Raw genomic sequence first — 47,537 nt, 5'->3', positions numbered from 1 at the left:
GGCCGCGAGGTGCACCTGCGCTCCATGCAGCCGCTCGCCCTGCACCTGGCCAACTCGATCTTCCTCGGCGACTACCTCACCAGCGAGGGCCAGGCCGGCAAGGCCGACCTGGAGATGATCGCCGACGCCGGCTTCGAGGTCGAGGGCGCCGGCGAGGTCACGCTGCCCGAACACCGGGTGGCGGCCGGAGGGGGCTGCGGTTCCCACGAGGACTCCGGGTGCGGGTCCCACGAGGACTCCGGGTGCGGATCCCATGAGAGCGCCGGGTGCGGGTCGGCCGGTGTGTGCGCCCCCGCCGCGGCGCCGACGGCCGCCGAGCCGCGCACCGACCTGGTCGCCGTACGCCGCCGGGGCGCCGGAACGGACCTCGCGCCCAATGCCTGAGCTGAGCGTGCCGGAGCTGCTGGACCTGGACCGGCGGCACGTCTGGCACCCGTACGGGCCGATGCCCGGCCGGCAGGAACCGCTCGTCGTGGAGTCGGCGAGCGGGGTGCGGCTCCAGCTCGCGGGCGGCTCCGCGGAGCTGGTCGACGGGATGTCGTCCTGGTGGTCGGCGATCCACGGCTACAACCACCCGGTGCTGAACGAGGCGGCGCGCGAGCAGCTGGCGCGGATGAGCCACGTGATGTTCGGCGGGCTCACCCACGAGCCCGCCGTCCGGCTGGCGAAGCTCCTTGTCGACTTGTCGCCCGAGGGCCTGGAGCATGTGTTCCTCGCCGACTCCGGTTCGGTGTCGGTCGAGGTCGCGGTGAAGATGTGCCTGCAGTACTGGCGTTCGCTCGGCCGTCCCGAGAAGCACCGGATGATGACGTGGCGGGGCGGCTACCACGGGGACACCTGGCAGCCGATGGCGGTGTGCGACCCGCAGGGCGGGATGCACGAGCTGTGGACCGGGATCCTGCCGCGCCAGGTGTTCGCGGACCCGCCGCCCGCCGGGTACGAGGAGGCGTACGCCGATCATCTGCGCACCCTGATCGCCGAGCACGCGCACGAGCTGGCCGCGGTGATCGTCGAGCCGGTGGTGCAGGGCGCGGGTGGCATGCGGTTCCACTCCCCCGCGTATCTGCGGGTGCTGCGGGAGGCGTGCGACGCGCACGACGTGCTGCTGGTGTTCGACGAGATCGCCACCGGGTTCGGCCGTACGGGCGCGCTGTTCGCGGCGGAGCACGCGGCGGTGACACCGGATGTGATGTGCCTGGGCAAGGCGCTGACCGGCGGCTATCTCACCATGGCGGCGACGCTGTGCACCCCGCGGGTGGCCGACGGGATCTCGCAGGGCGAGGTGCCGGTGCTCGCGCACGGCCCGACCTTCATGGGCAACCCGCTGGCGGCGGCGGTGGCCTGCGCCTCGATCGAGCTGCTGCTCGGCCAGGACTGGCTCGCCGAGGTCAAGCGGATCGAGGCGGGCCTGCGGGACGGGCTCGCCCCGGCCGCGGAGCTGCCCGGGGTGCGGGACGTGCGGGTCCTCGGCGCCATCGGGGTCGTCCAGCTCGACCATCCGGTCGACATGGCGGCGGCCACGGCGGCGGCCGTACGCGAGGGCGTGTGGCTGCGGCCGTTCCGCGATCTGATCTATACGATGCCGCCCTACGTCACGGGCGACGCGGACCTGGCACGCATCGCGCGCGCGGTGTGCGCCGCGGCACGGAAGGGATGACATGCCGGTCCTGGTGATCACGGGTACGGGCACGGAGGTCGGCAAGACCGTCACGACGGCCGCCGTCGCCGCGGCGGCGCTCGCGGCCGGGCGGTCGGTGGCCGTGCTGAAGGCCGCCCAGACGGGCGTACGGCCGGACGAGCGCGGGGACGCCGAGGAGGTGGCGCGGCTCGCCGGTGCCGTCACGGCGGCCGAACTCGCCCGCTATCCGGAGCCGTTGGCGCCCGGGACGGCGGCCCGGCGGGCCGGGATGGCGCCGGTGCACCCGCACGACGTCGCCGAGGCGGCGGCCAAGCTGGCCACCGAGCACGATCTGGTGCTGGTCGAGGGCGCGGGCGGGCTGCTCGTCCGCTTCGACCCGGCGGGCGGCACGCTCGCCGACGTGGCCGCGCTGCTCGGGGCGCCGGTGCTGCTGGTGGCCTCGGCGGGTCTGGGCACGCTGAACACCACCGAGCTGACGGCCCGTGAACTGCGGCGGCGTGAGGTGGAGCTGACCGGCGTGGTGATCGGCAGCTGGCCCACCGAGCCCGACCTCGCCTCCCGGTGCAATGTCGCGGACCTGACCGAGGTCTCCGACGCCCCGCTGCTCGGCGCGCTCCCCGAGGGCGCCGGCGCGCTCGCCCCCGCGGCCTTCCGCACCGCGGCCCCGGGCTGGCTGGCGCCGCGGCTGGACGGGACCTGGGACGCGGAGGCGTTCCGGGTGCGGGAGGCGGCGAGGCGGTAGCGCCGGCCGTGTGCCGACGAGGGTGCAGGGGGGCCGTTCCGGGGGACAATCCCCGAAGGAGCAGTCCGCCCTCAGGGAGGTCCCCATGCCCCTACCGTTCGCCGGTGCCGGCAAGGCGGCGCGGGATCCCGTGCACCACCCGGTGTTCGCCCGCTACTACGCCCGGATCAGCGTCGCCGCCGAGACCCGGATGGGTATGGCCGGGGTGCGCGACCGGCTGCTCGCCGGGCTGTCCGGGCGGGTGCTGGAGGTCGGGGCGGGCAACGGCCTGAACTTCGCGCACTACCCGGAGACGGTCGCGGAGGTCGTCGCGATCGAGCCGGAGCGGGTGCTGCGGCAGCTGGCGGTGGAGGCCGCCGTGCGCGCCGGGATGCCGGTGGACGTGGTGCCGGGTGCGGCGGAGGCGCTGCCGGTCAAGAGCGAGGGCTTCGACGCGGTGGTGCTGTCGCTGGTGCTGTGCAGTGTGCGGGACGTCCCGCGGGCGCTCGGCGAGGTGCGGCGGGTGCTCAGGCCGGGCGGTCAGGTGCGGTTCTTCGAGCACGGCCGGGGCGGCGGCCGGGCGATGCGGCTGACCCAGCAAGCCCTGGATCGCACGGTGTGGCCGCCGCTGAACGGCGGCTGCCATGTGGGCCGCGACCCGGTCGCCGCTCTGCGGGACGCCGGGTTCGAACTGGGGCCGTACCGGCGGCTGCTGATGCCGGAGCGGGGTCCCGTGCTGCCCACCTCGTACTGCGTCCTCGGCACGGCCTGGCGGCCTACCGCATAGGCCCGGTCCTCACAGGCACCACTGGCGCAGCTCGCGGGCGATCTCGTGCACCGACGCCTCGCCGCTCTTGACCAGCCGGGCCAGGTCGCGGACCTGCTCGGGCGAGGTGACGACCTTGAAGCCGCTCGCCACCAGATAGGCGTAGGCGACCGCGGAGGCGAACAGGGCGTTGGAGCGCTCGAGCGCGGGGATGTGGATCAGCTGCTGGAGCAGGGCGGCGGCGCGGGCGTGCGGGGTGTCGTAGACGGGGACGTCGAATATCTCGGCCTGGTGCCGGGCGACCGCGGCGACGAGCGCGCCCCAGTCGGTGACCTGGGGGTCCCCGGGGGTCTTGCGCTCGGCGAGCATCAGCAGCCAGGCGAGGTCGATGTGCACATCGCTCAAGGGATCAGCGACCGCCCTCGCCGCGACCGCCCTCGCCGAACTCCTCGGCGAACACCTTCTCGTACTGCTTCATGAAGTCGGCGGCGGCCTCCACGAAGGTGTGGCCGACCTCGCCGGTGTCCTGCCGGACCAGTTCCTCGATGTAGCGGTTGACGCTCATCCCGCGGGCCAGGGCGCGTTCGCGGGCGGCTCGGGCCGTGTCCTCGTCCACCCGCACGTTCAGCTGGGTCTTCGCCATACCCCGACGCTAGCGCCGGAGCGCTAGCACCGGCAAGGGCGCACGGGGGGATTACCGGGTGTGGACCGGGTCACATTACTCTCGACCAGGACAAGTCCGTCCCTTTCGATTCGGAGACAGGAGGCCGCCTTGTCCACACCTGCTGGGGAGCACGCCCCCGGCCTCGCGTCCGGCGACGGGGTCGCGGCCCGCGCCCGCGGGCTGACCAAGGCGTACGGCTCGGGCGAGACGGCGGTGATCGCCCTGGACTCGGTGGACGTGGACGTCGTACGCGGCCGCTTCACGGCCGTCATGGGCCCCTCGGGCTCCGGGAAGTCCACGCTGATGCACTGTCTGGCCGGGCTCGACACGGTCTCGGCCGGACGGGTGTGGCTCGGCGACACCGAGATCACCGGGCTGAGGGAGCGCGAGCTGACCCGGCTGCGCCGGGACCGGATCGGGTTCATGTTCCAGTCGTTCAACCTGGTCCCGACGCTCGACGCGCTGGAGAACATCACCCTGCCCATGGACATCGCGGGCCGCAGACCCGACCCCGAGTGGCTGGACCAGGTCATCGACACGCTCGGGCTGCGGGACCGGCTGAAGCACCGGCCCGCCCAGCTGTCGGGCGGCCAGCAGCAGCGCGTCGCCTGCGCGCGGGCGCTCGCCGCCCGCCCGGAGCTGATCTTCGCGGACGAGCCGACCGGCAACCTGGACTCGCGGGCCGGGCTGGAGCTGCTGGGGTTCTTGCGGGAGGCCGTGGACGACCTCGGGCAGACCGTCGTCATGGTCACCCACGACCCGGGCGCGGCCGCCCACTCGGATCTGGTGCTGTTCCTCGCGGACGGCCGCATCGTCGACGAGATGGCGCGGCCGACGGCGGAGGCCGTGCTGGAGCGGATGAAGCGCTTCGATGTGATCCGCGGCCCGTTCGACCACGTCTCCGGCTCCGGCCGGGCACCCGGCGGGGGCTGAGCCGTGCTCAAGGCGACGCTCAGAAGCTTTGTCGCGCACAAGGGGCGGCTGCTGCTCTCGGCGCTCGCCGTGATCCTGTCCGTGGCGTTCGTCGTGGGCAGCCTGATCTTCTCCGACACCGTCAGCCGCACCTTCGACCGGCTGTTCGCCTCCACGGCCGCCGATGTCACCGTCAGCCCGAAGGAGACCCTCCGCGAGACGGTGCCCTCGGGTGCGACGGCCACCCTGCCCGCCGCGCTCGCCGACCGGGTCGCGCGGGTGGACGGGGCGGCCGCGGCGCGCGCGGAGGTGGAGGTCCAGAACATCACCGTCGTCGACGCCGCCAACGAGTCGGTGAGTCCCACGACCGGCGCCCCCACGATCGGCAACGCCTGGATCCCGACCGACCGCAGCCCCGTGGAGCTCACCTCCGGGCACGCCCCGCGCGGGCCCGGGGAGGCGCTGCTGGACTCGGAGACCGCCGGCCGCGCGGACGTCTCGATCGGCGACACCCTGACCGTGATCGCACAGCCGGGCTCCTTCCGGGTCGAGGTCGTCGGCATCGTCACGTTCACCACCACCAACCCGGGCGCTGCCCTGCTGTTCGTCGACACCCCGACCGCCCAGACCAGGCTGCTGGGCCGGGAGGGGGCGGCCACGAGCATCACCGTGGACGCGGCGGAGGGGGTGAGCGACGCGACGCTCAAGGGGCGGGTGGCCGCGGCGCTGGGCGCCGACCGCTACGACTACCGGACCGCCGACGAACAGGCCGCGTCCGACATCGAGCAACTGGGCGGATTCCTGGACATCATCAAGTGGGTGATGGTCGGCTTCGCCGGGGTCGCCGTGCTCGTGGGCGTGTTCCTGATCGTGAACACCTTCTCCATGCTCATCGCCCAGCGCACCCGCGAGCTGGGGCTGCTGCGCGCGCTCGGCGCCGACCGGCGGCAGGTGCGCCGCTCGGTGCTGGCCGAGGCGCTGTTGCTCGGGCTGATCGGCGCCACCACGGGACTGGCCGCCGGCATCGGGCTGGCCGCCGGGCTGATCGAGCTGATGGGCCTGCTCGGCATGAACATCAAGGCCACCGAGATGGTGATCGGCTGGGTGACCCCGGTGACGGCCTACGTCGTCGGCCTCGGCGTCACCTTCGTCGCGGCCTATCTGCCGGCCCGGCGGGCGGCGGCCGTGTCGCCGATGGCGGCGCTCTCGGACGCGGAGGTCGCGGGGGTGGGCCGGCCGCTGCGGGTGCGCGCGATGGTCGGCGCGGTCGTCGGCGCGGCCGGGGCGGCGGCGCTCGCCGGGTGTGTGGTGTCGTCCGAGACCGGGTCGGCGGCCTCGCTGCTGGGCCTCGGTGTCGTCCTGACCCTGGTCGCGACCGTGATCGCCGGTCCGCTGCTGGTCCGGCCGGTGATCCGGGTGCTCGGCGCGGCCTTCCCGGCGTTGTTCGGGTCGGTGGGGCGGTTGAGCCAGCGCAACGCCCTGCGCAATCCGCGCCGTACGGGTGCCACCGCGGCGGCCCTGATGGTGGGCCTCGCGCTGGTCGCCGGGATATCGGTGGCCAGCGCCTCGATGACCGAGTCGTTCGACCGGCAGATCGACAAGACGCTGGGCGCCGACTTCGTCGTGCAGAACACCAACTTCAGGCCGTTCCCCCGGGAGATCACCGACGCGGTGCGCGACACCGAGGGCGTGGGGCTCGTGGTGCGCTCCACGCTCACCCCGTTCGCGGTGCGGCTGCCGGACGGCGACCGGGTGGCGGCGACCGCCGCGGCCTTCGATCCACGGCTCGACGACGTCGCCAACATCACCTACGCGGGGGGCGACACGGCGGCCGCGCTCGCCGACGGCCGGCTCGGCATGGACGTGGACTTCGCGCGCGACCACGGCGTGCGTGTCGGCAGCGTGCTGCCGGTCGAGTTCCAGGGCGGCCGGACGGCCCGGCTGACCGTGGGAGCGCTGACCGACCAGGACGCCGCCGAGGGGTTCGGCACCACGGGCGGGATCTACTTCGGGATGGGCACGCTCGAGCGGTACGCGCCGGGCGGCCAGGAATCCGCCGTCTATGTGAACGCCGCCCCCGGCACGGACGTCGACGATCTGCGCGCCGCCCTGGAGCGGACCCTCGAGCCGTATCCGCAGGTGCAGGTGCGGGACCAGGCCGACTACAAGCAGCTGGTCCGCGACCAGGTCGCCGTGCTGCTCTACCTCGTCTACGCCCTGCTGGGGCTCGCCATCGTCATAGCGGTGCTGGGCGTGGTCAACACTCTGGCCCTGTCGGTGGTGGAGCGGACCCGGGAGATCGGGCTGCTGCGCGCGATCGGGCTCGGGCGGCGGCAGCTGCGCCGGATGATCCGGCTGGAGTCGGTGGTGATCGCGGTGTTCGGCGCGGTCCTGGGGCTCGGGCTCGGGCTGGTGTGGGGCGTGTGCACCCAGCAGGTGCTGGCGTTGCAGGACATGACGGCGCTGGCGATCCCGTGGGGCACGATCGTCGCCGTCGTGGTGGGCTCGGCGGTGGTGGGCGTCGTGGCGGCGCTGCTGCCGGCGCTGCGTGCCTCACGGATGAACGTACTGGCGGCCATCGCGCACGAGTGATGGAATCGTGGCCTGTGCACTCAAGTCTTCGGCGGCTGAGGAGAGTTCATGCCACGCCCGTTCCGGTTCGGCGTCAACCTGATGTCCGCGGCACCCGCCGCCGAGTGGCGGGCGAAGTGCCGCCGGGCCGAGGAACTGGGCTACGACGTGCTGCTCGTCCCCGACCATCTGGGCATGCCGGCGCCGTTCCCCGCCCTGGTGGCGGCGGCCGAGGCGACCGAGCGCCCGCGCGTGGGCACGTTCGTGCTCAACGCGGGTTTCTGGAACCCGGCGCTGCTCGCCCGTGAGGTGGCCACGACGGACGCGCTCACCGGCGGCCGGCTGGAACTCGGCCTCGGCACCGGCTACGTCCGCGCGGAGCACGAGACCGCCGGGCTGCCATGGGGCTCCCCCGGCGAGCGGGTGGACCATCTGCGACGCACGGTGGAGGAGCTGGACCGGCTGCTCGGCTCCGACGAGTTCCAGCCGGGCCCCGTTCAGCGGCCCCGGGTGCCACTGCTCATCGGCGCGGGCGGCGACCGGATGCTGCGGCTGACCGCCGAGCACGCGGACATCGCGGCGTTCACCGGCGCGCGGGCGGTGCCCGGGAGCGCGTCGGGGCAGTTGCTCCCGGTGACGGCCGAGGAGCTGGACGAGCGGGTGGCGCTGTTCCGGCGGCTGGCCGCGGGCCGCGAGGAGCCGGCCGAGCTGAACGTGCTGATCCAGCTGGTCACGGTCACCGAGGACCGGGAGGCGGCGCTGCGGCCCTTCCTGCCCCATGTGCCGCATCTGACCACGGAGCAGGCGCTGGAGCTGCCGATCGTGCTGGTGGGCACCGTGGAGCAGATCGTCGAGCAGGTGCTGGAGCGGCGGAAGCGGTACGGGTTCTCGTATCTGACGGTCCTGGAGCCGGCGATGGAGGCGTTCGCTCCGGTGATGGCGGCGCTGCGCGGGCGTTGACTCTCGCGTGCGGTCTGTAGCTCAGGCGGCTGCGCCGGGCGGGGCGGGCGGCTGCCGCGCGGAGGCCGGAGACTGCCACGCGCAGGCCAGGAGACTGCCACGCGCAGACCGAGCGGCTGCCGCGCGGAGGCCAGGAGACTGCCACGCGCAGGCCGAGCGGCTGCTGTTCGCCGACCACGCGCCTGCGGACCGCATTGCCTGCGCCTGCCGTCCGCATGCTGGAATTTCGCCTCCCGCGCGGTGCGCCGTGATGGGATTCCGGCATGAGTGACCTGCGGATACGGGCCGCGACGCCCGACGACCTCGACACCGTGCTGGCCTTCTGGAAGACCGCCGCGGAGGGGACGAGCATCAGCGACGACCGGGACGGGGTGGAGCGGCTCGTCGCGCGCGATCCCGAGGCGCTGATCCTGGCGGAGCGGGCCGGCGAGCTGGTGGGCACGGTGATCGCCGGGTTCGACGGGTGGCGGTGCCATCTGTACCGGCTGGCGGTGCATCCGGAGCGGCGCCGTCAGGGCATCGGTACGGCGCTGCTGGCCGCGGCGGAGGAGCGGTTCGTACGGCTCGGGGGGCGCCGCGGCGACGCGATGGTGCTGACCCGGAACGAGACCGCGCACCAGGCCTGGCGCGCGGCGGGGTACGCGCCGGAGGAGCAGTGGCGGCGCTGGGTGAAGCCGCTGACCGAATCCTGACCGATCCTCGACCTTTTTTGCTGACCCTTTACTATTGGAGGATCACTCGGTCCTCCAATGAAAGGTGTGAACGTCCGCCCATGGGCGAGCCTCCCAGTACCCGACATCGCGCGAACCTCCCGGCCCTGGCCGACGATGGGATGGAGGTGACCCGATGATCGAAGTGCTGCTCTTGCTCGTGGCCATCTTGCTGTCGCTCATCTGCGGCGCCTTCGTCGCGGCGGAGTTCTCCCTGACCACGGTCGAACGCGGCGACCTGGAGCACGCCGCGGAGCGCGGCGAGCGCGGCGCGGCGGGCGCGCTGAAGGCCGTACGCAATCTGACCTTCCAGCTCTCCGGCGCGCAACTCGGCATCACCGTCACCAACCTGGTGGTCGGCATGCTCGCCGAGCCGTCGATCGCCCGGCTGATCGCAGGCCCGCTGCGGGGCATCGGCGTCTCCCGGACCGCGGCCTCCTCGATCGCCCTGGTGCTCGGCACGGCGCTGTCGACGGTGTTCCTGATGGTCGTGGGCGAGCTGGTGCCCAAGAACTGGGCGATCTCCTCGCCGCTGGCCGTGGCCAAGCGGGTGGGCAACGCCCAGCGCTGGTTCAGCGCGCTGTTCCGGCCGTTCATCACCCACCTCAACAACACCGCCAACCGGGTGGTGCGCCGCCTCGGCATAGAGCCCGCCGAGGAGCTGGCCTCCGCGCGCGGGCCGCAGGAGCTGGCCGCCCTCGCCCGGCACTCCGCCCGGGAGGGCGCCCTGGAGCCGGACACCGCCGAGCTGTTCGTGCGCACCCTGAACCTCGCCGACCTGACCGCGGAGAACGTCATGACGCCCCGCGTCCAGGTCATCGCTCTGGACGCGCAGGCGACCTGCGAGGATGTGGCGAACGCGACCCGGGCGACCGGCCTGTCCCGGTTCCCGGTCTACCGCGGCAGCCTCGACTCCGTGGTGGGCACCGCGCACATCAAGGACATCCTGGCCGTCCCCGCCGAGCGCCGGGCCCGGGTGCCCGTGTCCGAGCTGATGCGGGAGCCGCTGCTGGTGCCGGAGACGCTGACCGTGGACCGGCTCCTCGACCGGCTGTCCGGCCGCCGCACGATGGCCGTGGTCATCGACGAGTACGGCGGCACGGCGGGCGTCGCCACCCTGGAGGACATCGTCGAGGAGGTCGTCGGCGAGGTCCGCGACGAGCACGACCCGCACGAGACGCCCGACCTGGCTCCGGCCGGCACCGACGAGGGCGGCCACGCCCTGTACTCGGCGGACGGCGCCGCCCGCATCGACCAGCTGGCCCGGGTGGGCCTGCGGGCGCCGGAGGGGCCGTACGAGACGCTGGCGGGCCTGGTCGCCAACGAGCTGGGCCGCATTCCCGCCGTCGGGGACGTGGTGCGGGTCGTCGGCTGGCGGATGGAAGTGGTGGACGCCTCCGGGCGCAGGGCGGCGCGGGTGCTGCTGTGCGCGCCGCTGGACGACGAGAAGGAGGCGCGCGCATGACCGCCGTACAGCTGTTGATCGGTCTGGCGACCCTCGTCGTCAACGCCTTCTTCGTCGGCGCCGAGTTCGCGCTGATCTCCGTGCGGCGCGCGCAGATCGAGCCGTACGCCGACCGGGGCGACCGGCGCGCCAAGAGCGTGCTCTGGGGGCTGCAGCACGTGTCCGCGCTGATGGCGGCGGCGCAGCTCGGGATCACGCTGTGCACGCTGGTCCTGGGTGTGGTCGCCGAGCCGGCGATCGCGCATCTGCTGGAGCCCGTCTTCCACGCGATGGGCGTGCCGAGCGGTGCCGGGCACGCGGTGTCGTTCGTCATCGCGCTGACGCTGGCCACGTATCTGCACATGCTGCTGGGCGAGATGGTGCCGAAGAACATCGCGCTCGCGGAGCCGGTGCGCAGCGCGCTGCTGCTCGGTCCGCCGCTGGTGACGCTGTCACGGGCGCTGCGGCCGGCGATCTTCACGATCAACGCCTTCGCGAACGCGCTGCTGAAGCTGCTGGGCATCCACACCCGGGACGAGGTGACGTCGACCTTCTCGGACGCCGAGCTGGCCCGGCTGGTCAAGGACTCCGGTGCGGCCGGGCTCATCGACGACCGGGCGCAGGAGCGGCTGCACGACGCGCTGGAGCTGGGCCGCCGGCCCGTGCGCGACGTCGTCCTGCCGCTGGAACGCGTGGTCTACGCGCGCGTGGGCGTCACCCCGGAGAAGCTGGAGCACCTCTCGGCCGAGTCCGGCTTCTCCCGCTTCCCGGTCGTCGACGAGGGACGCCGGATCGTCGGCTACCTCCACGTCAAGGACGCCCTGGACGCCTCCCCGCGCGATCTGCCGTTCCGCCTGCGCGACATGCGCTCCATCGCCCGCGTCCGCGAGACGACCCCGCTGGACGACGTCCTGACCGCGATGCGCGGCAGCCGCACCCACCTGGCAGCCGTCCTCGGCGCCGACGGACGGCTGGCGGGGCTGGTGACGATGGAGGACGTGCTGCGGGAGCTGTTCGGGCAGCGGGCCTGAGCGTCCGGCTGCCGGGGGGACCGACCGGCGGGTATGTGCCCCGGGATACCATCGGGACGCCATGCAGAAGAACTCCCCTCCCACGCACACCAGCCTGGTCGCGGTCGGCGACTCCTTCACCGAGGGCATGTCGGATCTGCTGCCCGACGGCTCCTACCGGGGCTGGGCCGATCTGCTCGCCGCGCGGATGGCCGCGCGCTCGCCCGGCTTCCGGTACGCCAACCTCGCGGTGCGCGGCAAGCTGATCGGGCAGATCGTCGACGAGCAGGTCGGGGTCGCCGCCGCGATGGGGGCCGATGTGATCACGCTCGTCGGCGGTCTCAACGACACCCTGCGGCCCAAGTGCGACATGGGCCGGGTGCGGGGCCTGCTGGAGGAGGCCGTGGAGCGGCTGGCGCCTGCTTGCAAGCAGCTGGTGCTGATGCGCAGCCCCGGACGCCAGGGCCCCGTCCTGGAGCGGTTCCGGCCGCGCATGGAGGAGCTGTTCGCCTGCGTCGACGAGCTGGCCGCCCGGCACGGCGCGGTCGTCGTCGACCTGTACGGCGCGCCCGCCCTGGCCGACCCCCGCCTGTGGGACGTCGACCGGCTGCATCTGACGGGCGAGGGGCACCGCCGGGTCGCCGAGGCCGTCTGGCAGACCCTGGGCTACGAGCCCGAGGACCCGGACTGGCACGTCCCGCCGCCGGCCACCGCGCCGCCCGGCTGGGTCGCCCGCCGGGTCGCCGACGTCCGCTTCACCCGCCGGCACCTGCTGCCGTGGATCGGGCGGCGGCTGACCGGGCGGTCCTCCGGGGACGGCCGCCCGCCGAAGCGGCCCGAGCTGCTGCCCTACGAGGCGGTCGCCGACGCCGGGGCGTGACGGCGCACCGACTTCACAGGCGCGTGACGGCCGTCTCGTAGCTTCCGCCGAACGAGCCCGTGGCGCTGGCCTGCACGAACCGCCAGTAGAATCTGGACACGTGACTTCAGCGCCCGCCAAGCCCCGCATCCCCAACGTCCTCGCCGGACGCTACGCCTCCGCCGAGCTCGCCACGCTCTGGTCGCCCGAGCAGAAGGTCAAGCTGGAGCGTCAGCTCTGGCTCGCCGTGCTGCGGGCCCAGAAGGACCTCGGGATCGAGGTGCCGGACGAGGCGATCGCCGACTACGAGCGTGTCCTCGACACCGTCGACCTGGCCTCCATCGCCGAGCGCGAGAAGGTCACCCGGCACGACGTGAAGGCGCGGATCGAGGAGTTCAACGACCTCGCCGGGCACGAGCACGTGCACAAGGGCATGACCTCCCGCGACCTCACCGAGAACGTCGAGCAGCTCCAGATCCGGCTCTCCCTGGAGCTGATGCGCGACCGCACGGTCGCCGTGCTGGCCCGCCTCGGCAAGCTGGCCGCCGAGTACGGCGAGCTGGTCATGGCCGGCCGCTCCCACAACGTCGCCGCCCAGGCCACCACCCTCGGCAAGCGCTTCGCGACCGCCGCCGACGAGCTGCTGGTCGCCCACGCCCGGGTCGAGGAGCTGCTGGGCCGCTACCCGCTGCGCGGCATCAAGGGCCCGGTCGGCACCGCCCAGGACATGCTGGACCTGCTCGGCGGGGACGCGGCCAAGCTGGCCGACCTGGAGGGGCGGATCGCCGCCCACCTGGGCTTCGCGCAGGCCTTCACCTCCGTCGGCCAGGTCTACCCGCGCTCCCTCGACTACGAGGTCGTCACCACGCTGGTGCAGCTGGCCGCCGCGCCCTCCTCGCTGGCCAAGACCATCCGGCTGATGGCCGGGCACGAGCTGGTCACCGAGGGCTTCAAGCCGGGCCAGGTCGGCTCCTCGGCGATGCCGCACAAGATGAACACCCGCTCCTGCGAGCGTGTCAACGGCCTCATGGTCATCCTGCGCGGCTACGCCTCGATGACCGGCGAGCTGGCCGGCGACCAGTGGAACGAGGGCGACGTGTCCTGCTCGGTGGTGCGCCGGGTGGCGCTCCCCGACGCGTTCTTCGCGCTGGACGGCCTGCTGGAGACGTTCCTGACCGTGCTCGACGAGTTCGGCGCCTTCCCGGCGGTCGTCGCCCGTGAGCTGGACCGCTACCTGCCGTTCCTCGCCACCACCAAGGTGCTGATGGGCGCCGTGCGCGCGGGTGTCGGCCGCGAGGTCGCCCACGAGGCCATCAAGGAGAACGCCGTCGCCTCCGCGCTCGCCATGCGCGAGCAGGGCGCCGAGCGCAACGAGCTCCTCGACAAGCTGGCCGCCGACGAGCGCATCCCGCTCGACCGCGCCGGGCTGGACGCGCTGATGGCCGACAAGCTGTCCTTCACGGGCGCCGCCGCCGACCAGGTCGGGGTCGTCGTCGGCCGGATCGAGGAGATCGTGAAGCAGCACCCGGAGGCCGCGGGTTACACCCCCGGAGCGATCCTCTGACCCGCTTCACCCCGGCGGACCTGGAGGCCGCCCGCGACCGTCTGGTACCGGACGTCGTCGCGGACGGCCTCCGCGTGCTGTTCTGCGGCATCAACCCCGGGCTGATGACCGCCGCGACCGGCCACCACTTCGCCCGCCCCGGCAACCGCTTCTGGCCGGTGCTGCACCTGTCCGGGTTCACACCCCGGCTGCTGAAGCCGGCCGAGCAGGGCGAGCTGCTGTCGTACGGGCTCGGCATCACCAACGTGGTGGCGCGGGCGACCGCCCGGGCCGACGAGCTGAGCGCCGAGGAGTACCGGGAGGGCGGGCGGCAGCTGGCGCTCAAGGTGGCGCGCCTGCGCCCGCGCTGGCTCGCGGTGGTCGGCGTCACCGCCTACCGGGCCGCGTTCGACGACCGCAAGGCTCAGGTCGGGCCCCAGGAGCGGGTCATCGGGGACACGCGCGTGTGGGTGCTGCCCAACCCCAGCGGGCTGAACGCCCACTGGACGGCGCGGACGATGGCGGAGGAGTTCGCCCGGCTGCGGACCGCCGCCGAGGATTGATCAGCCGCGCGTCACGGCGGGTCCGTCTCCGTGACCACCGCGAGCAGCCGTATCGCGTCCACCGGGTCCCGGTCGGCCACGGCGACCGCGACCCAGCGGCCGGTGCCGTCCGCCTGCCACACGTACGCCTCGTCGGTCAGGTGGCTCAGGCTCGCCCACGGCTCGGGTATCTCCTCGCCGCGCAGCCCGCGCACCCGCAGCGTCAGCATGCCCCACGCGGGCACTGGTCCCCATCTCTCCCGCAGCCGTTGGGCGATGGCCTCCTTGTGGGCGTCGACGTCCTCGGCGGTGTGCTCCCCCGGCGCCTCCTTCCCCTCCCCCGCGTGCAGTTCCGCCATGAAGTAGCCCGGGCCCGCCCGGCCCACGTCCGACCAGCCGTGCTCCACGGGGAAGGGGCGCAGGCACAGCCGGTCGATCGTGTCCAGGCACCGTGCGATGTCCATGCCGCCAGTAAACCCGCCACCACTGACAATTGGCGTGGCGTCAGGCGTCCCGGCGCCGGACGCTCCACACCCCCGCCGCCACCGAGGCGGCCGTCCACAGCGCGGTCACGGCGAGTCCGGTCCACGGGCCGAGGGAGCCGTCCGGGCTTGCGTGCAGGACGACTTGACCGGCCCGGTCCGGCAGGTACTCGGGCAGCCCGCCGGTGGAGCTTCCGATGACGAACGACACCACCAGCAGCAGCGGGACGAGGATGCTGAGCGCGCCGATGGCGCTGCGCAGCAGGGCCGTGAGTCCGGCCGCGAACAGGGCCATCAGCGCGAGGTAGACGCCGCAGCCGAGGACGCCGCGCAGCTGCTGACCCACCGTGAGCCCGTCCGCGGCCGACCCCATGCCCGCGCGCGAGACGACCAGCGCGGCGGCGCCGGTGACCAGTCCGACGAGGAACGCCGGTACCGCGACGGCGGTCAGCTTGGCCGTGAACCAGCGACCCCGTTGGGGCACCGCGGCGAAGGCGAGGCGGAGCCCGCCGCCGGAGAACTCGGAGGAGACGGCGAGGGCGCCGAAGGCGATGGCCGCGATCTGGCCGGGCCCGATCCCGAGGAAGGCCGTGAACAGCGGGTCGAACTCGGGGTCCGAGGTGCTGCCGGTGGCGGCGATCGCGGAGAACGCCGTGGTCACGGCGAACAGCGCGACGAGCGCGCCGTACAGCGAGCGCAGGGTGCGGATCTTCAGCCACTCCGCGTGCAGGACGGGGATGAACGGCATGGTCAGGCCTCCTGGGGCTGGGCGGTGAACTCGGTCTCGGCGGCGGTCAGGTCGAGGTAGGCCTGCTCCAAGGTGCCTTCCTTGGCCGTCAGTTCGAGGACGGCCAGCCGGGCTTCGGAGACGATGCGGCCGATCTCCTCCACGCGCGCGTGCTGCACGATCCACCCGCCGTCCTCGCTCGGGGCGGCCTCGTGGCCGTGCCGGGCGAGCAGATCGCGCAGCGCGGCGTCGTCGGTGGTGCGCACCCGGACGCGGGGCTGCACACGCGCGTCGATGAAGTCCCGCATCGGCATGTCGGCGAGCAGCCGTCCCCGGCCGAGGACCACCAGGTGGTCGGCGAAGGACGCGGTCTCGTTCATCAGATGGCTGGAGACCAGGACCGTGCGGCCCTCGTCGGCGAGCCGGCGCAGCAGCGTGCGGATCCAGATGATGCCCTCCGGGTCCAGGCCGTTGGACGGCTCGTCGAGCATGATCACGGGCGGGTCGCCGAGCAGGGCCGCCGCGATGCCGAGGCGCTGGCGCATACCGAGGGAGTACGTCCTGACCCGGCGGCGGGCGGCGGTGGCCAGGCCCGTCTCCTCCAGCACCTCGTCCACCCGGGAGACCGGGACGCGGTTGCTCGCGGCGAGGGTGCGCAGATGGTCGCGGCCGGTGCGCGAACCGTGCGCGGCCTGGGCGTCGAGCAGGGCACCGACCTGGCGCAGCGGTTCGCGCAGGGTGGCGTAGGGGCGGCCGCCGACGGTCGCGGTGCCGGACGTCGGCCGGTCGAGGCCGAGCACGAGCCGCATGGTGGTGGACTTCCCGGCGCCGTTGGGGCCGAGGAAGCCGGTGACGCGGCCGGGCCCGACGGTGAAGGTGAGGTGGTCGACGGCGCGCCGGGTGCCGTACTCCTTGGTGAGGTCTCGGACGTCGATGCTGGTCATGGCGTCAGACTGGCGCCCGGGCCAGGGGTGTCGCCTCCCCTGCGCGGGGAGTTCGTCTCCCCCGCGCGGGGGAGGCCCGTTGTCAGTGGTGGCTGGCACGATGAGGCAATGGTCCGCATGCTCCGCCCGCTGCTGCGCGGGACGACGTACACGCGCCTGCTGCATCTGTGGGTTCCGGTGCTGCTGGTCAGCGTGTGGTTGTTCATCGACATGACGCGGCCGTGGGTGCCCGCGCTGCTGCTCGTCCCGATCGGGCTGATCCCGGCCGTGCGGCGGGGCGAGGGGCTGCAGGCGCGGTTCATGCTGACACCGGACGAGCCGGACTCGGGTATCTCCACCGCGCCGTCGGCCACTTGGGGCGACCGGCTGCGCACGGTGCTGTGGCTGGAGGTCCGGATGGTCCTGGGCACGGCGGCCGTGTTCGCGAGTGTGTGGATGCCGCTCTTCAGCGTCGACCTGGTCGCGGCGTCGCTCGGCCGGGAGCCGTACGACAACCCGCTCCTGCGGATCGACGAACCCCACTGGGGCTATGCCCTGCTGGCCCCGGTGCCGCTGGTCCTGATGGCCGCCGGGGTGGTGGGGCTCGGGGAACTGATCACGGCGATCGCGCGGCGGCTGCTCGGGCCGTCGGCGGCCGAGCGGCTGGCCGCCCTGGAGGAGCGCACCGAGCGGTTGCTGGAGCGCAACCGGATCGCGCGGGAGCTGCACGACTCCATCGGGCACGCGCTGACCGTGGCGGTGGTGCAGGCGGGCGCCGCGCGCGCGGCGGGCGATCCGGCGTTCACGGACCGGGCGCTCGGCGCGATCGAGGAGACCGGGCGGGCCGCGCTGGAGGACCTCGACCGGGTGCTCGGCATTCTGCGCGAGGCGGAGCGTCCGGTGAGCGGCCGTCCGACGCTCGTCGAGGCTGACCGGCTGCTGGAGTCCGCGCGGGCGTCCGGGACGAAGGTCGACGCGGAGTTCTCCGGGCCGCTGGCGGAGGTGCCCGGCCCGGTCTCCCGGGAGGGTTACCGCATCCTCCAGGAGGCGCTCACCAATGTCCTGCGGCACGCGGACGGCGTCCCGGCGCGGGTGCGGATCGCGGTCGCGGACGGCCGGCTCGACCTGGAGGTCCGCAATCCGCTGCCGGCGGCGATACCGGGGCCCGGTCGCGGCAGCGGACTGCGTGGGATACGGGAACGGGCGGCGCTGCTCGGCGGCCGGGCGCACACGGGGCCGGACGACGGTGACTGGCAGGTGCACGTCGAGCTGCCGCTGAGCTGATCTAGGGCCTGTCTTCCGGATCAGGCCGGCTGCAAGATGCGGTGCGTCTTGGCCGACCCGAGCGGGATCTGGTGCGTGCAGCTGCAAGGCGGAGGAGGGAGTCGACGCGGAGCGTCGGCGACCGACGACAACGCGGCAGATGCGCGTGCCAGATCCCGCGACGCCGGCATGATCCGGAAGACAGGCCCTAGGCTGGGCGGGTGCCGCCGATCACCGTGCTTCTCGTCGACGACGAACCCCTCGTCCGCGCGGGTCTGCGCGCCGTTCTGGAGGCGCAGTCCGATCTGGAGGTGGTCGGGGAGGCCGCCGACGGGGCCGCGGTGATCCCGCTGGTGCGGCAACTGCGGCCCGACGTGGTCGCCATGGACGTACGGATGCCGCTGCTGGACGGGATCGAGGCCACCCGCGCGGTGCTGCGGACCGTGCCGGACCCGCCGAAGATCCTGGTGGTGACGACGTTCGAGAACGACGAGTACGTCTACGAGGCGCTGCGGGCCGGGGCCGACGGGTTCCTGCTGAAGCGGGCCCGGCCGGCGGAGATCGTGCACGCGGTGCGGCTGGTCGCGGAGGGTGAGTCGCTGCTGTTCCCGGCGTCGGTGCGGCAGCTGGCCGCCGAGTACGGCGACGGCGGCGGGAACCCGGCCGCGCGGGCGGCGCTGGAGCGGGCGCAGCTGACCGAGCGGGAGGCGGAGGTGCTGCGGCTGATGACGCGGGGCCTGTCGAACGCGGAGATCGCCGGGCAGCTGGTGGTCGGCACGGAGACGGTGAAGTCGCATGTCAGCGCGGTGCTGGCGAAGCTGGGGGCACGGGATCGCACGCAGGCGGTGATCGCGGCGTACGAGTCGGGGTTCGTCTCCCCCGGCTGACGGGGGCAGGGGGCGTGCGCCGGGCCGGGGGGCGCTCGCCGGGGTGTCCGGTGCCGAGTACGATCCGGCCAACACGCGCACGAGCTGGAAGGACGGGACGTTGGCGGGGCTGACCGGCGGGGATCCCTCGCTGCTGCGAAGGATCAACAGCGCGGTGGTGCTCCACGCGCTGCGTGCCACGGACTGCGCGACGCTGACCGAGATCACCCGGGTCACCGGACTGTCCCGGCCGACCGTCGAGGGCGTCGTCGAGGGGCTCATCGAGGCCGGGCTGGTCGTCGAGAAGGCCGCCGAGGAGGGCGCCGCCCGGCGTCAGGGGCGGCCGGCCCGGCGGTTCCGGTTCCGGGCCGAGGCCGGGCATCTGCTGGGCCTGGAGATCGGGCCGCACCGGGTCGCCGCGCTCCTCTCCGACCTGGACGGCAAGGTGCTCGGCGCGCAGGCCAAGGACGTCTCCGAGACGGCGCCGGCGGACGAGCGCCTGGAGCGGCTGCGCACGGCGGTCGCCGAGCTGCTGCGCCGGGTCGGGGTGGCCCGCGGGTCGCTGCGCGCGGTGGGCGTGGCCACACCGGGCATCGTCGAGGCGGACGGCACGGTCCGGCTGGGCACGGCGCTGCCCGGCTGGACGGGGCTGCGGCTCGGCGAGCGGCTGGGCCGGTCCTTCAAGTGCCCGGTGCTGGTGGAGAACGACGCCAACGCGGCGGCCGTCGCCGAGCACTGGAAGGGCTCGGCGACCGAGTCCGACGACATGGTGTTCGTGCTGGCCGGGCTGAGCCCGGGCGCGGGTGCGCTGATCGGCGGGCGGCTGCACCGGGGGTACGGCGGGGCTGCCGGGGAGATCGGCGCGCTGCATCTGCTGGGCCGGGAGGCGACGCCGGAGACGCTGCTGTCCACGACGGACGAGCCGCTGCACCCGCTGGACGAACAGCAGGTCGCCGAGGTGTTCGCGCGGGCCCGGGAGGGCGACCGGCGCGCCCGTGCGGCGGTCGACCGGTTCATCCAGCGGCTGGTCCACGACGTGGCCGCGCTGGTCCTGGCACTCGACCCCGAGCTGGTGGTGATCGGCGGCTGGGCCGCGGGCCTGGACGGGGTCCTCGACCCGCTGCGCCGGGAGCTGGCCCGCTACTGTCTGCGCCCGCCGAAGGTCGCCCTCTCCCGGCTCGGCGAGGCCGCCGTGGCCATGGGCGCCCTGCGGCTCGCCCTCGACCACGTGGAGGAACAGCTGTTCGCGGTCGAGGGCACGGTGACGGCTCGGCGCTGACGGCCGGCGTCACCGGTGGGCAGGTCTCAGGAAGCCCGGCGCTCCGGGTCCTCGTGGATCTCGACGCCCCCGGAGTCGCCGAAGGTCAGCCGGCAGGTGTCCGCGCGGTAGGTGGCGACGGAGAGCGCGGCGGTGCGGCCCCCGGCGACGAAGCGGGTGGTGACGACGAGGACGGGGGCGCCCGGCAGGCGGTCCAGCTCCTTGGCGTCGTCCGCGCGGGCCGAGCCCAGCTCCACCGCGCTGTCCCGCCCCTCCAGCTCCAGCCGCTGCAGTTCGCGCAGCACCGCACGCGCGCGTGCCGGTCCGGACGGGGCGTCGATGGCGGTCAGGTCGGGCACCGAGGACGCGGGGATGTAGAGCAGTTCCGCGGCGACCGGCTGGCCGTGGGTGGTCCGGGTGCGGCGGACGGTGTGCACGGGCTCGTCGCGGCCGGTCTCCAGGGCGTCGGCGACGGCGGCGGGCGGGGCCGCGGTGGTGCAGTCGGCGGCCTGCCAGGCGTCGTCGCCGGGCGCGCCGGGCCAGGAGTGCTGCTCGGTGCCGACGGCGACCCCCACGCGCGGCGGCGCCACGGTCGTACCGACGCCGCGGCGGCGCTGCAGCCGGCCTTCCAGTTCGAGCTGTTCCAGGGCCTGGCGCAGGGTCGCGCGGGCGACGCCGAAGCGGGCGGCGAGCTCCCGCTCGTTGGGCAGGATCTCCCCGACGGAGAACTCGGAGTCCAGTGCCTCGGTGAGCACGGTCTTGAGATGCCAGTACTTCGGTTCCGGCACCGATTCCAGCTGCGTGGTCCCCACCCTGTCCTCCGCAATCGCCGTGAGCCCGCGGCGTTTTAGCGCCCTTGTTTATTAAAGGTTGTTGCACTTGTCTGCGACCATAGGGCGCCCCCCACCCTTGGTCAAGACCAATCCTCGATCCCCGCGCGGCGCACGGGAGCGCCGCAGCGGAGCGTTCATGAGGCGTTCGTACGGCTCCGGGTTCGTGACACGACGGCGAAGCCCCCGTCGCGGGACGGGGGCTTCGCCGGTGGTGCGGGGCCGGTCAGTCGCCGACCGGGAAGGACCGCAGCTTGTCGGGGTTGCGGATGATGTAGACGGACTGGACGCGCCCGTCGAGGACGTCGAGCTGGAGCACGGAGTCGGGCCGGTCGCCGTCCATCACCAGGACCGCCGGGCCGCCGTTGACCTCCAGGAACCGGAAGGACACCGGTCCGCGCTGTCCGGCGGCGCCGACGAGGAAGCGGCCCACCTTGTCGGCGCTCTCGATGACCCGCAGCGGCGCCCGGGACTTGCCGCCGCTGTCGCCGACCAGCCGGACGTCGGGAGCGAGCAGCGCCATCAGGCCGGTGAGGTCGCCTTCCGCGGCCGCGGTGAGGAAGCGTTCGGTGAGGTCGCGGCGGTGGGCGGGGTCGACGTCGTAGCGGGGCCGTCGCTCCTCGACGTGCTTGCGGGCGCGGCCGGCCATCTGCCGTACGGCCGGTTCGCCGCGGTCGAGCAGGGCGGCGATCTCGGCGTAGGGATAGCCGAAGGCCTCCCGGAGCACGAACACCGCCCGCTCCAGCGGTGACAGCGACTCCAGGACGACGAGGACGGCGAGCGAGACCGAGTCGGCGAGCACGGCCCGCTCGGCGGTGTCCGGAACGGTGTCCTCATAGGCGGTGACGTAGGGCTCGGGCAGCCAGGGGCCGACGTAGGTCTCGCCGCGCGCCTTGATCTGGCGGAGCCGGTCGATGGCGAGGCGGGTGGTGATGCGCACCAGGTAGGCGCGCGTTTCGCGCACCTCGCTCCGGTCGGCGCCGGCCCAGCGCAGCCAGGCGTCCTGGACCACGTCCTCCGCGTCGGCCACGCGGCCGAGCATGCGGTAGGCGACTCCCAGGAGGAGGGGGCGGTGCGCTTCGAAGACGTCGGTGGCGGTGTCGGTGGTCACGGCGCCATCCCAGCCGACGGGCAGGGCGGGTGTCCAGGCGAATTCCGGTGCGGCGCGGCGGAAGTGCGCCGGGGCGCGCGCTCGGGCGCGGTGGGGAGCGCCCGGGGGCTACCCGTCGGTAGCAATTGCTGACAGGGTGTCTACGCAATGTCCCCCGGCGCAATCACGAGGAGCAGTATGTCCGCCACCGTCTCCTTCGAGGTCCTCACCCCCTCCGGGCCTCGGCCGATGACCCTCTCCTACGCGCGCGCGGGCGACGGCGAACCGTTGCTTCTGCTGCACGGCATAGGCCACCACCGGCAGGCCTGGGACCCGGTGATACCCGTGCTGGCCAAGGAGCGTGACGTGATCGCCGTCGACCTGCCCGGGTTCGGGGCGTCCCCGGCGCTCCCGGACGGGCTGGCGCACGACCTGCCGACGATGACCGCCGTGCTCACGGCCCTGTGCGAGGCGCTGGAGATCGAGCGGCCGCATGTCGCGGGCAACTCGCTGGGCGGACTGCTGGCGCTGGAGCTCGGCCGCGCGGGACGGGTCCGTTCGGTCACGGCGCTGTCCCCGGCCGGCTTCTGGTCGGAGGCCGAACGACGCTACGCCTTCGGCATGCTGACGGCGATGCGGCAGATCGCCCGGCGCACGCCCCCGTCGGTGGTGGAGCGGCTGGCGCCGTCCGCGGTCGGCCGGACGCTGCTGACGAGCACCATCTACGGCCGACCGGCCCGGCGCGCGCCCGAGGCCGTGGTCGCCGAGACCCGGGCGCTGGCCCAGGCGCAGGGGTTCGCCGAGACTCTGCGGTCGGGCCGGACCGTGCGGTTCACCGACGACGTGCCGGGGCTGCCGGTCACCGTGGCCTGGGGCAGCCGGGACCGGCTGCTCGTGCCCCGGCAGGGGATCCGCGCCAAGACCGTCATCCCCCGGGCCCGGCTGGTCCGGCTGCCCGGCTGCGGTCACGTGCCGATGAACGACGACCCGGCGCTGGTCGCGCGCGTGCTGCTGGACGGCAGCCGCTAGACCCTGTCGTTCGGCAGGCGCTCGCGGGTCACTCGGCCAGCGCCTTGAGGACCTCCCGCAGGACGGTCGGGTTGTACGGCATGCTGACGTGCGGCGTGTGGTCCTCCGGGTCGATGTCCTGGAGGACCAGGTTCTTCACGTAGTGGCCCGGGGTCTCCTTGAGGGCGCACGACTCGTACGGGGTGACCACGTCGTCGTACCTGGTCGCGATGACCGTGTAGCGCACCCCCTCGCTGGTCTCGCCGAGGCCGGTGAGTTCGCGCATGAACTCGCTGTCGGACTGCAGCTGCGGCCAGGCCGGCACGGTCACCTGGACCGGGCCCTGCTCGACCAGTTCCTTCGCGCCCGGGATCTGGCGGGCCATCCGCATCAGGCCCTGCGCGGTGATCCCGCGGGTGCCGGGCGCGATGCCGACCAGATGGTGCACCTTGGGGGCGCCGCCCAGGGCCTGGATGTAGTACCGGGGCATCATGCCGCCCTGCGAGAAGCCCACCATGTCGACCTGCTCGGCGCCGGTCCGCCGTAACACCTCGTCGACGAAGTCCGCGAGCTGCCGGGCGGATTCCCGGATGTCGCCGAGCCCGAAGATCAGCGGGTTCAGGTGCTGCCCGTAGTCGAGCCGGAAGATCCGGTAGCCGTGCTCCCGCAGCAGCGGGGCGGCCTTGGACCAGGTGTAGCCGCGGTTGCCGAACGTGCCGTGCACCAGCACGACCGGGCGCGGGTGCTCGGGTGAGAGCGGCAGGTCCCAGTCGTCCTGGCCGGCCTGCACGTCGACCGTGGCGATGACGCCGGCCGCGCCGGCCTCGCCCAGCGCGCCCAGCCGCTCGGGCGCCTCGGCGATGTCGGTCGTGATGTCGTCGGAGTTCAGGCCGGGGATGTTGGGTTTCGGGAAGAGACTCATGGCGGGTCCTCTCTGACGGCCGGTCGGGGTACGAGCGGGGCGGCGACGGCGCGGAGCAGTCGGACGTACGGACTCCACCGCACGGGGCGCGCCACCCGCCCGGTCAGGGCGCGTTCGGCGCAGTCGAGGCTGTCGCGGAACACGGCGTCGTGCAGGGGGCGGAAGAACAGCGTCCAGGCCGGCCAGCGTGCGCCGCGCGGGCGCAGCACCAGGGTGTGGCGCAGCATGCTGCGGTGCTCGCCGAGGCGTTCCACGCTGAACTCGTGGAAGCCGTGGAAGCCCTTCGGCCCGGTGAAGCGGAAGCGCATCCACTGGCCCGGCACGTAGTGGCTCACCACGTACCGCACGGGGCCGTGTCCGCCGGAGACGCCGACGGCCGGCGGCCCGTCGAACCGGAGGCGCGGCCAGCCGGGCGGCCACAGCCGGTCCTCCTCCCCGCCCAGTGAGTCGAGCAGGGCGCCGACGGCCTCGGCCGGGACGGGGAGCGTGCGCGCGTGGACGTTGACGACAGCGATCATGGCCTTCTGCCTCAGGGAACGGGGACGGTGGGCGCGGGTCGCGTCATCCCGAGGCTGCCCCAGCGCCCGCCCGCGGGCACCCCCCGAACGGGGCCCGTCGAGGCAGGCGGGCGCGGGCGGGCCCGGCGGCGTGCCGCACGCACGCCCTGGCTGCGCGACCGTGCGCGGGCGGGGATCCGGAGCCGGCCGCGTATCGCCCGTCGGCCCGTCTCAAACGGCCGGTTACCGCCCTCCTTTTGTGCCCTGGACGAGTGAATGCCCCTGATTCCAAGCCGACTTCACGGGACCCGTGGGGTCGAAGTCCGGCCAAGGTTCGAACCCGCCGCGGGACACGGGAGGGGAAGCGGAATCCGGAGCGTAAAGAGAGATGAGACAGGCGCAACCAGCATGGCGCATATGCGAGGGGGTGGGGTATGTCCGCGTGGCTGCCCGACGCGGGTGATTCCGGGCCCGGCGGGAGCGGACGGCGCGGTGAGCCGGCCGAGCCGCTGCCGGACGCGTGGCGCCCGCTGCTCGCCGAGCCGGGTCTGGCGCAGGTGTGGGGGGATCCGCTGGCGGACGCGGCGCTGCGGGAGCTGCGCCGGCTGGTGCCGCCCCGGAGCGCGCTGCACTCGCTGCGCACCTTCCTGCTGGCCGACGCCTGGGCGCGGGCCCGCGGGGTCGGCTACGACCGGGCCGGTCTGCTCGCCGCGGCGGTCTTCCACGACACCGGGCTGACCGGGAGCGCGCCGCGGGTGCGCGGCGGTTTCCCGTGCCGATCGGCCGTGCTGCTCGACCGCTTCCTGGCCGGGCACGGGGTGGACGGGGCGCGGCGTACGGCGCTGACCCGCGCGGTGCGCGAGCACATGCGGCCCGTCCCGGCCCCGGACGCCGGCGCCGAGGCACGACTGCTGCACTTCGGTGCCTGGCTGGACGTCACGGGGCGCGGTTTCCACCGGCTGCCCGGGGAGCGGCGCCGGCTGGCCGCTCTGGCGCCCACGCCCTGGTTCGCCGTCTCGTTCTCCGCCCGGGTGGCCGTCTGCGGGCTGCGCCGGGTCCTGCCGGACTCCTCGGCCGCCGCGGGCTGAACTCCGGCTCGGCCACTCGCTCTTCCGTCGAAAGGACCGTAGGCATGACTGTCGACAGGCAAGACGACCAGCGTGTGTTCGATGTCGCCATCATCGGGGGCGGCATCGGCGGGACCATGCTCGGGGCGATCCTGGCGCGCCACGGCGTGCGGGTGCTGCTCCTGGAGGGAAGCGGCCATCCCCGGTTCGCCATCGGCGAGTCCACCGTCCCGGAGACCACGTTCGGCCTCCGGGTGCTGGCCCGCCGCTACGACGTACCGGAGATCGAGCATCTGGCGACCAACGGGGCGCTGCGCCGCCATGTGTCGTCGAACTGCGGGGTGAAGCGGAACTTCGGCTTCGTCTATCACCGCGAGGGCGAGCCGACCCGGGCCAAGGAGTGCACCCAGTACCCGACGTGGGGGCCGCCGCTGGGCCCCGACTCGCACTACTTCCGGCAGGACGTGGACGCGTACATGTTCCACGTGGCCGTCGCCTACGGCGCGACCGCGTACACCCACACGCTGGTCGACGACGTGAAGTTCGAGGACGACGGGGCCACCATCGTGACCCGGGAGAAGGGCACCTTCCAGGCGTCGTACGTGGTGGACGCCGGCGGGATGCGGGCGATCCTGCCCGAGCGGCTGGGCCTGCGGCAGGAGCCGCCGTACCGCACGCGGTCGCGCACGATCTTCACGCACATGGTGAACGTGCGTCCCTTCGACACCGTCGCGCCCCCGCGCGAGGAGCACGGGATGCCGAGCCCGTTCAGCCAGGGCACCCTGCACCATCTCTTCGAGGGCGGGTGGTTCTGGGTCATCCCGTTCGACAACCACTCGGCGAGCACCAGCGAGCTGTGCAGCGTCGGCGTCAATCTCGACCTGGACCGGTATCCGCGCCCGGAGGGCGTCTCCGCCGAGGAGGAGTTCTGGCGCCACGTCCGGCGGTTCCCCAGCGTGGCCCGGCAGTTCGAGCACGCGCGGTCGGTACGGCCGTACGTCTCCACCGACCGGACCCAGTTCTCCACGCAGCGGGTGGTGGGCGACCGGTGGTGTCTGCTGCCGCACGCCAGCGACTTCATCGACCCGCTGTTCTCCAGCGGTCTCGCGGTGACGGTGATGTCGCTCAACGCGCTCGGCCACCGGCTCATCGACGCCGTACGCCAGAACGACTTCGCCACCGAGCGATTCGCGTATCTGGAGACGTGGATCAAGCGGATGTTCCGGTTCTACGACGACCTGGTGTCGTGCAGCTACATTTCCTTCGACGACTTCGAGCTCTGGAATGCCTGGAACCGGGTGTGGACCATCACCACGCTGTACGGGACCAATGCCCAGAACCAGGCCGCGGTGAAATTCGAGAAGACGCGTGACCGGGCGGTTTTCGACGCCCTGGAAACGCCGCCGTACCGGGGGCTCCAGGGCGTCGACAATCCGTGGGTCGAGCGGCTCTTCAACCAGTCCCGGGACGCCGTACTGGCCTACCGTGACGGGAACCTGACGAAAGATCAGGTGATCGCGCGGATCTTCGAGCTGCTGCGTGAGAGCGAGCTGTGCCCGGACGTGTGGGGCACCCTCGACCCCGAGGACCGCTGCCCGGCGGGCGTGTTCACGCTCTGGCCGCTGATGCGGATCCTGCTGTGGGGCAAGTTCCGCTCCCCGCGGCACGTGCGGGGTTCCTACTTCACCGGGGGCGGCCGGATGGTCGGCAAGGAGGCGGTGGAGGCGTACACGACGAGCCTGCGGCAGGGCGCCTCCACGGTCCAGCAGACGGTCCGGGACATGTGGGTCAACTGGAACCGGGACTGGACCCGGCGGCCGGCTCCGCGCACGGTGAATCCCGGCGGGCGGCAGAGCAAATGAAAAATCATTCCTGCTGATTCGGAAACACCCCGCCACGGTTTGCCGCGCCTGAGCCTCGGGTAGGAAAACCATACGGCCGAGAGGAAATGGAATCCGGCTGTCATTCCCCCTGCCTGATCGAGAGACAACGGGCCGCAATTCTCATGGCGCTACATTCCACCTGCCAATCGCCCGCTGCATGCTCCTGGGAAGAAATCTTCCAGCATCAGGACCGCCTCATGCGGTTGGTTCGACGAAGACTCCCGAGCTATCAGGACGCCGAGGACTGCGTCCAGGAAACCATGGCCCGGGCCGCGGCACACACCACACTGGACCGCGATCGACTGGGCCCTTTCCTGACCTCCGTGGCCCTTCGCCTCTGCATCGACTTCTACCGTGACATGGAGCGACGCAGACGTCTGCTCCAGCGCACGGCGTTTCTGGACGACCCCGGCACGACCGAGGAGGACGTCTGCGACGAGGATTTCGGTCGGTGGTTACTGACCCAGGTCCGCCAGCTCCGCGGCCGGGAACAAGAAGTGATACTGGCCCGCGCGGCGGGAATTTCCACGGCGGAATTCGCGCGTATGCACAACATTTCCGTGAAAGCAGCGGAATCCGCATTCACGCGAGGCCGGGCACGCCTGAAACTGGTCTGCACAAAGGCCCTGGACGATCGCGTCGGATAAATCCCGGCAGCACCTGCTGCCACACCGCACAGACAGCGAAAGGAAATCCTTCCATGGGCAGCAACAAGAACCTTCAGGACATCATGAAGGACTTCGTCGGCTCGGTGACCGATGCCTGGAAAGACATGATCGACGACCTCATCAACCGGCCGGACGACAAGGGCAGGTCCGGCACAGCCGCGAACCCGGCCCAGGCGCTGGCCGGGCTACCCGTGGACGTCCTGGGCGCCCTCTCCCAGGCCCTCAACCCGGCCGCCGCCGCCCAGCTCCTCGGCGGCGGCGCGGGCAACCCGCTCGCCGCCCTCAACGCCCTCACCGGGGGCGGGGCCGCCGCCAACCCGCTCGCCGCCCTCGGCGCGCTCAACGCGCTCACCGGGGGCGGTGCCGCGGCCAACCCGCTCGCCGCGCTCAACATGCTCGGCGGCGCGGCGGGCGGACTCGGCGGGCTCGGCCAGCTCGCGGGCGGCGTGGGCCAGCTGGCCGGCGGTGTCGGGCACGCGGCGGGCGGGATGGGCAACGTGCTCAACACGGCCGCCGCGCTGCCCGCCCAGCTCGCGCAGATGGCGGCGGTTCCCGCCCAGCTCGCCCAGGCCGTCCCCGGGTTGGGGCAGGCCGTCCCCGGGGTCGGCCAGGCGGTCGCCGGGGTCGCGGGCGCCGTCCCCGGCGTCGGCCAAGCCGTGTCCGGGCTCGCGGGCGCGGTGCCCGGCGTCGGCGGGCTGCTCGGCGGCGGCTCGTCCGGCGGGGGCGGCTCCTCCGAGCGGAGCGGCGAGTCCCACAAGTCCTGACCGCACCCGAACCAGCCCTGACCACCCCCGACTCGTCCCGCTCCCCCGGTCGCGCCACGCCCTCGGGCGCACGGCCGCGGCCCCGCGGTTCCCGACCGAAAAGGATCACTCACGATGGCGTCTGTCGTAGGTGACCGCCTGCGTCTCGTGGTCAAGGTGCTGGGCAGTCTCGTCGCCGACGAGGTCGGTCAGGCCACCCGGCTGCGGCGGAGCGGCAAGCGGGACGACTGGTCCCCGGCGGAGGCGGCCGACGCCTCCGCCGGGGCCGAGCAGCGCCGCGCCAAGGCGGTGCGGCACGCGCTGGAGAGCCTCGGCCCGTTCTATGTGAAGCTCGGTCAGATGCTGTCCACACGGCCCGACATGGTGCCCCAGTCGATCCGCGACGAGCTGCAGAACCTGCACGACGAGGTCGACGTCCAGCCGTTCTCGGCGTTCGAACCGCAGCTGGCCCGCGATCTCGGGCCGGACTGGAAGCTGCGGTTCGACGACATCGACACCGTCGCCCCGCTCGGGGCGGCCTCCCTGGCGCAGGTGTACCGGGTGACGCTGCCCGGCGGCCGGCCGGCCGTGGTCAAGGTCCAGCGCCCCGGCATCCGGGAGGGCGTGCTCGCCGACATGGCCCTGATGCGCCGGGCGTCGAAGATCGTGGCGAAGGTCGCGCCCCGGTTCAACGAGGTCATCGACATCGAGGCGATGCTCAGCTCGGTCTTCGACGCGATGGAGCCGGAGCTGGACTTCACCGGCGAGGCCCGCAACATGGACGAGGCCCGGGAGAACATCCGGGCCTTCCGCACCCTCCAGGTGCCCAAGGTGCTGCACGCCAGCCCCCGGGTCCTGGTCCAGTCGCTGGCCCCCGGCACCTCGGTACGGCATCTGGACCGCGGCCACTTCACCGACGACGAGCGCATGGAGATCGGCCGGGATCTGCTGCGCTTCATGTACCACGGGTACTTCGTGCACCGGATGTTCCACGCCGACCCGCACGCGGGCAACGTCTTCGCGGAGCCCGGCGGTCAGGCGACGCTCATCGACTGGGGCATGGTGGGCCGCCTGGACCGGCGCACCAGCCTCCAGCTCCTGCCGCTGTTCATGACCCTGGCGCAGAACGACGGCCCGGGCCTCGCACACCACTGGGCGGAGATGGGCCGGCTGACGCCGTGGGCCAACATGCCCGCGTTCGCCGCCGACATGGCGGCGTTCGTGCCGAAGGTCTCCCATCTGTCGCTGGAGGACCTGAACTTCGGCGTCTCCCTCACCACCGTGCTGGCGAAGGCGACCAAGCGCGGCATCGGCTCCCCGCCGGCCGTCTCGCTGCTCGGCAAGTCGTTCGCCAACCTGGACGGCTCCGTGCGCTGCCTCGCCCCGGAGATCACTCTGCCCGAGGTCTTCCAGGGCGAGGTGCCGAAGATCCTGTTCGCGCTGGGCCGCGAGTTCCTGGGCCGTCATCAGTTCGCCCGCAACTCCATGGAGCTGCTGCTCGCCGCGGTCACCAGCCCCGAGCAGATGCGCGGGCTGCTCGGCGACCTCGCCAACCGGCGCTTCGCCCTGCATCTGCACGAGCCGCGCACCCCGGCCGCGCTGGGCGGGCAGCGGCCCACCCGCCCGTCCGGCGGTCTGCTGGCCCTGGGCGCGCTGGCCTATCTGCTGGGCCGCCGCCGCTGACTCGCCCTTGCCTCTCTCTTCGCCGATCGCACGCCTTACGGAGGTTTCCATGACGGACACCGCCCCCGCCGCCCAGGTGCACGGCCTGTCGCCGGTCGCACTGTGGACGGCGGCCGCGCACGCCGCCGAGCAGATCCGGCCCGCGCCCTACGTCCTCGATCCCTGGGCGGCCGACTTCCTGCACGCGGCCGGGTTCCGCGGCGGCCCGCCCGGCGACGGGCCGCTGCAGCGGCTGCTGCCCGACTGGGCGGTGGTGCGCTCCCGGTTCTTCGACGAGCAACTGCTGGCCGCGGCCCGGTCGGGCTGCCGCCAGGTGGTGCTGCTCGGCGCCGGGCTCGACACCCGCGCCTACCGGCTGGACTGGCCGACGGGTGTGCAGGTCTTCGAGGTCGAGGAGCCCGCCGTGCTGCGGTTCAAGGACCGGGTGCTGGACGACTCGCTCCCGTCCTGCGGGCGTCGCACCACGGTCGCCGCGGACCCGGCCGGCGGCGCGCTGCGCGAGTCCCTGCTCGCCGCGGGGCTCGATCCCCGGCGGCCCACCGTCTGGCTGGCCGAGACGCTGCTGTACCACCTCCAGCCGACGGCCGTGGAGTCCGTCGTCGGCACGATGACGGAGCTGTCCGCGCCCGGCAGCGCCTTCGCCGCGGAATGCGTCAACGCGCGGGAGGCGGGGTCGGCGTTCGTGGCACCGTTCCTGGACGCCTTGTCGGCCACCGGGATCCACTGGCACTGGCAGCTCTCCGAGCCGCGGGACTGGTGGGCGCGGCAGGGCTGGGAGGCGCAGGTGGCGGACCTGTTCACGCTGCCGTATGTGATCCAGCGGCTCTCGCCGTATCTGCCGCTGCTCACCGAGGCCGCCGCCAAGTGCGTGTTCCTGACCACCGGGTCGCTGCGCGGCTGACCACCCGACGTGGGGAGCCCCGGACCGCGGCGGTCCGGGGCTCCCAGCGTGTGCCGGACGTCAGCCCCGTTCCAGTTCCAGCAGGGAGGCGAGCCACAGGTCCGGGAGTTCGTCGGCGGTGGCCAGCGCCTCGTCGTGGACGACGGTGAAGCAGGTGGTGCCCCGCTGGCTGGTCAGCGTCGTCAGGCACCGGATGCCGGAGGCGAGGCCGGAGAAGACGACGGCGCGCCGCGAGGCGGTGCCCAGATGAACCAGCGGATCGCCGAAGTTGACGCTGCTCACCGGCCCCGCGACCGAGGCGCCGTTGACCAGCCGGGTGCCGACGCGCGCGCCCAGCTCCCGGGGCCCGGCGGCCAGCAGCAGCCGGAAGGCGTCCCGCCGCCGGCTGGTGCGCAGCCGGCGGGTGACGGCCATGACCCGGGCGAGGGCCCGCTGGGGTGACGGCTCGTCACAGGGCAGCAGCACGCGCGCGACGACCATGTGGTTGCCGGGGGCGCACTCCTCGCCGGGTCCGCGCAGCGACATCGGCACGGCCACCGGCAGCGGCGGATGGGCGGCGCCGGTGGCCTTCATGTGCCAGGTGTGCACGGCGTGGGCGTACGAGGCGAGAAAGATGTCGTTGACCGTGCCGCCGTACGCCCGCCCCAGGGCCCGCAGCCTGGCCAGCGGGGTCTCCGCGTGGGCCACGCCCAGCCGGCCGGTGACCGCACCGTCGAAGCCCGGCTTGGGCGTCGGGCGCAGGGAGGCCGCCACGTCGCCGAGGGCGCCGGTGAGGCCCCGCAGCGTCGGCCGGGCCGGGTGGTGGGGGGCCGGGCCGCCCACGGGGTGGTCGTCGAGGAGGGCGCGGGCGGTGTGCGCGGCGCCCACGCCGTCCTGGATGGCGTGGTCGTTGCGGTAGCAGAGGTGGTGGCGGCCGTCGGGGCCGTGGATCAGCCAGACGTCCCACGGCGGCCTGTCGCCGCCGGTCAGCGGCCGGCTCGCCATCAGCCGCCCGGCGCCCGACCCGTCGTCGTCCTCGGGCAGCCGGACCTCGTGCACATGCTGCTCCACCGCGATCCGGTCGGCCCGCCGGAACACCTTGCGGTCGCGGACGATGCCGTAGCGCAGCACCGGGATGCGGTGGGCCCGTTCGGCCACGCGCGCGCGGACGGCGTCCAGGGACGGCGCGCGGCCCGTGAAGTCGAACAGGAATCCGGCGGGCAGCGGTCGGCCGCCCATGACCCGGAGGTAGGCGGCGTCCGCGGCTCCCATGGCCAGGGTGACGGGCAGGCCGTCGGAGCCGAGGTGCGGTAGCAGCATGGAATCTCCCTGTCGGAATGGAATCTCCCTGTCGGAAACGAGCCGCCCTGCCGACAGGCGAAAGGGCCCGGTTCAGCAGGTGCGCCGGGTGACCCGGCCGAGCAGGTCCACGTAGGCCCGCAGCAGGGGGCGGGCGGGGCCGCGGGCGGGCAGCGGCGGGGCCGCCGAGCGGTGCCAGGGCAGCGGCTCGGCCGGGTCCGGATCGCCCAGCAGGGCGCCCGCGACGTACGCGCCGTGTGCGACGGACAGCGCCAGCCCGTGCCCGCAGCAGCCGCCGATGTACCAGACGTCCGGGGCGCCGCGGACCGGTCCGACCACGGGCAGGCCGTCGCCGGTCATGCCGATGCGACCGGACCAGCGGTGGGTGACCGGTACGTCGGCCAGCTCCGGGTGCAGCCGGCGCAGCCACCGGCCCAGCCAGTTCCAGGCCCGCTCGCGGTGATCCTGGAGGCGGGGCGCGGTGAGGCCGGCCGGGACGGTGACGGTGCCCCCGCCCGCGACCACGCCCCGGTCCGGGAGCAGCCGGAAGTACGGCGCCATCGGCAGCGCGTCCACCACGGCCCGCCCCGCGTGCCCGCCCAGCGTCCGGTACGCCGCGACGCTCAGCGGCGCGGTGGCGACGGCGTACACCTCGACCGGCAGCACCGTGCCGACCGGCAGATCCAGCTCCCGGGCGGCGGAGTTGACGGCGAGCACCGCCTGACCGGCGTAGAGCCGGCCGTGCGGGAAGACCAGTTCCGGCCCGACCAGGTCGCCTGGGCGCACCGTACGCAGCGGGCTGTCGCCGTAGAACCGCACGCCCTTGGCGGCGCAGGCGCGGGCCAGGGCACAGGTCAGCGCGGCCGGGTCCAGGGTGGCGGCGGTGCGGTGCAGCAGGCCGGCGGTGTACGGCACGCCGACCCGGGCGTGGATCTCCGCTCCGGACAGCACGGGGACGTCCAGGCCGAGGGCGCGGTAGGCCCGGGCCTGCCGGGCGAGGGAGGACAGCCCGGCGGAGGCGCGCGTCGCGATGATCTGCTCGCCGCGCCGCAGTCCGACAGACGCGTCGAGCCGCCCGCACAGGTCCAGGACCTGCTCCACCGCCCGCAGGCTCGCCAGGTGCATACGGCGGGCCTCGCGCGGCCCGAAGCGGCGGACCGCGCGGTCGACGGCCGGGCCGGCGCGCGGTCCGAGCAGTCCGGTGCCGCGCCCGCTGGCCCCGGCGGCCGGGTGTCCGGCGTCGACCACCGCGATGTCGAGGCCGGGCGCGCGTTCGGCGAGGTGGTAGGCGCAGGACAGCCCGGCGAGTCCGGCGCCGACCACGGCGACGTCCGCGGTGACCACGCCGTGCAGCGGGGGCTGCGGCGGCAGCTCCGCCGGTTGCCAGGCGGGGCTGCCGGCCGCGGGCCGGTTCATCCGGAGCCGTCCGGGGCGAGGTCGGCGAGGGACCGGAACCGGCGGTCGTGCCACAGCAGCGGGCGTCCGCCGCCCACGTGCACGGCCGCCGGCTGGCCGACGACCAGCTGGTGGTCGCCGTACCGGCGGACGTCGGTGAGCAGGCACACCGACCAGGCGAGCGCCCCGGCGATCACCGGGACGCCGAGGACCGGACGGGTGTCGGTGCCCGCGAACCGCTGGGCGGCGGTGGTGGTGGGGCCGGCGAACCGGATGGCCAGCTCGTGCTGGTCCTCGCGCAGCAGATGCACCGCGAACACCCCGTGGGCGCGGATCGCGGCCAGGGTGCGGGAGCCGTCGCGCAGACAGACCAGCAGGAGTGGCGGGCGGGCCGACAGGGAGGTCACCGCGGACACCGTCATGCCGAGCGGGCCGTCCGCGCCGCGGGCTGTCACGACGCTCACCCCGGCGGCCAGTTTGGCGTACAGGCCCAGGCAGCGGGCGGTGCCGGGGCCCGGCTCCTCGTGCAGTGGTTCCGTGCCGGCCGGCTCAGCGGCGAGCGGGGGCGACGGCGCGTTCATCGGTCACCTCCGAGCCGTTCACGCCCGAGCCGTTCGCAGTCGAGCCGTTCGGAGTCGAGGCGTGCGCGGCCGAGCCCTGCGCACTCGACGGGTCGGCGTCGACGGGGGTGTCGACGACCTTCGCGTCCACCAGGCCGACCACGATCTGGGCGATGTTGGTCCGCAGGGTGGACTCGGCGACCGGGTCGAGGATGTCGGCGAGGGTGGGGATGCCGAGGTCGAACGAGGCGGTGAAGGTGATGAGGGTGCCCTCGTCGTGCGGGGCGCAGCGCCAGCTGCCCTCGAAGGTCTGGAAGTCGCCGCTGAGCTGTTCGAAGGTGAGCGAGTCGGTCTCCGGCGAGAGCGTGTCGCGCTCCCTCCAGCGCATCAGGCCGCCGCGGAACAGCACGGTCCAGTCCGACACCAGCGAGCCGTCGGGCAGCGTGTCGACCTGCACGTCCTGGACCGTCTCGGTGAGTTCGGGGTATCTGCGGAAGTCGCTGATGCGCTCGTAGACGGCGTGCGGGGACAGCCCCTGGGCGATCGCGTGCAGGACCACATGGCGCATGGTTGGTTCGGTTCCTTCCGTCTCGTTGCCAACGGTTCCGGGCGGGCGGGGGTCACCCGGCCATGCGGGCCGCCACGGTGCGCAGGGCCTCCGCGAAGGTGGTGAAGAACTGTCCCAGCGCGGCCTCGTCGACCACCGCGGGCGGGGTCAGGCGCAGCACCCGGGTGGAGTTCAGCGAGTGGTTGACCAGGACGTCCCGGGTGATGAGCTCCAGCAGCAGCTCGCCGACCGCCTGTTCCGCGGCGAACTCGATGCCGATCAGCAGCCCCCGGCCGCGCACCTCGCGGACCAGGCCCTGGTGGAGCGCGCAGGCGGCCCGGACACCGGCCAGGACGCGCGGGCCGAGCGCGGCGGCCCGGGCCACGATGTCCTCGCGCTCCATCGTCTCGACGGTGGCGAGCGCGGCGGCGCAGGCGATCGGGGAGGCGCCGAAGGTGGAGGTGTGCAGATAGGGGTCGCTGCTGAAGGGGGCGTACGCCTCCTTGGTGGCGGCGATCGCGGCGACCGGTACGACGCCGCCGCTGAGCCCCTTGCCGACGAGCAGCACGTCCGGGCGTACCCCCTCGGCGTCCACGCCCCACCAGGTGCCCAGCCGGCCCATGCCGGTCTGGATCTCGTCGACGACGAGGAAGGCGCCATGGTCCCGGCACAGCGCGGCTACCCGGCTGAGATAGCCCGGCGGCGGGACGCGCACCCCGGCCTCGCCCTGCACCGGCTCGAGGATGACGCAGGCCCGGTCCCGGCGGTCGGCGAGGGCCCTTCGGAGGTCGTCGACGTCGCCGTACTCGACCTGGGTGACGTCCGGGACCAGTGGCTGGAAGGGGTCCTGGTAGAGGGGGTTGGCGGTGACGCTGAGGGCGCCCAGGGTCTTGCCGTGGAAGCCCTTGCGGGTGGTGATGACGGCGTTGCGGCCGTGCGCGCGGGCCAGCTTCAGGGCGGCTTCGGTGGCCTCCGCGCCGGAGTTGACGAAGTGGACGTAGTCGAGGCCGGGCGGGGTGTGCCGGGCCAGCGCCTGGGCGGCCCGCGCGGCGACCGGCTCCAGGAAGACCCGGCTGGCCAGCGGGTGGGTGTCGAGCTGCCGGTGCACCGCGGCGACGACGGCCGGGTGGCGGTGGCCGAGCAGGAAGACGCCGTAGCCGCCGAAGTCCAGGAAGCGGCGGCCGTCGTCGGTGTGGATCCAGGGGCCCTCGGAGGAGACCTCGGCCATGCCGCCCATGACCCGGCCCATGACGGCGCGGCCGGAGCCGATGTGGCGCAGGTAGAGGTCGACGACGTCGGTGCCGGTGCCGGTGGTCAGGGGTGGGGACGGTGGGGACATGGTCATGACGCCGCCTCCGTGGGGATCGTGGTCATCGGTCGTGTGCGGTGCTTGTTCAGCAGGTCGGACCGGCCCTCGGCCCAGCTCTCCAGGTTGCGGACGAGGGCCTCGCGGAGGTCGGCGTGGCGGGGCCGGACGCCGCAGTCCGGTTCGCCGAGCGAGGAGTCGAAGGGCAGCTCGCTCTGGAAGACCAGCAGCAGCTCGGCGTAGTGCTGGAAGCGCTGGCGCATCGAGCCGGGCAGCGTGGTGCCCTCCAGCATGGGCAGCAGCAGCCGGTGCACCGCCTCGACCGGGATCAGCCGCGGCCGGGCCGGCTCGGGCAGGCCGTACCGCACGGCGAACTCGGCGCAGACGTCGGCGATCTCGCGCAGCAGGATGGCGTCCTTGCCGGCGGTCAGCCAGTACTCGCCGTTGCCGACGCCGCCGCGGATCAGATCGCCGATCGCCCGGGTGACGTAGTCCTGCGGGACCATGTCGACGCGGGCCTCGGGGGCGCCTGGCAGCACCGGGACCTGGCCGAGGACCATGGAGCCGATCGTCTTGGTGAGCCCCTGCTGGCCGGCGATCCGCCCGGTGACGGAGTCGCCCATCACGACGGAGGGCCGGACGATGGCGCCGGGCAGGTCGGCGTCGCGCCACAGCTGTTCCGCCGCGGCCTTGGAGACCAGGTAGGCGGCGGCGCCCGGGAAGCGCTCCTCGTCCTCCGTGGTCGGGGTGTTCACCACGAACGCGGTGCTCACCAGGTACATCGGGGCGTCGGCGCGGGCGGCCAGGTCGAGCATGGTCTCGGTGCCGAGGGTGTTGGTGCGCACGATGTCCTCGGGCCGCCGGCGCCAGTTCGTCTCGGCGGCGGAGTGCAGCACCACGTCCACCTCCAGGGCGAGCTGGTGCCACTCCAGGGGGGTCAGGCCGAGGCGGGGCTCGGTCAGATCGCCCCTCAGCTCCCGTACCCGGGGGTCCCGCAACGGCTGGTTGCGGCGCAGGCAGAGCAGGTCGAAGTCGGTGTGCAGCTCGTCGATGAGGGCCCGCCCGAGGACGCCGGAGCCGCCGGTGAGCAGCACGGTCGGCCGGTCGCGGGGGGCGGGCCCGGGGGTCGGTGAGACGGCGGTTCGCAGGGTGTTGCGTGGCATGCGTGGTTCCCCCAACCGGTCTGGATGCCGTGGGACGTCGGAATGTGAGGGTCCGGGGACGGGATGCCGCTCAGGCGATCTCCAGCGGCCGGTCCGCCAGGTACGCGGCGAACGGGGCCGTCATCCGGGAGCGGGACGGCGGGTGCAGGGCCAGGCCGTTGGCGCAGGCCGCGAGGTGGCCGATCTCGTCGGACGTCATGAAGTTGAGTCCGCCGAGCAGTTCGACCGCGCGGGGCACGATACGGGCGAGGGCGTCCTGGACGCCGTAGCGCACGTACAGAGCCTGGGCGAGGGTGGCCTCGTCGAGGTCGCCGTCGTCCACCCGGCGGGCGACGCCCTCGACGGTGGCCATCGCGGCCTCGGTCTCGACGTACAGCCGCACCCGCTCGTGCTCGGGGATGCGGTCGTTGAGCAGCACCCGCTCCACCAGGGCGCTCGCCGCGCCGAGATAGCTGCCGGTCATCAGGACCTGGAACCAGACGAGACCGGCGGTCTGGAGTTCGTCGAGCTGCTGCCCGGCGGGGCTCGCGGTGCGCAGCAGCAGCTCGGGCGGGACGAGGACGTCGGTGAGGGTGACCTGTTCGCTCTCCGCGCCGGCCAGGAAGGTGCTGGACCAGAAGCCGCTGACGCTGAGGCCCTCGCTCTCGGCGGGCACCAGCGCCACGGCCAGTTCCTCGCCTTCCCCGTCCTCGCGGGGCACCAGGACGCTGGCGGTGAGCAGGTCCATGGAGCGGGCGAGGCTGCACGGGCGTTTGACGCCGTTGATGCGGACGCCCTCCTCGGTGACCGTGGCGGTCATCGAGGGCTCCAGGATGCCCGCGCCGCTGCGGCCCTCGGCGAACCCGGAGGCGATGATGCGGCCCGACGCGGCCACGCCCTCGATGAGCATCCACTCCAGGCCGTCGCCGAGGGCGCCGAGACCGACCAGGGTGGCCATCGAGAAGTGGTGCATGGTGGTCGCCACGGCGAGGGACGGCGAGCGGCTGCCGATGGCCCGCTGCACCCGCAGCGCGTCCAGCGCACCGGCCCCGCGGCCCCGGTGGGACTCGGGCACCAGCAGGCCGGGCCCCCCGCAGTCCCGGAACAGGCCGATGCCGGGGCTGCCCGGCCGCTCCAGCTCCATCAGCGGGATCTCCCGCAGGGCGGGGTCCAGGTCGGGCAGGAGCTTGGCCAGCGTGGTGCGTTCACGCTCGAGGAATCTCATGGACGTCCAGTCCCTCCAGGTCGGGTCGGGTCACACGGAGTTGGTGGCGCGCAGCAGCTGCCAGACGGCGCCCGGGCGGGGCTTGCCCTTGAAGGCGATGTACTCGGGGAGGACCGCGTGCGGGGCCCATTTCTCCTTGTATTCGAGCTGGGAGGCGGCCGGGTAGATCGCCTGGCCGTGGGTGGCGAGCCACCGGGCGAACCGGGCGAACCCGCTGCTGGCGCCGGGCACTTCGTGCTCCTCGGCGAGCGAGGTGAACGGGGTGAACCCGAAGTGCAGCCACTCGGCGCCCTCGGCGGTGAGGCGCTCGATGACGGTGGCGTTGAGCGCCTCCATCACGCCGGGCGGCGCGTCGGGCCGCCGCCGGCTGAGGTCGTGCAGCCAGCCGGGGCGGCTGCCGTAGACCGGCGAGTAGTTGATGTAGCCGACGATCTGGCCGTCGATGCGGCCGACGAACAGCCGGCGGTGGCGTTGCAGCGGCCCGGTCCGCTGCCCGACCAGGAACCTCAGCTCCTTGACGTGCCGGCCCTTGTCCCGCAGCCACTCCTGGTCGAGCCGGTCCAGCGCGGCACAGTCGTCGCCGGGCCCGGCCTCGGTGATCTCCAGGCCCGCCCGCCGGGCCCGGGAGATCTTGTTGCGCAGCCGGACGAACCGGGAGCCGCGCAGGGTGAACCGGGTCAGGTCGACGGCGTACGACGCTCCGAGCTGGTTGACGGTGAATCCGTGCCGCGCGTACAACTCGGCGTCCTCGCGCTGGAGCTGGACGGCGACCAGGCGGCGTCCCACGTGCGCGGCGAAGGCGTCGAGCAGCCGCTCCCGGTGCTCGGGCGCGGCGAACGGTCCGCCGAACTGGAGCACGTACCGCCCCGACCGGCGGTAGGCGCAGGCGCCCGCGCAGCCGTCGTCCCGGAAGAACTCGTTGCCGCTGTTGAGCGCGAGAAACGCGCTGGGGTTGTCACTGAACTCGGCGAGTGTGTCAAGCGCCGACTGCATGCGTGCCCTCCCTCGGCGTCCGGGAACCGCCGACGGGCGTGGCCGCGTACCGTCTCTCGAACTCCCGGTAGGCCGGATCGGTCTCCGGCTCGAAGGCGACACCGAAGGGCTTCAGCGAGTTCCCGAACAGCGCCCGGTCGCCCATGAGATGGATGGGCAGCGCGAGCAGCGCCCACTCCGGCTCGACGAACCAGGCCCACGCCCCGGCCAGGACCAGCGCCGTGACCAGGCTGTGCATCACGTTGTAGGCCACGTAGTAGCCGCGTGCGACGCGCCGGTCCGGACTGCGCCGGAAGGCGATCGCCCCGGGGACGTACCCGATGAGGTCGATCACCGCGAAGAAGGCCGCGAACACCCACCAGCGGATCTCCGAGAGATGCTGGTAGGCGAGCACGAGGGAAATGACCAGAAAGGCCAGCCATTCGAGTCGGGAAAACGCGAAGGTGGTCTTGGTCTCGAACCGGTTCTTGGCGTCCACGGTCGGCCTGCCCCCCTCACTGTGGTCTTTCACTCCTGATTACGCGCGAGCGGGCGCGACCCCTCGTGAACGTCGGGAACCTCGGGAACACGACGTGACTGCTGCCGCGAGGCCCGCTTGAGTGCTCCGGAGCCCAGGGCGACTCCCGCGCCGACCAGGGCGCTGCCCACGGCCTGGGCGGGGCCGTAGGAGCCGGTGCCGACGAGCGGGGCGGTGCAGGCGGCGGCGACGGGGATCAGACCGGAGAAGAGGGTGGCGCGCTCGGCGCCGATCCGCTGCATGCCCACGTACCAGCAGACGAAGCCGATGACGGTGACGATCGCCGCCTGCCACAGCAGGGCGGCGGTCTCGGTGGCGTCGGGACGGCGCAGCCAGGCGCTGCCGTCGAGCAGCAGTCCGGCCGCCGCGGACTCCAGCGCGGCGACCCCGCACACGGTGGCGGACAGCAGCCGCGGCCCCAGCGGGCGCAGCACGGGCACGGCGAGCACCGCGAAGCCGACCTCCCCGGCCAGCGCGCACACGGACCAGGCGAGACCGGCGCCGTCGGTGCGGCCCCAGCCCTGGACGGTGAAGGCGCCGACGGCCACCAGCGAGGCGCCGTACAGCACGGTGCGGCGGGGCCGCCGCCCCTCCATGAGCGGAACGACGACGGCCACCACGACGGGCGCGCAGCCCACGAAGACGCCCGGCACCGCGGGTTCGGCGGTGCGCTCCGCGGCCAGGATCGCCAGGTTGAAGCCGACCATGCCGACGGCCGCGAGCAGCGCGAGGCGTGTCCACTGGTGAGGGGCGAGAGCGCGCAGCCGGGTGGCGGCGCCGGGTCCCGCCAGGGGCAGGAGCAGCAGGCAGGCGAGGGCGTAGCGCAGGAACTGGCCGCCCGCGTACGGGTAGTCGCCGAGGACGCTGTTGGCGGTGAAGGATCCTCCGACGAGGACGCAGGCGAGCGCGGCGAGCAGGGAGCCGCGGGTGGTGGTGGCGTTCATGGGACCGACGCTAGGAAGCGCGGCGGTCCGGATTAAGGTCCACTTCCATGACGGTGTCCCGGACCAATTCGGCTGCTGCGCACGACGGGAACGGCGGCTCGGTCGCCTGGGAGGTGTTGTTGCCCGCCGCCTCCGCGCCGGCGCGGTCGCGGGGAAGGGCCCTGCAGGCGGCGCTCCGGGAGGCGGTGCGGACCGGGCGGCTGGTGCCGGGGACGCGGCTGCCGTCGAGCCGGGATCTCGCCGCCGACCTCAAGGTGTCGCGCGGGCTGGTCACGGAGGCGTACGAGCAGCTGACGGCGGAGGGGTATCTGCGCAGCGGCCGGGGCGCGGGGACCTGGGTGGGCGACGCCGTACGGGCCGCCCGGCCGCGGGTGCACGACCTCGCGCCGCGCTCCCCCGGCGCGCGCGCCGACTTCGTGCCCGGGACACCGGATCTGTCGCTGTTCCCGCGTGCGGCGTGGGCGGCGGCGCAGCGGCATGTGCTGGCCGAGCTGCCGCACCACGGCCTCGGCTATCCGGACCCGCGCGGCCTGCCCCGGCTGCGCACCGCCCTGGCCGAACTGCTGGCCCGCCGCCGGGGCGTGGTCGCGGACCCGGAGCGGATCGTGGTGGTCTCCGGGGTGACGCAGGCGACCTCCCTGCTCGGATTCGCCCTCCGCGCGCGCGGGATCCGCGAGGTCGGCGTCGAGGACCCGGGCAGCCCGCAGCACGACGACGTGTACGCCTCGGCCGACGTCACCACCGTGCCGCTGCCGCTGGACGACGACGGCCTCGCCCTCGGCCCGCTGCGCTCGTCGGGCGTCCGCGCGGTCGTGACGACCCCGGCGCACCAGTACCCGACCGGCATCGCGTACTCCGCGCGGCGCCGCGCCGAACTCCTGGACTGGGCACGGTCGGTGGACGGGATCGTCCTGGAGGACGACTACGACGGCGACTTCCGCTACGACCGCGCGCCCGTCGGCGCGCTCCAGGGCCTGGACCCGGAGCGGGTCGCCTACACGGGGTCGGTGAGCAAGTCCCTGGCGCCCGGACTGCGGCTCGGCTGGCTGCTGGTGCCCGAGTGGCTGGCCGAGGAGGTCGTCACCCGCAAGCGGACGATGGATCTCGGCCATCCCAGCGTCGACCAGGCGCTGTTCGCCCGCTTTCTGGAGCACGGCGACTACGACCGCCAGCTGCGCCGCTGCCAGCGCGCCTACCGGGAGCGGCGCGACGCGCTCGTCGCCGCCCTGGCCGAGCACTTCCCCGGCGCCGAGGTGTCCGGGATCGCGGCGGGGCTGCACGTCATCGCCACGCTGCCGGAGCGGTACGGCCCGCAGGAGAGCTTCCTCGCGCGCGTGGCCGCGGCGGGTGTCGCCGTACGTCCGCTGTCGGACTGCGCGCACGCGCGTACCCGTGAGGCGGAGGACCCGGCCGTGCGTCTGGTCCTGGGCTACGCGCATCTGTCCCCGGCGCGGATCCGGGAAGGCGTCCGGCTGATGGCCGACGCGGTGTGACCGGTGCGGCGGTTCCCCACCGCGTACGGTCAGTTGTTCACTTGTGGTTTCCGTGTGCGCTGCGGTGCACCAGTAGGTGTGGCTTCAACACCTTGGCCGGATCCCGCCTGGAGGCCCTTTCATGGCACTTCGTCCGCTTCCCGACCGCCGCACCGTGCTGCGCGGTTCGCTCGCCGCGTCCGCGGCCCTGACCCTGCCCGTCGGTCTCGGCGCGGCGCCCGCCCTTGCCCTGTCGGGGCGCCCGCGGGCGGGCTGGGGCGTGCAGACGGGCGATGTGACGACGGACTCCGGGCTGGTGTGGGTGCGCTCGGACCGGCCGGCCCGGATGATCGTCGAGACGTCCGCCACCGAGTCCTTCCGCAATCCGCGCAGATGGCACGGCCCCCTGCTGGGCGCGGACACCGACTTCACCGGCACCACCCGGCTGCGCGGCCTGCCGCCCGGCGAGCAGATCCACTACCGGGTGCTGCTGGCCGACCCGGACGACCCGCGCCGCACCGGCGAGCCGGTCACCGGCACCTTCCGCACGGCGTCCGTCCGGCGCCGCGACGGTGTGCGGTTCGTCTGGTCCGGCGACCTGGCCGGGCAGGGCTGGGGCATCAACCCGGACCTCGGCGGCTACCGCATCTACGACGCGATGGCCGCCCTGGACCCGGACTTCTTCATCTGCTCCGGTGACAACGTCTACGCCGACGGCCCGATCACCGGGACGGTGACCCTGCCCGACGGGCGGACCTGGCGGAACGTCACCACCGAGGAGAAGTCCAAGGTCGCCGAGACCCTGGCCGAGTTCCGCGGCAACTTCCGCTACAACCTGCTGGACGAGAACCTGCGCGCGTTCAACGCCCGGGTGCCCTCGATCATCCAGTGGGACGACCACGAGGTCACCAACAACTGGTACCCGGGCGAGATCCTCGCCGACAGCCGGTACACGGAGAAGAACGTCGACGTGCTCGCCGCGCGGGCCCGGCAGGCGTTCTCGGAGTACTTCCCGATCTCCACGCTGCGCCGCCCCGACGGCCGGGTCTACCGGGTGCAGCACCACGGCCCGCTGCTGGACGTCTTCGTGCTCGACATGCGGACCTACCGCAACGCGAACTCGCCCGGCCGGCAGACCGACGACGCGCAGGGCATCCTCGGCCGCGAGCAGCTGGAGTGGCTGAAGAAGGAGCTGTCCCGGTCGCGCGCGGTGTGGAAGGTGATCGCCTCCGACATGCCGCTCGGCCTGGTCGTGCCGGACACCGGGGACGGGAAGCCGAACATCGAGGCGGTCGCGCAGGGCGACCCGGGTGCCCCGCTCGGCCGTGAGCTGCAGATCGCCGAGCTGCTGCGGTTCGTCAAGCACCGCCGGATCACCGGCACGGTCTGGCTGACGGCCGACGTGCACTACACCTCGGCGCAGCACTACCAGCCGTCGCGGGCCGCGTTCACCGACTTCGAGCCGTTCTGGGAGTTCGTGTCCGGTCCGCTCAACGCGGGTGCCTTCCCGGCGAACGCGCTGGACGGCACCTTCGGGCCGGAGCGGGTCTTCCTGAAGGCGCCGACCCGGGCGAACGTCTCCCCCGCGGAGGGCTACCAGTTCTTCGGCGAGGTCGACATCGACGGCGACACCGCGGAACTGACGGTCCGGCTGCGCGAGCAGGACGGCACCGTGCTGTTCACCAAGGTGCTCCAGCCGGGGTCGTCGGGCAGTAGATCCCGTACCCTCTTGCCGTGTCGCGCACCGCCGTCATCCCGCGGTGCGCGGCATATCCGCTCAGCGGCCTCAGCGACTCAGCGACCTCAGCGGCAAAACGGACAGAAGGTCGCTTTACCCATCAGTCACACATCGTTCGTGATCACGCAACACCCTTCCTTCACAGTGGGTGCATGAAGCGGAAGATGACTGATGTGACGCGCGCGAAAAACGGGCGTCCCGTGCACCACTGGCGCCGGGACGTGGTCGAACTCGCCGCCCTGTTCACCGCCGTCGCGGTCGCCGACGCCGTGGCCAACCTGATCGGGCACGGGCCCGACGGTCCGGAGCTGCTGCTGGGGTCCGCGGTCGTGCTGCTCGCCACCACGGCCTTCCACACCTGGTGGGCACGCCGCCACGGTCACGCACCGCCGGCCGGTGATACCGGCGCCCGGCCGAGCACCGCCGAGCGGCAGGCCGGGCCGACGGAGGGCACGCCCGAGGGCGTGTCCGGGCAGAGCGCGCTGTGGCGGCTGCGGACGACCGTACGGGACGAGCCGGGGTCGCTGGCCGCGCTGTGCACGGCCCTCGCCGGCCACCGGGTCGACATCCTGAGCCTCCAGACGCATCCGCTGGGCCACGGCACGGTGGACGAGTTCCTGCTGCGCGCCCCAGAGACGCTCACGGCCGGTGAGATCACCCGGGCGGTGTCGCTGGCCGGTGGCACCGGGACCTGGATCGAGCGGGCCGACGCCCACGACCTGGTGGACGCCCCGACCCGGATCCTGGGCCTGGCCACCCGCACCGCCCTGGACGCGGCCGAACTCCCACTCGCCATACGCCAGTTGCTCGGCCGCTGCACCATCCGCCAGCTGCCCGCCACCCCTGCCGGGCGCACCGACGCCGTACCGGTGGAGGGCGTGCTGGAGGACACCGTGATGCGGCTGCGGGCCCCGGAGGGCGGCGTGATCACCGTGGAGCGGCCGTATCTGCCGTTCACCCCGACCGAGTTCGCACGGGCCCGGGCGCTGGTGGAGCTGGACTCGCGGCTCGGTCCGCGGATCCCGCGCAGCCAGGACGTGCTGACCCTGCCGGAAGGCGACGCCATCACCGTGCGCCGGGCCGACACCGGCGATCTGGAGGCGGCGAAGGAGATGCACGAGCGCTGCTCGTCGCGCACCCTCGCCATGCGCTACCACGGGCCGGTCGGCGACGCGGACCGCTATCTCAACCATCTGCTCTCCCCGCGCTTCGGCCGCACCCTCGCCGTGCAGACCGCCTCGGGGCGGATCGTCGGCCTCGGCCATCTGCTGTGGGACGGGGACGAGACGGAGGTCGCGCTGCTCGTCGAGGACGCCTGGCAGCGGCGCGGCATCGGCGCCGAACTGCTGGGCCGCCTGGTGGCCATGGCGCGCGAGGCGGGCTGCGAGAGCGTGTACGCGGTCACCCAGGCCTCCAACACCGGCATGGTGGCCGCGATGCGCGGCCTGGGCCTGCCCCTCGACTACCAGATCGAGGAGGGCACCCTGGTGATCACGGCCCGGCTGGAGACGGCCGCGGTGGCCGTGGGCGACTGACCGCCGCCGCTCCTGGTGAACGGCCCGGCCACGCCGGGCCGTTCGCTCGTTTTCACCCCAGGGCCCGGTCCAGGTCGGCCCACAGGTCGTCGACGTCCTCCAGGCCCACCGACAGGCGCAGCAGCCGGTCGCTGACGCCGGCGCCCCGGCGGTCGTCGGCGTCCACGATGCGGTGGCTGATGGACGCGGGGTGCTGGATGAGGGTGTCCACGCTGCCGAGGCTGACCGCGGGGGTGATGAGCTTGACGCCGCCGATGACGGCGTGCGGGTCGCCGAGCGTCTCGAAGGCGACCATCGCGCCACCGATGCGCGGGTAGTGCACCCGGTCGACCCGCGGGTCGACGGCGAGCCGGCGGGCGAGTTCGGCGGCGTTCTCGGAGGCCGCGCGCACCCGGACCGGCAGGGTGGCGAGGCCGCGCAGCAGCAGATAGCCGGCCAGCGGGTGCAGGACCCCGCCGGTGGCGAACCTGACCTGGCGCAGCCGTCCCGCGAACTCCTCGTCGCAGGCGACCACTCCGGCCAGGACGTCGCCGTGGCCGCCGAGGTACTTGGTGGCGCTGTGCAGCACCAGCCGCGCGCCGTGCTCGACGGGGCGCTGCAGCACGGGCGTGGCGAAGGTGTTGTCCGCCAGCAGCGGCACGGAGCCGCAGGCGTGGGCGATGGCCCGCAGATCGAGTTCGGCGAGGGTCGGGTTGGCCGGGGACTCGACGAGGACGAGCCCGGTGTCCGGGCGCAGCGCCTCCGCGATCCCGGCCGGGTCGGTCCAGGTGACCTCGGTGCCGAGCAGACCGGCGGTGAGCAGATGGTCGCTGCATCCGTACAGGGGACGTACGGCCACGACGTGCCGCAGGCCGAGCGAGGCCCGGACGAGGAGGACCGCGCTGAGCGCGGCCATGCCGCTGGCGAACGCGACGGCGGCCTCGGTGCCCTCCAGACGGGCGAGGGCGGTCTCGAAGCGGGCGACGGTGGGGTTGCCGAGGCGGGCGTAGACGGGCGGGCCGTCCGGCTCGGCGCCGGTCGCGGCGAACGCGTCGATCCGGGCCGCCTCGGCGCGGCTGTCGGCGGAGGGGTAGGTGGTCGACAGATCGATCGGCGGGACGTGCAGGCCCAGCTCGGCGAGGTCGTCGCGGCCGGCGTGCACGGCCTCGGTGGCCAGTGCTCTGGTACGGGTGGGTATCTGTGTGCGCGCTGACTCCATGGCGGAGAGGGTGAACACCGACCGGTGCCGGATCGTTCGATCCCGTGTTACGTTCGGCGAGTGGCCGAATCTGTCGTACTGGATCCGGTGGATCTCCATCTGTTGCGGCTGTTGCAGAACGACGCCCGGACGACCTACCGGGACCTCGCCGCGCAGGTCGGGGTCGCGCCGTCGACCTGCCTGGACCGGGTGACCCGGCTGCGCCGTGCGGGCGTGATCCTCGGGCATCAGCTGCGGCTGGATCCGGCCAAGCTCGGGCGCGGTCTCGAAGCGCTGCTGTCGGTGCAGGTCAGACCGCACCGGCGGGAGCTGGTGGGACCGTTCGTGGAGCGGATCCGGGCCCTGCCGGAATCGCGGACCGTCTTCCATCTCACCGGCCCGGACGACTACCTCGTCCATGTCGCTGTCGCCGACATGGCGGACCTGCAACGGCTGGTCCTGGACGAGTTCACGGCCCGCCGCGAGGTGGCGCGCGTGGAGACCCGGCTGATCTTCCAGCAGTGGGACTGCGGCCCGCTGCTGCCGCCTTCGCCTT

The 47,537-nt window shown here is 73.5% G+C and carries 45 protein-coding genes and 2 pseudogenes (1 of these 47 only partly in view); 27 read left to right on the top strand and 20 right to left on the bottom strand.

Annotated elements, in window-relative coordinates; genetic code table 11:
* The 4 genes and pseudogenes from ACZ42A_RS37785 to ACZ42A_RS37770 form a co-directional block, all read left to right on the top strand.
* Nucleotides 1-384 (top strand): annotated as a pseudogene (locus ACZ42A_RS37785) (biotin synthase BioB); the annotation flags it as partial.
* On the top strand, nucleotides 377-1,657 hold the full coding sequence (locus ACZ42A_RS37780; protein ID WP_468531898.1) for an adenosylmethionine--8-amino-7-oxononanoate transaminase: 1,281 nt from the start codon (nucleotides 377-379) through the stop codon (nucleotides 1,655-1,657). The pseudogene ACZ42A_RS37785 and the gene ACZ42A_RS37780, both read left to right, overlap by 8 nt.
* Nucleotide 1,658: 1 nt before the next feature.
* On the top strand, nucleotides 1,659-2,381 hold the full coding sequence (bioD, locus tag ACZ42A_RS37775; RefSeq protein ID WP_468531897.1) for a dethiobiotin synthase: 723 nt from the start codon (nucleotides 1,659-1,661) through the stop codon (nucleotides 2,379-2,381).
* An 85-nt stretch (nucleotides 2,382-2,466) separates the two neighbouring features.
* Entirely contained in the window at nucleotides 2,467-3,147 is a 681-nt protein-coding gene (locus ACZ42A_RS37770; RefSeq protein WP_468531896.1) for a class I SAM-dependent methyltransferase, read from the top strand.
* Nucleotides 3,148-3,156: 9 nt separating this feature from the next.
* Here the strand turns inward: ACZ42A_RS37770 and ACZ42A_RS37765 are convergent, their stop codons facing one another.
* Both ACZ42A_RS37765 and ACZ42A_RS37760 read right to left on the bottom strand, forming a co-directional pair.
* Complete coding sequence (locus ACZ42A_RS37765; RefSeq protein ID WP_468531895.1) at nucleotides 3,157-3,531, bottom strand: fic family toxin-antitoxin system, toxin component; 375 nt, start codon at nucleotides 3,529-3,531, stop codon at nucleotides 3,157-3,159.
* 4 nt (nucleotides 3,532-3,535) lie between these two features.
* Nucleotides 3,536-3,769, bottom strand: a complete 234-nt coding sequence (locus tag ACZ42A_RS37760; protein WP_468531894.1) for an antitoxin — start codon at nucleotides 3,767-3,769, stop codon at nucleotides 3,536-3,538.
* A 129-nt stretch (nucleotides 3,770-3,898) separates the two neighbouring features.
* Between ACZ42A_RS37760 and ACZ42A_RS37755 the strand changes: the two genes are divergently transcribed.
* The 9 genes from ACZ42A_RS37755 to mug all read left to right on the top strand — a co-directional run bounded on the left by ACZ42A_RS37755 (nucleotide 3,899) and on the right by mug (nucleotide 14,362).
* Nucleotides 3,899-4,723 (top strand): ABC transporter ATP-binding protein, encoded by an 825-nt coding sequence (locus ACZ42A_RS37755; RefSeq protein ID WP_468531893.1) that lies wholly within the window; start codon nucleotides 3,899-3,901, stop codon nucleotides 4,721-4,723.
* Between the two features lie 3 nt (nucleotides 4,724-4,726).
* A complete protein-coding gene (locus ACZ42A_RS37750; RefSeq protein WP_468531892.1) occupies nucleotides 4,727-7,294 on the top strand; it encodes an ABC transporter permease in 2,568 nt (855 codons plus the stop codon).
* 48 nt (nucleotides 7,295-7,342) lie between these two features.
* Nucleotides 7,343-8,233, top strand: coding sequence for an LLM class F420-dependent oxidoreductase (locus ACZ42A_RS37745; RefSeq protein ID WP_468531891.1), 891 nt, complete (start codon nucleotides 7,343-7,345; stop codon nucleotides 8,231-8,233).
* Nucleotides 8,234-8,496: 263 nt separating this feature from the next.
* Nucleotides 8,497-8,925: a GNAT family N-acetyltransferase gene (locus ACZ42A_RS37740; RefSeq protein ID WP_468531890.1), complete on the top strand. Its 429-nt coding sequence runs from the start codon at nucleotides 8,497-8,499 to the stop codon at nucleotides 8,923-8,925.
* A gap of 154 nt (nucleotides 8,926-9,079) precedes the next feature.
* Nucleotides 9,080-10,408: a hemolysin family protein gene (locus ACZ42A_RS37735; protein WP_468531889.1), complete on the top strand. Its 1,329-nt coding sequence runs from the start codon at nucleotides 9,080-9,082 to the stop codon at nucleotides 10,406-10,408.
* Complete coding sequence (locus tag ACZ42A_RS37730) at nucleotides 10,405-11,418, top strand: hemolysin family protein (protein WP_468531888.1); 1,014 nt, start codon at nucleotides 10,405-10,407, stop codon at nucleotides 11,416-11,418. Before ACZ42A_RS37735 ends, ACZ42A_RS37730 begins: the two co-directional genes overlap by 4 nt.
* A 61-nt stretch (nucleotides 11,419-11,479) precedes the next feature.
* Nucleotides 11,480-12,277: an SGNH/GDSL hydrolase family protein gene (locus tag ACZ42A_RS37725; RefSeq protein WP_468531887.1), complete on the top strand. Its 798-nt coding sequence runs from the start codon at nucleotides 11,480-11,482 to the stop codon at nucleotides 12,275-12,277.
* Between the two features lie 100 nt (nucleotides 12,278-12,377).
* Nucleotides 12,378-13,820 (top strand): adenylosuccinate lyase, encoded by a 1,443-nt coding sequence (gene purB / locus ACZ42A_RS37720; RefSeq protein WP_468531886.1) that lies wholly within the window; start codon nucleotides 12,378-12,380, stop codon nucleotides 13,818-13,820.
* A 104-nt stretch (nucleotides 13,821-13,924) separates the two neighbouring features.
* Complete coding sequence (gene mug / locus ACZ42A_RS37715) at nucleotides 13,925-14,362, top strand: G/U mismatch-specific DNA glycosylase (RefSeq protein ID WP_468531885.1); 438 nt, start codon at nucleotides 13,925-13,927, stop codon at nucleotides 14,360-14,362.
* An 11-nt stretch (nucleotides 14,363-14,373) separates the two neighbouring features.
* On the opposite strand, the gene ACZ42A_RS37710 is transcribed toward mug, so the two are convergent.
* From ACZ42A_RS37710 to ACZ42A_RS37700, 3 genes are read right to left on the bottom strand one after another with little or no spacing between them, the layout of a single operon-like run.
* Complete coding sequence (locus tag ACZ42A_RS37710) at nucleotides 14,374-14,805, bottom strand: hypothetical protein (protein WP_468531884.1); 432 nt, start codon at nucleotides 14,803-14,805, stop codon at nucleotides 14,374-14,376.
* 40 nt (nucleotides 14,806-14,845) lie between these two features.
* A complete protein-coding gene (locus tag ACZ42A_RS37705; protein WP_468531883.1) occupies nucleotides 14,846-15,571 on the bottom strand; it encodes an ABC transporter permease in 726 nt (241 codons plus the stop codon).
* Between the two features lie 2 nt (nucleotides 15,572-15,573).
* On the bottom strand, nucleotides 15,574-16,494 hold the full coding sequence (locus ACZ42A_RS37700) for an ABC transporter ATP-binding protein (protein ID WP_468531882.1): 921 nt from the start codon (nucleotides 16,492-16,494) through the stop codon (nucleotides 15,574-15,576).
* Nucleotides 16,495-16,602: 108 nt separating this feature from the next.
* Between ACZ42A_RS37700 and ACZ42A_RS37695 the strand changes: the two genes are divergently transcribed.
* The 3 genes from ACZ42A_RS37695 (at nucleotide 16,603) to ACZ42A_RS37685 (ending at nucleotide 19,881) form a co-directional block, all read left to right on the top strand.
* Nucleotides 16,603-17,757: a sensor histidine kinase gene (locus ACZ42A_RS37695; protein WP_468531881.1), complete on the top strand. Its 1,155-nt coding sequence runs from the start codon at nucleotides 16,603-16,605 to the stop codon at nucleotides 17,755-17,757.
* A gap of 200 nt (nucleotides 17,758-17,957) precedes the next feature.
* Nucleotides 17,958-18,623, top strand: a complete 666-nt coding sequence (locus ACZ42A_RS37690) for a response regulator transcription factor (RefSeq protein WP_468531880.1) — start codon at nucleotides 17,958-17,960, stop codon at nucleotides 18,621-18,623.
* A 100-nt stretch (nucleotides 18,624-18,723) separates the two neighbouring features.
* A complete protein-coding gene (locus ACZ42A_RS37685; protein ID WP_468531879.1) occupies nucleotides 18,724-19,881 on the top strand; it encodes an ROK family transcriptional regulator in 1,158 nt (385 codons plus the stop codon).
* A 26-nt stretch (nucleotides 19,882-19,907) separates the two neighbouring features.
* Here ACZ42A_RS37685 and ACZ42A_RS37680 read toward each other — a convergent pair whose 3' ends face one another.
* Together ACZ42A_RS37680 and ACZ42A_RS37675 are read right to left on the bottom strand one after the other, a co-directional pair.
* Nucleotides 19,908-20,672, bottom strand: coding sequence for a GntR family transcriptional regulator (locus ACZ42A_RS37680; protein ID WP_468531878.1), 765 nt, complete (start codon nucleotides 20,670-20,672; stop codon nucleotides 19,908-19,910).
* Nucleotides 20,673-20,916: 244 nt separating this feature from the next.
* Entirely contained in the window at nucleotides 20,917-21,801 is an 885-nt protein-coding gene (locus ACZ42A_RS37675; RefSeq protein WP_468531877.1) for an RNA polymerase sigma-70 factor, read from the bottom strand.
* A 177-nt stretch (nucleotides 21,802-21,978) separates the two neighbouring features.
* Between ACZ42A_RS37675 and ACZ42A_RS37670 the strand changes: the two genes are divergently transcribed.
* Nucleotides 21,979-22,809: an alpha/beta fold hydrolase gene (locus ACZ42A_RS37670; protein WP_468531876.1), complete on the top strand. Its 831-nt coding sequence runs from the start codon at nucleotides 21,979-21,981 to the stop codon at nucleotides 22,807-22,809.
* A 28-nt stretch (nucleotides 22,810-22,837) separates the two neighbouring features.
* On the opposite strand, the gene ACZ42A_RS37665 is transcribed toward ACZ42A_RS37670, so the two are convergent.
* Entirely contained in the window at nucleotides 22,838-23,710 is an 873-nt protein-coding gene (locus ACZ42A_RS37665) for an alpha/beta fold hydrolase (RefSeq protein WP_468531875.1), read from the bottom strand.
* Nucleotides 23,707-24,225 (bottom strand): SRPBCC family protein, encoded by a 519-nt coding sequence (locus tag ACZ42A_RS37660; protein ID WP_468531902.1) that lies wholly within the window; start codon nucleotides 24,223-24,225, stop codon nucleotides 23,707-23,709. Before ACZ42A_RS37660 ends, ACZ42A_RS37665 begins: the two co-directional genes overlap by 4 nt.
* Before the next feature lie 416 nt (nucleotides 24,226-24,641).
* Here ACZ42A_RS37660 and ACZ42A_RS37655 point away from each other — a divergent pair, with 416 nt between their 5' ends.
* From ACZ42A_RS37655 to ACZ42A_RS37630, 6 genes are all read left to right on the top strand, one after another.
* Entirely contained in the window at nucleotides 24,642-25,295 is a 654-nt protein-coding gene (locus tag ACZ42A_RS37655; RefSeq protein ID WP_468531874.1) for an HD domain-containing protein, read from the top strand.
* A 44-nt stretch (nucleotides 25,296-25,339) separates the two neighbouring features.
* On the top strand, nucleotides 25,340-27,136 hold the full coding sequence (locus ACZ42A_RS37650; protein WP_468531873.1) for an NAD(P)/FAD-dependent oxidoreductase: 1,797 nt from the start codon (nucleotides 25,340-25,342) through the stop codon (nucleotides 27,134-27,136).
* Between the two features lie 218 nt (nucleotides 27,137-27,354).
* Nucleotides 27,355-27,804 (top strand): RNA polymerase sigma factor, encoded by a 450-nt coding sequence (locus ACZ42A_RS37645; RefSeq protein WP_468531872.1) that lies wholly within the window; start codon nucleotides 27,355-27,357, stop codon nucleotides 27,802-27,804.
* 53 nt (nucleotides 27,805-27,857) lie between these two features.
* Entirely contained in the window at nucleotides 27,858-28,589 is a 732-nt protein-coding gene (locus ACZ42A_RS37640; RefSeq protein WP_468531871.1) for a hypothetical protein, read from the top strand.
* Nucleotides 28,590-28,703: 114 nt separating this feature from the next.
* The gene (locus ACZ42A_RS37635) at nucleotides 28,704-30,251 is read left to right on the top strand and encodes an ABC1 kinase family protein (RefSeq protein ID WP_468531870.1); all 1,548 of its coding nucleotides are present in this window, start codon (nucleotides 28,704-28,706) and stop codon (nucleotides 30,249-30,251) included.
* A 49-nt stretch (nucleotides 30,252-30,300) separates the two neighbouring features.
* Nucleotides 30,301-31,152, top strand: a complete 852-nt coding sequence (locus ACZ42A_RS37630) for an SAM-dependent methyltransferase (protein ID WP_468531869.1) — start codon at nucleotides 30,301-30,303, stop codon at nucleotides 31,150-31,152.
* Between the two features lie 60 nt (nucleotides 31,153-31,212).
* On the opposite strand, the gene ACZ42A_RS37625 is transcribed toward ACZ42A_RS37630, so the two are convergent.
* The 10 genes from ACZ42A_RS37625 to ACZ42A_RS37580 all read right to left on the bottom strand — a co-directional run bounded on the left by ACZ42A_RS37625 (nucleotide 31,213) and on the right by ACZ42A_RS37580 (nucleotide 41,059).
* Complete coding sequence (locus tag ACZ42A_RS37625; RefSeq protein ID WP_468531868.1) at nucleotides 31,213-32,451, bottom strand: wax ester/triacylglycerol synthase domain-containing protein; 1,239 nt, start codon at nucleotides 32,449-32,451, stop codon at nucleotides 31,213-31,215.
* A 72-nt stretch (nucleotides 32,452-32,523) separates the two neighbouring features.
* The gene (locus ACZ42A_RS37620) at nucleotides 32,524-33,846 is read right to left on the bottom strand and encodes an NAD(P)/FAD-dependent oxidoreductase (protein ID WP_468531867.1); all 1,323 of its coding nucleotides are present in this window, start codon (nucleotides 33,844-33,846) and stop codon (nucleotides 32,524-32,526) included.
* Entirely contained in the window at nucleotides 33,843-34,406 is a 564-nt protein-coding gene (locus ACZ42A_RS37615) for a flavin reductase family protein (protein WP_468531866.1), read from the bottom strand. Before ACZ42A_RS37615 ends, ACZ42A_RS37620 begins: the two co-directional genes overlap by 4 nt.
* The gene (locus ACZ42A_RS37610) at nucleotides 34,375-34,953 is read right to left on the bottom strand and encodes a type II toxin-antitoxin system RatA family toxin (RefSeq protein WP_468531865.1); all 579 of its coding nucleotides are present in this window, start codon (nucleotides 34,951-34,953) and stop codon (nucleotides 34,375-34,377) included. The genes ACZ42A_RS37615 and ACZ42A_RS37610 overlap by 32 nt, the downstream gene beginning before the upstream one ends.
* 52 nt (nucleotides 34,954-35,005) lie before the next feature.
* Nucleotides 35,006-36,277 (bottom strand): aspartate aminotransferase family protein, encoded by a 1,272-nt coding sequence (locus ACZ42A_RS37605; RefSeq protein WP_468531864.1) that lies wholly within the window; start codon nucleotides 36,275-36,277, stop codon nucleotides 35,006-35,008.
* Nucleotides 36,274-37,401, bottom strand: coding sequence for an SDR family oxidoreductase (locus ACZ42A_RS37600; RefSeq protein WP_468531863.1), 1,128 nt, complete (start codon nucleotides 37,399-37,401; stop codon nucleotides 36,274-36,276). Before ACZ42A_RS37600 ends, ACZ42A_RS37605 begins: the two co-directional genes overlap by 4 nt.
* A gap of 70 nt (nucleotides 37,402-37,471) precedes the next feature.
* Nucleotides 37,472-38,605: an acyl-CoA dehydrogenase gene (locus tag ACZ42A_RS37595; protein ID WP_468531862.1), complete on the bottom strand. Its 1,134-nt coding sequence runs from the start codon at nucleotides 38,603-38,605 to the stop codon at nucleotides 37,472-37,474.
* Nucleotides 38,606-38,635: 30 nt separating this feature from the next.
* Nucleotides 38,636-39,598 carry a bifunctional lysylphosphatidylglycerol flippase/synthetase MprF gene (locus ACZ42A_RS37590; protein WP_468531861.1) on the bottom strand — a complete coding sequence of 321 codons (963 nt, stop codon included), beginning with the start codon at nucleotides 39,596-39,598 and terminating at the stop codon, nucleotides 38,636-38,638.
* Nucleotides 39,582-40,076, bottom strand: a complete 495-nt coding sequence (locus ACZ42A_RS37585; RefSeq protein ID WP_468531860.1) for a hypothetical protein — start codon at nucleotides 40,074-40,076, stop codon at nucleotides 39,582-39,584. Before ACZ42A_RS37585 ends, ACZ42A_RS37590 begins: the two co-directional genes overlap by 17 nt.
* Before the next feature lie 29 nt (nucleotides 40,077-40,105).
* Nucleotides 40,106-41,059: a DMT family transporter gene (locus ACZ42A_RS37580; RefSeq protein WP_468531859.1), complete on the bottom strand. Its 954-nt coding sequence runs from the start codon at nucleotides 41,057-41,059 to the stop codon at nucleotides 40,106-40,108.
* Nucleotides 41,060-41,106: 47 nt separating this feature from the next.
* Here ACZ42A_RS37580 and pdxR point away from each other — a divergent pair, with 47 nt between their 5' ends.
* From pdxR to ACZ42A_RS37565, 3 genes and pseudogenes are all read left to right on the top strand, one after another.
* On the top strand, nucleotides 41,107-42,552 hold the full coding sequence (pdxR, locus tag ACZ42A_RS37575) for a MocR-like pyridoxine biosynthesis transcription factor PdxR (protein ID WP_468531858.1): 1,446 nt from the start codon (nucleotides 41,107-41,109) through the stop codon (nucleotides 42,550-42,552).
* A 121-nt stretch (nucleotides 42,553-42,673) separates the two neighbouring features.
* Nucleotides 42,674-44,242 (top strand): annotated as a pseudogene (locus ACZ42A_RS37570) (alkaline phosphatase D family protein); the annotation flags it as partial.
* 191 nt (nucleotides 44,243-44,433) lie between these two features.
* The gene (locus tag ACZ42A_RS37565; RefSeq protein WP_468531857.1) at nucleotides 44,434-45,804 is read left to right on the top strand and encodes a GNAT family N-acetyltransferase; all 1,371 of its coding nucleotides are present in this window, start codon (nucleotides 44,434-44,436) and stop codon (nucleotides 45,802-45,804) included.
* A gap of 52 nt (nucleotides 45,805-45,856) precedes the next feature.
* Here the strand turns inward: ACZ42A_RS37565 and ACZ42A_RS37560 are convergent, their stop codons facing one another.
* Nucleotides 45,857-47,002: a trans-sulfuration enzyme family protein gene (locus tag ACZ42A_RS37560; protein ID WP_468531856.1), complete on the bottom strand. Its 1,146-nt coding sequence runs from the start codon at nucleotides 47,000-47,002 to the stop codon at nucleotides 45,857-45,859.
* A 60-nt stretch (nucleotides 47,003-47,062) separates the two neighbouring features.
* On the opposite strand from ACZ42A_RS37560, the gene ACZ42A_RS37555 reads away from it, so the two are divergent.
* Nucleotides 47,063-47,537: the 5' portion of an Lrp/AsnC family transcriptional regulator gene (locus tag ACZ42A_RS37555; RefSeq protein ID WP_468531855.1), read on the top strand. It continues 23 nt past the right edge of the window; only the first 475 of its 498 coding nucleotides appear in the window; it begins with the start codon at nucleotides 47,063-47,065; the stop codon falls past the right edge of the window.

Source organism: Streptomyces sp. NPDC030838 (assembly GCF_055572035.1).
The sequence above is the reverse complement of the archived record's forward strand: the minus strand, read 5'-3'. Positions and strand labels throughout refer to the sequence as shown.

Bases quoted from the DNA above. Each gene is read 5' to 3' on its own strand.
- ACZ42A_RS37780 (WP_468531898.1), top strand. From the start codon at position 377: ATGCCTGAGCTGAGCGTGCCGGAGCTGCTGGACCTGGACCGGCGGCAC.
- bioD (WP_468531897.1), top strand. From the start codon at position 1,659: ATGCCGGTCCTGGTGATCACGGGTACGGGCACGGAGGTCGGCAAGACC.
- ACZ42A_RS37770 (WP_468531896.1), top strand. From the start codon at position 2,467: ATGCCCCTACCGTTCGCCGGTGCCGGCAAGGCGGCGCGGGATCCCGTG.
- ACZ42A_RS37760 (WP_468531894.1), bottom strand. From the start codon at position 3,769: ATGGCGAAGACCCAGCTGAACGTGCGGGTGGACGAGGACACGGCCCGA.
- ACZ42A_RS37745 (WP_468531891.1), top strand. From the start codon at position 7,343: ATGCCACGCCCGTTCCGGTTCGGCGTCAACCTGATGTCCGCGGCACCC.
- ACZ42A_RS37740 (WP_468531890.1), top strand. From the start codon at position 8,497: ATGAGTGACCTGCGGATACGGGCCGCGACGCCCGACGACCTCGACACC.
- ACZ42A_RS37735 (WP_468531889.1), top strand. From the start codon at position 9,080: ATGATCGAAGTGCTGCTCTTGCTCGTGGCCATCTTGCTGTCGCTCATC.
- ACZ42A_RS37730 (WP_468531888.1), top strand. From the start codon at position 10,405: ATGACCGCCGTACAGCTGTTGATCGGTCTGGCGACCCTCGTCGTCAAC.
- ACZ42A_RS37725 (WP_468531887.1), top strand. From the start codon at position 11,480: ATGCAGAAGAACTCCCCTCCCACGCACACCAGCCTGGTCGCGGTCGGC.
- mug (WP_468531885.1), top strand. From the start codon at position 13,925: ATGACCGCCGCGACCGGCCACCACTTCGCCCGCCCCGGCAACCGCTTC.
- ACZ42A_RS37710 (WP_468531884.1), bottom strand. From the start codon at position 14,805: ATGGACATCGCACGGTGCCTGGACACGATCGACCGGCTGTGCCTGCGC.
- ACZ42A_RS37705 (WP_468531883.1), bottom strand. From the start codon at position 15,571: ATGCCGTTCATCCCCGTCCTGCACGCGGAGTGGCTGAAGATCCGCACC.
- ACZ42A_RS37700 (WP_468531882.1), bottom strand. From the start codon at position 16,494: ATGACCAGCATCGACGTCCGAGACCTCACCAAGGAGTACGGCACCCGG.
- ACZ42A_RS37695 (WP_468531881.1), top strand. From the start codon at position 16,603: ATGGTCCGCATGCTCCGCCCGCTGCTGCGCGGGACGACGTACACGCGC.
- ACZ42A_RS37670 (WP_468531876.1), top strand. From the start codon at position 21,979: ATGTCCGCCACCGTCTCCTTCGAGGTCCTCACCCCCTCCGGGCCTCGG.
- ACZ42A_RS37665 (WP_468531875.1), bottom strand. From the start codon at position 23,710: ATGAGTCTCTTCCCGAAACCCAACATCCCCGGCCTGAACTCCGACGAC.
- ACZ42A_RS37655 (WP_468531874.1), top strand. From the start codon at position 24,642: ATGTCCGCGTGGCTGCCCGACGCGGGTGATTCCGGGCCCGGCGGGAGC.
- ACZ42A_RS37650 (WP_468531873.1), top strand. From the start codon at position 25,340: ATGACTGTCGACAGGCAAGACGACCAGCGTGTGTTCGATGTCGCCATC.
- ACZ42A_RS37645 (WP_468531872.1), top strand. From the start codon at position 27,355: ATGCGGTTGGTTCGACGAAGACTCCCGAGCTATCAGGACGCCGAGGAC.
- ACZ42A_RS37640 (WP_468531871.1), top strand. From the start codon at position 27,858: ATGGGCAGCAACAAGAACCTTCAGGACATCATGAAGGACTTCGTCGGC.
- ACZ42A_RS37635 (WP_468531870.1), top strand. From the start codon at position 28,704: ATGGCGTCTGTCGTAGGTGACCGCCTGCGTCTCGTGGTCAAGGTGCTG.
- ACZ42A_RS37630 (WP_468531869.1), top strand. From the start codon at position 30,301: ATGACGGACACCGCCCCCGCCGCCCAGGTGCACGGCCTGTCGCCGGTC.
- ACZ42A_RS37625 (WP_468531868.1), bottom strand. From the start codon at position 32,451: ATGCTGCTACCGCACCTCGGCTCCGACGGCCTGCCCGTCACCCTGGCC.
- ACZ42A_RS37620 (WP_468531867.1), bottom strand. From the start codon at position 33,846: ATGAACCGGCCCGCGGCCGGCAGCCCCGCCTGGCAACCGGCGGAGCTG.
- ACZ42A_RS37615 (WP_468531866.1), bottom strand. From the start codon at position 34,406: ATGAACGCGCCGTCGCCCCCGCTCGCCGCTGAGCCGGCCGGCACGGAA.
- ACZ42A_RS37610 (WP_468531865.1), bottom strand. From the start codon at position 34,953: ATGCGCCATGTGGTCCTGCACGCGATCGCCCAGGGGCTGTCCCCGCAC.
- ACZ42A_RS37605 (WP_468531864.1), bottom strand. From the start codon at position 36,277: ATGACCATGTCCCCACCGTCCCCACCCCTGACCACCGGCACCGGCACC.
- ACZ42A_RS37600 (WP_468531863.1), bottom strand. From the start codon at position 37,401: ATGCCACGCAACACCCTGCGAACCGCCGTCTCACCGACCCCCGGGCCC.
- ACZ42A_RS37595 (WP_468531862.1), bottom strand. From the start codon at position 38,605: ATGAGATTCCTCGAGCGTGAACGCACCACGCTGGCCAAGCTCCTGCCC.
- ACZ42A_RS37590 (WP_468531861.1), bottom strand. From the start codon at position 39,598: ATGCAGTCGGCGCTTGACACACTCGCCGAGTTCAGTGACAACCCCAGC.
- ACZ42A_RS37580 (WP_468531859.1), bottom strand. From the start codon at position 41,059: ATGAACGCCACCACCACCCGCGGCTCCCTGCTCGCCGCGCTCGCCTGC.
- pdxR (WP_468531858.1), top strand. From the start codon at position 41,107: ATGACGGTGTCCCGGACCAATTCGGCTGCTGCGCACGACGGGAACGGC.
- ACZ42A_RS37565 (WP_468531857.1), top strand. From the start codon at position 44,434: ATGACTGATGTGACGCGCGCGAAAAACGGGCGTCCCGTGCACCACTGG.
- ACZ42A_RS37560 (WP_468531856.1), bottom strand. From the start codon at position 47,002: ATGGAGTCAGCGCGCACACAGATACCCACCCGTACCAGAGCACTGGCC.